This window comes from Acinetobacter sp. NigerLNRRAM0016, assembly GCF_054112845.1.
Map to the genome: position 1 here is coordinate 115344 of NZ_JBSYVT010000005.1, position 50542 is coordinate 165885.

Consider the following 50542-nt stretch of genomic DNA (forward strand, 5'->3'; position numbering starts at 1 on the left):
ATTAATGAAAAAATGACAGGCTTCATCATTGTCAACAATTCTGAAAAGAATGAACAGGTCACTGATGAGGAAGATCCATATGCAGCTTACGTCATTCCAGATGATTTAATGTGGTAATCAAAAAAAGGCGTCTTTATGACGCCTTTTTTTAACTTTCTAAAAAATTATATTTAGAACTTCAAGGTCGCTTTTAGCACTGCCTGACGTGCATCCCCTTGTGAAACGGTCAAATGACTTACGCTTGTGGTGTAGCAAGACGTATTGAAGATAGTATTCAAATTGAATTTTAAGTTAACATCGTGATGGAAAACTCCATGATTTACCGCTTCACGTTGAACTAAAATCCTTAGAAATCCTCATTCCATGAGGGCTGGAAAATTACCTTGATATTTTATGACCTTTCTAAATTCGTTAGCGATACATTCTTTAAAATGTTGCGAAAATGTTACTCAAAAAGTAGTCGACTCTGATATTTTATAAAATATCTATATTATTTTTTATACTCTGAGGTAGGTTTTGGAGCGACTCGCTTATCTTCAACATATTCTCGATTGGTCAGATCAGTTCCCATGGCTGGATATGGTTCTTTCGATCTTACTTTTGCTTGCTATTGCATTTCTAACTAATTTTATTGCCAAAAAAATTGTTGTACGCGGTATCCGTAAGCTGATTACAAAAATAAATTCAGCCAATAGTGATATTTTTGCTCAACACCATGTCATTCGCCGTATTGCTAATATTGTACCTGCCGTTGTCATCATGAACGGCATTGTGACTGTGCCTCACCTTTCAGTTAAAATTGTTAACTTGGTACAGATGGCATCACAGGCCTTTATCTTTCTTACCATTGCCCTTGCAATTGGTGAAAGTCTCAACATCTTCAATGCCTTATATCAGCGCAATCCAAAGTCTAGAAATAAACCGATTAAAGGTTATTTACAGCTAGTTAAGCTGGTGATTTTTGTTGTCTGTGGACTGATGATCTTAGGCACATTCTTGAAAAAAGATGTGTTTACCCTATTGGCCGGTTTTGGTGCCATGGCTGCGGTCCTCATGTTGGTGTTCCAAAATACCATTTTGTCCTTGGTGGCTTCGGTTCAGATTTCATCTTATGACATGGTCCGTATTGGCGATTGGATCGAGATGCCGTCTTTGAATGCCGATGGTGATGTAATTGATATGTCGCTACACACCGTGACGGTTCAGAACTTCGATAAAACCTTCACCACCATTCCAACCAACAAGCTGGTGACCGATACCTTCAGAAACTGGCGTGGTATGGCTCAGGCAGGTGTACGTCGCATTAAACGTTCTATCTTTATTGATCAAAGTAGTGTTCATTTCATGAGTAATGATGAACAGAAGAAATTAAAAGATTTTTTACTTTTAGATCAGTATTTAGATACCAAACAAGAAGAACTGGAAGAGTTTAATTTACAACTCTCGAATCAATCGATTTATAACCAGCGTCGCTTAACCAACTTGGGAACTTTTCGTGCCTATGTCGAGTTCTATCTAAAGCAGCATCATGGTATTTCTCAACATCAAACCATTATGGTGCGCCAGCTTCAACCGACCAGCGAAGGTCTACCATTGGAAATTTATTGCTTCGCGAACACAACTGTCTGGAAAGACTATGAAGCCATCCAAGCCGATATTTTTGATCATCTGATTGCGATTTTACCTGAATTTGGTTTGAGAATTTATCAAGCCCCTTCTGGTTCAGACATGAAAATACTGGCTCAGCACACGGCGCAGGCTACGCATGACTATCATGTAGAACGCTCCACCTCACATAGTTAAATTAAAAAATCCCCTCGCTTTGAGGGGATTTTTATATCTAAGTATTGTCACAAATATTTCTATCTTCGTTAAGCGATGACACCATTCATTCACTAACCGCTGCATGCTCACAATAATCAAAATACTCTAATTTAAAGCTTTGTACGGCTTGTTGCTTTTGAATGTCATTTGGAAGTATCGGTAGATCGTAAGCATCCTCTACGATGGCTTCATATAAGTCCCGTGCTCCATCATCGTATTCAAGAGCAATTTGTTTTTGAGCAAGCAGTGGCACTTCATCCTGTCGTTCTTGCATTACATTGCCTGCGACAATTGCAATGGCTTCGCATAGGCTGATATTGTCCTGCATAGAGGCACATAACGTTCCAGAATACAAAAAGCAGCAACACATTATAATTTTTTTCATAATGCACCTGTTTTATATGCTTTAGGTCTATTTTAAGCGCCAAAATGCGAAGCTGTTGTAATTTCTTGTTGGACTCAACTTGAAAATGAGCCCTTTTTTAATCATCACCACTTTAGTACAAACAAGACTTAGCGTTTACTTAAGACCAGCTTCAGTGCAAATAACAAGAAAATTGCGCCTGTAATTTGGTCTAAACGTTTGACAATTCTAGGCTGTTTTAAAAACTTAGAGATAGGCTGCATCATAAAAATAAGGACTGTAGACCACAGGAATCCTAATACAACGTGAATGGCAACCAGCCCCATAATCCACAAGAATGGGTTTACAGCACTTGGAATGAACTGCGGCAAGAAGGTCACATAAAACAAACCAACTTTAGGATTCAAGATATTGCAGAAAAACCCCTTTAAAAACCAATTAGTTGTGCTTTGGACTTCAATTTTATTTTCTAAACTGCTGCGCGGTTTAATTAACAATTGTAAACCGAGCCATGCCAAATAAGCGGCTCCCACCCACTTTAATAAATTGAAGGCAAGTTCGGATGTCGCAAGAAGCGCGCCTAAGCCACAAGCAACAATTACCCCCCAAATAATGCAGCCAAAGTTAATCCCCAAAGCTGTTTGAAAAGCCTTTTGACGATTCTCAACCGTTGCCGTGCGGATAATCAGCGTGGTATCAAGACCAGGTGTAATGGTCAAAATAATGATCGCGATGGTATAAGGTATAAGTATTTCGAGCATGGCTGACTCATTTTCTTGAAGAAAACATATGTCGAATAGATTAATACGTTTCAATCCCTACAAGAAAGTTCACATACAAAAAAATTGATAAAAACTGACTTGAATATGATTTTAGGGACAATCGTGCTGATCATTAAGCGCTTAGTACTACAAAGTTGCTTAAATCTTTTAAGGCATGAGTTTTAGGACTATGTTAGATGTCCCCAAATGTTTAAGGTCTACCGAAGTAGACCTTAATAGATGATTCTTGAAAATCTAATAGGAATAGTGCTTGGAAATATTAATGTGAATTTTTTACTTCCCATACTGAAGTCACATCAGCGCCATCTATGACAAAATCAACGACTAAACCGTCAATTGGTAAGTTGCTCGGATCATTCCACTGCTCCACCGCAAAATAATACCACTCACCACATTCATCTCGAATCATACCCAATTGAGTTTGGGAATCGTACCGTTCTACACATCCACGCATATTGTCACCTTTATTATTCATTCAATTATTTAAGTTAACAATTACAGGTTCTTAACAACTTAAACTCGCCTGTATCGATAAAAATATTATCATTTTTTTTAGAAAAAACATGATTTTTTTATAACTGAGATCACATTTTTTATTATTTTAAACAACTATTCCTGTTCAAGGCATGACTGTCAAAGAGCAGCATGCCTTTTTCACCCTATTGGTAGTCAATGTTGATCACTTATCCCACTTGGAAATAGTGCTTATCTGTCACCAAGGTAATTTTAAGCTTTTTATAATATCTGCTCAGTGGCTCATCTTTGCCTTTAATAATTTGATCAGCAAATTTGTCATCTTGCATCAACATGGCATAAGTTTTATAACCAAAAATGAGACAGCTTGGTATTTTTCCACTTTGGATAAATTCATCAATCAGTTTGTTTATTTTCTTAACAGATAAATCGTTCATATGCTTTTAAAGTCTCAGATTTGGCTTACTTTTTTTATAATTTAGAAATGTGACAAGTGTATGAAGTTTTCTAGAAACTAGGATTATGTTGTAAAAAAGGATTAAGCCTAACGGTGTTTGATCAAAAACCCTTAACGAACTTAAGCAGGTGGTTTAAATCCAAAGTATGAAAAACTTTTTGAGAATCAGTAGATGAGAGTTTCACATGTTAAACTCATCATCTGAGAAAATTGTGCATGATTTTCATCTTTGCGAACGATGCTGACCAAGATACAGTTTCATGCTTTTTTATTTAAATATTTCATATATCTTATTGTAATTCTAATACTTTAAAATATAGCAACTTTACCAAGAGGTGAATATCAAATGCTCAGATGGTTTGAAAAGCGTGTAGATCCTTATCCCAGCAAAGGTTTGAATGATCCACTGCCAACAACTTTCTTTGCATTTGTTTGGCGTGCATCTAAAGGCGTTCGACCATATTTACTTATTTTAGTGCTGTGTACTGCTGGTGCAGCCAGTTTTGAAGCATTGCTCTACGCCAAAATTGGAGATTTGGTCAACTGGCTTAGTAAAAGCCACCCTGATACTTTTTTGGCTGAACATCGCCAAAATTTAATCTTGCTGAGCATGATCTTACTGGCAAATATCTTTTTTGCTAACTTCCAGTCCATCATTAAACATCAAATTTTGTTTAGTAGCTTCCCTATGCGATTACGCTGGAAGTTTCACAATCTTTTGCTCCAGCAAAGCCTAGATTTTTTCCATAATGATTTCGCGGGACGACTGTCTGCCAAAGTGATGCAAACCGCGCTTGCCGTGCGTGAGTTCTGGATGATTCTGGGTGACATGTTGGCTTATGTGCTGATTTATTTTTTTACGGTCAGTATTGTACTCGGCTCAATTTCGCCATTTCTAATCATTCCTTTATTGGTGTGGCTTGCCCTATTTTTACTTGCGGCATGGTTTTTCATTCCACGACTCAGCAAAATTTCAAATGAACAGGCAGATGCTCGTGCGGTAATGACGGGGCGTGTGACCGATGCCTATACCAATATTCAAACCGTAAAGCTGTTTGCCCATGCTGGTCGCGAAAGTCAGTACGCCAAATCATCCATGCAAGAATTTATGCGTACGGTGTATAAGCAAATGCGTTTGGGTTCAGGCTATGAAATGAGCATTAACTCACTCAGTATTGTGCTTTATGCTGGCGTGCTGGGTACGGCATTATGGCTTTGGATTGAAGGTCGTGCAGAACTGGGCATTATTGCGGCAACCACCGCCATGATTCTAAAACTCAACAGTATTGCTGAGTTTATGATGTGGCAAACGTCTGCTTTGTTTGAAAATGTCGGCACCATTCAGGATGGCATGAAAACTTTAGGGCGCCCTATCAGCATTCAAGACAAGCCCAATGCCACCACTCTGGATGTTAAACATGGCGAAATTAAGTTTGAAGATGTCTGCTTTGCTTACAATGAAAAAAATGTCATCGATCACTTTAACTTGACTATTCGCCCAGGTGAAAAAATTGGAATTGTGGGACGTTCAGGTGCAGGTAAATCGACCCTGATTCAGCTGTTATTGCACTTTTACAGCATTAACCAAGGTCGTATTTTAATTGATGGGCAAGATATACAAGATGTCACCCAAGACAGTTTGCGTAAAAGCATTGCCCTTGTTACCCAAGATACATCACTGCTGCATCGTACCGTTGCGGAAAATATTAAGTACGGACGTCCCGATGCCAGCGATGCAGAAATGTTTGAAGCCGTGCGTAAAGCCAAAGCTGAAGACTTTATTCCGCAACTCTCAGACCTACGTGGTCGTAAAGGCTACGAAGCCTATGTCGGTGAACGTGGCGTTAAGCTTTCAGGTGGACAACGACAACGTATCGCGATTGCTCGTGTCTTCTTAAAAGATGCACCTATTCTTATTTTAGATGAAGCGACCAGCGCCTTAGACTCTGAGGTTGAAGCGGCAATTCAATCAAGTCTAGATGATTTAATGCAAGATAAAACTGTCATTGCGATTGCACATCGACTTTCGACCATTGCGCAAATGGATCGTTTAATTGTGCTCGATCAAGGACGAATTGCGGAACAAGGCACACACGATGAACTGGTCGCCTTAAATGGCATTTACGCCCAGTTATGGCAACGCCAAACAGGCGGTTTTTTAATTGAACAACAGCAAATAAACAAAAAGGATAGTGCTTAATGTTGTATTTGGAAGATCTACAGGTCGGAGACCGTTTTGTAAGTCGTGCTTATGAAATGACTTTAGATGAAATCAAACAATTCGCACAGCAATTTGACCCCCAGCCTTTTCATACCGATGAAGTCAAAGCGGCTCAACACCCGATTTTTCAAGGAATGGCTGCTAGTGGATGGCATACTTCAGCCGTAACCATGCGCTTGTGGACAGAATGTTTTCCTGTTGCATATGGTTTAATTGGCTCAGAAGCCCAAGTCCGTTGGCCTAGACCGACCCGTGTCGGCGATCAAATTCATGTAGAAGTTGAAATTACCGAGATTAAACTCTCTAAATCCAAACCTGATCGAGCGATTGTGACTTATACCACTGAAACCATAAATCAACATGGTGAAGTGGTGCTGCTTGGGAATACCAAAATTCTAGTGTTTAGTAAAAGTTATCAACCCGAAATATAATCTTTCAGGATTCTAAAACCATGCGTGGTTTTAGAATCACCTTTTTCGGTTTGTCGAACAATTTATCAGGGGCATACTGCTATTTCATGCCAATATAAAAAACTGACTTGATATAACAACATTAAACGTGCAATGGATCGCGCATGAATACTATTTCGTCTAGACAAGACCAAGGAATTCCAGGGGTCTATGGTCTGTTACTTTTAGATGTCGTGTCTCGCTGGGGATATACAGCTGATACCTTATTTGCTCCATTTCAGCTAGATAGTGAAAAATTAGCTGAACCCGATTTTAGAATTTCAACACCCGTAGCCAATGCTTTAATTCAACATGCCAAAAGCTTAACGGGTGAATCGACGCTGGGTTATCATTTGGGTACGCAAATGCGTATCTCCATTCATGGCTTTATCGGTTATGCCATTATGACGGCGCATGACATAAGCGATGCTTTGGTACTGGCAAACCGTTTTGTGCAATTGCGACTACCTTTCCTACAAATCTACTTTTCTACCTTTGCAGAAAAAGCCACTTTACAGCTCCGAAGTGATGTCACCATAGAACCCTTACGTTCAGAAATTTGTATTGCTTTGACCATTGGTATTATTTCCATGGCCAAAGCCATTACGGGTGTAACGGATTTAGGCGGTGAAATTGACTTTGATTTCCCACAACCTGAAGGCTTTGAACGCTATATTACCAAGTTCCCGAATCATCAATTTCGCTTTGACCAACCGCATTTGTTAATGAGTTTTGATAAGAAATATCTGGCGCTGAAAATGGTCAATGCCGACCCGATTGCCAGCCAAATTGCGATTAACCAATGTGAGGCTGAACTTTCAGCTTTAGGTGAGCGCAGACGGCTTTCTATGGCAGTTCGAGACATTTTGACCCACTCGGAACAGCATTATTTAAGCATCGAACATGTTGCCTATCGTCTGCATATGTCAGATCGAACCCTAAAACGCCAGCTTGCGACCGAAGGCACTTCATTTTCAACTATTGTCGATGAAGTCCGTTATCGGCATGCAACCTCATTACTCTCTCGAACCGATTACACGCTTGAACAAATTGCAGATGAATTAGGCTATAGTGATGTAGCGAATTTCAGTCGTGCTTTTAAACGCTGGAGTGGACGCAGTCCAAGTAATTGGCGTAAAGATCCATACCTATAAGCCTTTTGTTTTGCTGTAAAAACCTGTATAAAGCATGACAAAAATAAATGAATACTTTGAGGAGTCATCATGAATCATCCTTCGGATTTGAAGTATGCGAGCACGCATGAATGGGTGAAAATTGAAGGTGATCTTGTTGTAACTGGGATTTCAGACCATGCGCAGGATGCCTTAGGCGATTTAGTTTATGTCGAAATGCCAGAAGTAGGTCAGCAAATTACGGCTGGCGAACAGGCTGGTGTGGTTGAATCAGTGAAAACTGCTTCTGATATTCATGCTCCTGTTTCAGGTGTAGTGGTTGAAGTAAACACTGCACTTGAAGATGACCCTGACTTTGTTAATGACGAGCCATACGGCAAAGGCTGGATCTATAAAATCAAGCCAAATAATCTTGATGATGTGAATGCATTATTATCAAGTGCGGACTATGAAGCGGGTCTATAAGCCCTTTATACGTTTCTGCTCTTAAAAAAAATCAGCCTTAAGGCTGATTTTTTTCATGCTTTAAATTTATATAATGATCAAAATGTGAGAATAAAGGTTTTAAAACTGCATTTTTGCTAATGTAATTTTTACAAAATATCAGTTTACTTTATTTATCCACTGTAATTGTTTATGATATGAGCACATCTTCATGACCTTGATACCCACAGGGAATACATAAAAAGTGATAACAGCATTGTCATGATTCCCTTTTTCGTTCTAGGTTAACTATGTCGCAATCAACTTCTGTTCAACTATGGAATAAGTCTTTTATTCTATGTTTGGCCAATAATTTATTTTTATTCGTCTTTTATTTTGCCCAAACCACCATCTTACCCATCTATATTTTAAAAGACTTACACGGCAGTCTGGCTCAAGCAGGGCTTGCCATGACCTTATTCATGGCATCATCTATTGCAGTGCGCCCATTTAGTGGGCTCATCATAGAAAAATTTGGTCGAAAGAAAACGCTTTTTGTTTCCGAGTTTTTATTTTGTCTATTTTCAGTTGCCTATATCTTTGCAGATAACTTAGAAGTCTTGCTCTGGTTACGGTTTTTGCACGGTATCTGGTTCAGTATTTTAACCACCGTGACCGTTCCTATTGCCAATGAATTTATTCCAGATTCACGTCGTGGTGAAGGCATGGGCTATTTTGTGATGTCAGTCAATTTAGGCATTGTCTTGGGGCCCTTAATTGGACTGTCTTTAATTCAGCCACTCTCTTATGCGCTGGTCGCGACAATTCTAGCGGCTATTGTCTGCCTTGGTTTTGTGTTTTGTTTCTTAATTCCTATTCGCACGGCAGTTACACCGAAAGATACTCAAGCAAAGAAACGCTTAACCGTACATGATTTTATCGAGAAAAAAGCCTTGCCTGTTTCAGTCATGGCAATGCTGGTGTCTTTTGCTTATGCCAGCATTATGTCCTTTATCTCGACTTATGCATCCTCAAAAAACTTATTGGCGTATGCCAGTCTGTTCTTTATCGTATTTGCTATTTCGATGATGAGCCTACGCCCCTTCACAGGCAAAATTTATGACCGCAAAGGTCCTAGCTATGTGATTTATCCCGCCTTGGCTTTATTTTCACTGGGTTTAGTTATTCTTAGCCAAATTGATAGTTTAATCGGATTTATGTTTGCAGCAGTTCTGATTGGGATGGGATTTGGGTCAGTACAACCATGTTTACAAACACTTGCTATTCAACGCGCTGAACCACAGCGTATTGGTCATGCAACCTCCACCTTTTTCACCTTTTACGATTTAGGAATTGCTTTAGGCTCAATCCTCTTAGGTATTTTAATTACCGGACAAGGCTATAGCGTGTCTTATATCTTATGTGCCGTGATTGTATTGCTGAGCCTTGTCTTTTATAAATTTTGTGTAAGCACATCACCAAAAATACGATAAAAATAAAGCCCCTTTTCAGGGGCTTAGAACGAGCAATTTCACAATTACATTTTAGTGTTGCTGTGCTTTCAACTGCACAGCCGCTTCCAATAAGAGTTGCTCAGTTTTTTCCCAACCAATACAACCATCAGTTACAGATTGCCCGTAGATCATGTCACAAGAAATCTTTTGATTTCCTTCAACCAAATGACTTTCCAGCATGACACCACGTACTTGCGTTTCTGCACGTTCTTTCACGATTTGGCGTAGCACTGCTGGCTGTAATGCAGGATTCTTGCTGCTATTCCCATGGCTACAATCAATCACAAGCGCAGGCAAATCCCCTTTTACTTTTGCTTTGATTTTGCTGATTTCTTCAGCCTGATAGTTAGGGCCTGTATTTGAACCGCGTAAAATCAAATGTGCCAATGGATTGCCATGTGATTGCAATACGCAAGGTAGACCTGATTGGCTCATGCCCAAGAATTGATGCACATTTGACGCAGATTGAATCGCATCCAGTGCAATTTGGATTGAACCATCTGTCCCATTTTTAAAACCAATGCTGTACGGCATTTGGCTTGCAATTTCACGATGAATTTGTGATTCGCTGGTACGTGCACCAATTGCACCCCAAGCCAGTAAATCATCAAAGTAAGCCGTTGCCATCGGACTTAAAATCTCGCTCGCAATCGGCAAACCCATTTCAATAATATGTAGATACAGTTGGCGTGACTGTTCTAAGCCCGCTTGTAAATCTGATGATCCATCTAGATCAGGATCATACATAAAACCTTTCCAGCCTACTGTTGTACGTGGCTTTTCAATATAAGCACGCATTACCAGAAAAATATGATCAGAAACTTGCGCTTGTAAGTGTTGTAATTTTTGCGCGTATTCCAAAGCAGCAACAGGATCATGAATAGAGCAAGGTCCAGTAATGACCAAAAGACGTTGATCTGTACCAGCCAGAATGTTTTGAATAGTTTGACGATGTTCGGCAATCTGAGCCGCAAGTGACGCAGAAAGAGGAAGTTGTGCTTTGAGTTGCTGAGGCAAACTCAATAGTGTTTCTTGTGAAGTCGGTTGATGTTGTAGTGCAGTATTTAGAGCGTTCATCGGTTTTTTCCTTTGGACTGTTGAATCAGTCCGATCTTTTATTTGTGCGTTTTGGGTCTATGGGACGATAAGGATTGAGTCATAAACTGACTAAAGTAAAACCAATAACCGTTGCTAAAATATGAAGTGTTAAATGCGTACATGAGAATCTCCTAAAAAAATTATAAAAAACAAAGCATAAAAAAACCTGACCGGGGTTGCCGATCAGGTATTAACTGGTGGGCAACCTTTATTTTGCCCAAACGCGTTCAGGCAATTATCTAAACTGCCAGAAATAAAAATAAGCGTTTGTCATTAAAGGTTGCTTTAACATCTTTGTTTCATCAAAAAAGTATCTGAAAATAAAAATACGCTTTATTCCTACGTTTGACAACCTTTATTTTACGAAAAATAGTTATGCCTAAAGTAACTTTTACTTATCAATCAACAGCGTGATCTACAGCTTAAACCCAGCGCTGCGCAAACTTTTTCCAGCCTTGTTTCAATTCGGCTTTCCAGTCATTGGGTAAAGAACATTTGGCAAGTCGAACCCATACGCTGGCAAATTGTCGCGTAAAACTGGCTTCGTTGTAATGGATGCCATACTCTGCACATAACGCTTTAATTTTGGGTGCGACTTCTGCATAACGGTTGGCAGGCATGTCTGGAAACAAATGGTGTTCGATTTGATGGCTTAAATTTCCACTGAGAATATGCAACCACTGTGTGCCTGTGAAATTGCTCGAGCCTCTAATTTGGCGTAAATACCAATCTGCACGGGTTTCATTTTCGGTATTGTCTAGCTCAAAGGTCTCAGCATCTTCAGTAAAATGTCCATTAAAAATCACAGCTGAAGCCCATAAGCTCCGGATAATATTGGCGACTGCATTTCCTGCAAAAACTGGAATGGCATTCGGTCCTGCAATTAAGGGAAAGAACACATAATCTTTGATTACTTGTCGTTTTACTTTCTTACGTAATTTGACTGCATCCTGCCAAACTTGACCCCATGTTTTGGTTTTATAGGCCAACACGTCTTCCAGATGTAAATTCTGTACGCCCACATACCACTCAAAGAAAACCATTAACTGGATGGCAAGTGGAATATTGAATAAAAATCGGGGTTCCCACAGCTGACTTTCACTGACACGAATCAAACCATAGCCCACATCATGGTCCTTACCAACAATATTGGTATAAGTATGGTGTACATAATTGTGGGTATATTTCCAGTCATCGCCTGTGGCAATGGTGTCCCAGTCATAGTTTGCACCGTTTAGGCTCGGGTCGTTCAGCCAATCAAATTGACCATGCATGACGTTATGTCCCAACTCCATGTTTTCGACAATTTTGGAGACGCCTAATAAACCTGTTCCCAATAGCCACACAGGCGGCAACCAACCTGCAAACATCAACATGCCGCGAGAGGTAATTTCACTATAACGGACAAAATTTCGGATTTTGTAGATATACGCAGCGTCTTGTTCGCCCAAACTTTGCATTGTTTCGTGGCGAATGGCTTCGACCTTAGCACCAAAGGATTGAATTTCTTCATCACTTAAATAGCGCGATTTACTGTTACTTTGAAAATTTACGGGTTTATTCATTTTATTTGTCCCTAGATTCAACACTTATAAATTAATGACTACTGGGCTAATTGCCTGCGAAATGCAGAGTTTGATTTGAGTATTGCTCTGCTCATCCACTTCCCCTGTAAGCACATTGCGTACCGCCCCCTGAACTTTGGTGCACGAGCACGTATTGCAAATGCCCATGCGACAACCATGGGCAGGTTTAAGCCCAGCTTTTTCTGCACTTTCGAGCAAATTGGTATCAGCTAGAAACTCTTGCTGGGCACGTAAAAATGTTACGGGCTGTGCCTCAAGGGTTTCATCAATCTGAATTTGAAAGAATTCTGTCTTGAGCAAATGCGAAATACTGTGAACTGCATAAAGCTGTTGCACACTTTTCATCATATTCTGTGCACCACAGGCATAACATTCGCGCTGAAAATAGTCTGGTACGAATTGCTGGAGTAATGGCTCGCTCAAGTGCTGTGAATTTTGCAAGGTATTAAATGGATAATATTTAAACTGCGGATATTGCACAGTTAAGGCTTCGAGTTCTGCATGGTAAGCATTGTCACGATTAAAATACAGCAAATCGACTGGAGCACTTGTCGATGTCAAAGCCTGTTTTAGCAAAGCGTAAATCGCTGTAATCCCACTGCCAGAAGCGAGGAAAAGCGTTGCTGTTCCAGTGTGTTGTTTCAACACAAACTCACCTTGAGCTTGTGAAATTTCGAGGACTGTGCCCAAAGCAAGCTGAGTCACTGTATTGGATACTAATCCTTGTTGTTTAACCGCAATTAGCAAATCTCCATTGTCTAGAATTTCGACCAAGGAATAGCTACGCTGCTGCCGAACACCTGCGATCACAACCGTGAGTAGTAGGCTTTGCCCTGCCTGAGCTTGCTCATGTTTAAAATTTTGATTTGGTCTCAGCTGTAATTGAAAAAAATCATCACTTATTGCTTTGCGCGCAATAAGCTGAGCTTTGACCTTTTTCCAAGCCCAAATGGGATGAAGTTTTTCCGCGACAAAATCTACGAAATCTTCACGTACCCATTCAGGTTGATATTGCACATGATTTCCCATAATTGTACTCATCTGAATCAGTCTATATTTTTATACAACTGTCTTTTATTGCTAATTCAACAATAGGTTTAACTGATTGCCTGCTCTATGTCAGATGAGGACAAAACATGTCATTTGGCATTTATTATCATTTTCTGTCTAACAAAATGTTAGTTTTTGCCAATCGAATTCATGTCCTTTATTTACGAGATATGAAAAACAAATAGTCGCTGGTGTTTGAAAATTTACGTGAGAACTTTTTGGAAACCTAAAATTGAAAGGATTGATAGACCTACATCTCCAATCAAATGCTTTACTCATTTTCCTAATATCATGCCTAAATTTGATGATATTACGGGGAAAATACATTTAAGATGACTTCTATTTCAAATAAAGGTAATCAACATACAGGTGTATGAATCATTTAAATCGATACTTCATTTCTTAGTATTAAGGGCACTATAACTTCAATTTTAATCGTTGAAAGTAACCGTGTTGATTTAAGCGTTACAAGAACTAAATTTACTGCCATATGCAATCTTACTGATCTCTATCAGTTGCACTACAGTTGCCTCTTTTTAAACCTTAATTCAACCATAACAGCATGATAATATGTGCTTATATTGGTAATAATGAATTAGAACAACATGCAAAAAAATAACCGATACTTCTCCTTATTATTATGTGTAGGCATGGGTTCACTCACGGCTTGTAGCCTCCCACCCAATCAGGCCAAGAAAGAGTCAGCTTCAGGCTACCATACGGAACATTGGGTGCAACGCCAAAATGTTGATGCTCAACTACAACAGGGTCTAACTGCCTATTTGGCACTGGATGATGCCTTTATGAGCATTGCTTCGCGTATTCATTTAATTCGTGAAGCCAAATATACGCTCGATTTGCAATATTATATTTGGGAGGATGATTCCCTTGGTCATATGATGCTGTCGGAACTGTTAAAAGCAGCCGATCGTGGCGTGAAAGTACGACTGATGATTGATGACCAGAATGGTACCAAATTAGATCCAATATTAGAAAAGCTGGTCGCACATCCAAATTTCGAGATCAAACTTTATAATCCCTACAAATATCGGAATTTCAGAGTGATGGATTATGCTTTGCGATTGAAGCAAATTAATCACCGTATGCATAACAAGCTGATTATTGCTGATGGTGCCATTGCGGTTACAGGTGGACGTAATATCAGCCGTGAATATTTTGATGCGGGTGATGAATTCCAGTTTACCGATATGGACATCTTGTTCTTTGGCAATGCGGTAAAATCAGCTAATCAGATTTTCATTAATTTTTGGAACAATGATCTAAGTTATTCAGTACAACAGTTGATTGGCGTTGGTACGACTGCGGAGCTGGATGAATTGCGTAAAGGTCATGCCATGAATGATCTGGAAAAAGATCAATTCAAAACCCGACTTGATTTTGCACAAAAGCAAATTATGCAACAACTGCGTGAACGTAATGTTGAATGGGTAAAAGCACGATTTATGGGTGATTACCCTGAAAAAACCTTGGACAATATAGACCATGATAAGCTGCTCTATTCACAATTAAAACAGGCCATGGGTACACCAGAACAACATTTAGAATTGGTTTCCGCTTATTTTGTTCCCACCAAAGATGGAACGGCTTTTCTGAAAGATTTATCTCATCAAAATATAAAAATACGCGTCTTAACCAATGCTTACTTAGCCAATGATGTCGCATTGGTGCATGCCTTTTATCAAAAATATCGTAAAGACCTTTTAAGAAATGGCGTTCAGCTTTATGAGTTTAAGCCTGACATCGAGCGTAAACAGCGAACTTGGTATGAAGTATTAACTGGAAATGTCATTCCTGCCAAAGGTAAAAGTTCGTCACGCTTACATGCCAAATTTTTTGACGTTGATGGGAAAGTCTTTATTGGTTCGTTTAACTTTGACCCGCGTTCTGTCAACTTAAATACAGAAGTAGGTTTAATGGTGGAATCTGATCCTTTACAAAATCGGGTCACGCATGCGCTAGATCGCTACTTGCCAGAGATTGCCTACGAGTTAAAACTCAATACTGAAGGTGAAATCATTTGGATTCAACATCATGAAAATGGGAAAACGACAACCTATGATGTAGACCCGCACACGACCAAATTCCAGCGCTTTGCCTTTAAAAGTTTGTCATATTTGCCAATTGAATGGATGATGTAATGCTTTTGTCATTACATCTATTTTATCTTTAAGCTATTGTTATTTATTGGATTGCGCGAGATTGTATGTCCTAAGCACTATGCTGAATCACGATTAAAGCTAAGCATGACTTCAGCTAGAATATCGAATACTTTCGGATTCATACACTGTGTGACATTAAACCGCATCAAATGTTTGGCATGGGCAGATTGGCTAAAAGCATGCCCGGGTGCCAAGATTAAACCGTGCTGTAAACACCGCCGTGACAATTCAGCCGCATCCATCTGTTCAGGCAAACGACACCAAAGGAAAATGCCAGCTTTGGGAATCAGAACTGGCTCAATATTGAGTTGTCTTAACCGTTGAATACAGGTGCTCATACTACTATTGAGCTTCTTCTTTAATGACTCAATATGCTTGATGTATTGGCTGTCCATTAATGCCGAATAGATGATTTCCGCATTTAAATGCCCACTACTAAAATTCGTCGCAATTTTCAGATCAATATATTTTTCGATATCTTGAGGGTTAGAAACAATATAGCCACAGCGGAGCGATGCCGTTAACGTTTTGGAAAAACTCCCAATTTGAATGACCTGATCAAATCCCATCAGCGTAGAATAGCGTGGTGATGGCAGATACTCAAATTCTGAAAAAATATCATCTTCAACAATCAGCAAGTTTGCCTGTTCTGCCAACTTTGCAACTTGATATGCTCTTTGAATGGATAGCGTTGCCCCAGTAGGATTATGAATACCAGAATTGGTTAAATAGAGTTTGGGTTGATATTGTAATGCTCGTTCAAACTCCTCTACATCTGGACCTTGGGCTGTAAATGGAATCGCGATGGCCTGCAAATGATGGGCTTGAATTAAGGCTTGGAAATTGAAATAGCATGGATCATCCACCAGAATCACATCGCCAGCTTGTAAATGTACCCGAAAAATCAAATCAATCGCTTGAGTTCCTGAATCCGTAATTAAAATTTGCGAAGGATCAACCTGTATTTCATATTGTGCATTTCGACGTGCAATCCACTGCCTTAAGCCCACATGACCATGTGGGATCGGATATTCAACTAACATTTTGACTGAGGATTTTGCAGCTTGCTTAAGTGCTTTACGCAAACTACTTTCAGGCATCCACTCTGGAGGTAACCAGCCACAACCTGGTTTCAGCATTTCATCATTAGCATCTAAAGATTGCCGTGAAATCCATAGTGGATTAATTTCTCGATCATATTGAAAATGAGTAGCCGTTACTTTTTGTGCTAGTGCCTGCCCCTTCACATAGAACCCCGAACCTGCCCGTGCTTCAAGCACTCCCTCTGTAACCAAGCGTGCATAAGCTTCTACCACAGTAGAAATTGAAAATTGCATCTCCTGTGCTAAACGCCGTACCGAAGGTAAGCGTGACCCAGCAACAAAACGTTGATTCGCAATATGTGATTTGATCTGTGTTATCACGATCTCAATTTTGCTTTGCGTATCCATAGGCTGGTTATCAATACTTATTTCAAGACAGTCGCTATTGTATACCAATACAGTTTCTTTATATTGTACTGGATTGTATCTATCTCAAACCGCTAGTTTGCTTTGTAATGGATGTATAAATATTAGAGCGTTTAAGGCATGAAACAACATAATCTTGGATGGTTACATGGGCTATTAGGTGTCATTATTTTTGCGGGTTCTATGCCTGCTACCCGACTTGCCGTTTCAGGATTCAGTCCTGAATTCCTGACTGGCACACGCGCTGTAATAGCCTCAGTATTTGCCATTCTCTGTTTGTATGTCTTTAAACAGCCCATTCCGAATATCAAACAAATCAGATCCTTAGTCCTGATTGCTTTAGGTGTAGTCTTTGGTTTTCCTTTTTTTACTGCACTTGCCCTAGAAAACATAACCGCGGCTCGTGCCCTTGTTTTTGTCGCTTTGCTACCACTTGCAACAGCGATCTTTGCTGTATTGCGTGCAGGCGAAAAACCTTCTATTCAGTTCTGGTTATCTGCAATTTTAGGAAGTAGCTTTGTCGCGCTATTTATGTGGTTTCAAGACCAGCAAGCCTTCCATTTCCGTAGTGATTTATACATGTTAATTGCGGTATTGGCTTGTGGTTTAGGATATGCCGAAGGTGGACAATTGTCTATACAACTGGGAGGCTGGCAAGTGATTTGTTGGGCACTGATTATTGCCTTGCCTTTAATGCTACCTTTATTCGGAATCTATTTTCCGCAAGATTGGGATGCTATTCCAGTGACAGCATATGCGGGATTATTCTATGTTTCTCTGTTTAGCATGCTGATTGGTTTTGTATTCTGGTACAAAGGCTTGGCGATGGGTGGCGTTGCACGCGTTGGACAAATCCAACTGTTGCAACCTTTCCTTGGGCTAATACTTTGCGCTGTGTTCCTAGGTGAAGCAATCGACTTCGCCATGATTGTGGTGTGTTTTGCGGTGATTATTTGCGTATTTTATGCAAAAAAATATGCCTGAATAGCAAAAGCCATATCATCATATTAATCAAGCAAACCAATCTTCGCAAAAAGCTGTTGATACGCTTCAGCTTTTTTCTCTAAGGCTAGTGGATATGCACGTGAAGAAGATGGCATTCTAAATAAGCTAAGCTCCCGTGCAGCATAAACGGCTTCAGAGCTTTTGCCTATGATTGGTTTTTCAGTGCCTTCAGGCATTGAAAGCATTAGTGTATCCGTGGCTTTGTCACCTGTAGTCACAATGCTTTGACATTGTGGAATTTGAGCCAACAGAGCGGTTAAATCTGTCGGTGTTTCGATGTGTAAAAATTTATCAGAGGCATTTTCTTTTAAACGGACAACTTGATACGCCGTATCAAAAATCGCAATGCCTTTTTCAAAGAGAAAATCACGAATTTTTTGCTCATGGAAATTCTTATTTTTCAGATCAAGGAAATGGTCTTTATCTTGAAAAAATATCAGTCCAAAGATGCGCCACATGTCGTTTTGAAAATTTGGGTAATAGAAATCCATTTTCCAGCGTGTCTTTGGTGGTGGAAAACTACCCAACATTAACAACTTTGCTTCTGCAGGTAAAAATGGTTCAAGCGGATGGGTTTCTATTACAGACATGGTAAGAATCAAAAAAGTAAATATTCAGATTATGAAGTTTAGAACTTCATTACGAAAAGCATTAACTTTCCTTATTGTGCAATATTTTACCTTAATTTTATAAGTACTTTTCGTATTTTGACTTGCTACCAATTTTGGAATTGATCTAGATAAAGCCAACCCCATGTGTGAAGTTGGCTCATCTTGCATTAATTGGCTGATTTAAACCTTATGCAATCGCATTTTGCATATTTTTATAATAATTTTTGAGTTTCCGCTTGAGTATTTTTCCACTGGCATTTTTAGGTAATTCAGTCCTGAAAAAGACTTTTTTCGGGGCTTTATAGCTTGATAACCGAGCACGACAGTGCTGCAAGATTTTATTCTCATCTAATTCAGCATGTTCATGTTTAATTATCACTGCAACCACCTCTTCAATCCAATGGTCATGAGGTAGACCAATCACAGCAACTTCTTTAATTCCCTCTAACGTATAAATTACCTCTTCTACTTCACGTGTAGAAACATTTTCACCGCCAGTTTTAACCATATCTTTTATACGATCAACAACATATAAATAACCATGTTCATTGAAATATCCTAAATCACCACTATGAAACCAGCCATTGCTAAAGCTTTCATTGGTTTTTTCAATATTTTGATCATAACCTAATGTTAAGTGACAACTGCGATGGACAATTTCACCGATATGCCCTAACGGTAATATAGTTCCGTTCTCATCCATAATTTCGGTTTGTACATGGAGTGCGGGCTTTCCAACAGATTCAATAAAATGTTCATGATCGTCAGGACTTAATACACTCGCTACAGGTGCCATTTCGGTTTGACCGTAGAATTGCCAAAAGCGAATATGAGGAAGTAATTGTCTTAATTGTTCAATGACCGTGCGAGGCATAGTAGAAGCACCATAGTAAGCTTTAGCCAGTGAACCTAAGTCAACTTGTGAAATGACGTCACTGTTTAATAAAGCAATCCAAGCAGTCGGTGGGCAAAATAGCTTTGTGATCTTTTCTTGGGCAATGGTTCTTAATACTAATTCAGGATCGAAACGTCTGAAAATGTAACTTGTCGCCCCTAAAAATAAATCGACATTGAGAAAGGCATCGAGCTGAGCACAGTGATACAGTGGAAATGCATGAATTTCTTTGTCATTTGCGCTCATTTCACCTTCAATAATACAGGTCGTATATTGCAGAATAAGGCTTTCACTATTTAATAATACACCTTTGGGCAACGATTCTGTCCCACTGGTATACATCATTCGAATCGGGTCATATGTGTTCAGCTCAATTTCTGGCACATCAACCGAAATACTTTTCAAAAAATATTCAAAGTTTTGCCATACGCTAGTTACATGTATTTCATTAAGATTTAAAACAATTTTCTGTGGCTGAGGAAAAGTCAGCTTCCTTGTTGCTTCATAGATGACATGGCACAATTCATCTTCAGCTACAATCATTTTAGGTTGAGAGTGCTCCAGTAAATAAGTGACTTCATTGGCATTCAGCATGAAATTAATGGGTACACCGATGACACCTAAACGTGCAGCAGCATGTAAAATTGCAGGAAATTGCCAACAATTATGCGACATCAAAACCAGCTTATCGCCTTTACTCAATCCTGCTGCATATAAATGAGCCGTGATTTTACTGACTAGCCGATCTAGATCTTTAAAGCTAATTTTTGTCTCACCGTCAATTAATGCGATTTTATCTCCATGGCGTTTTGCACTTCTTCCGATAATATCTGCAATATGCAGTTGTCGTGCACGCTGAATATCCTTAATCATTCCTTTTTTTCCTCTTTTTATATTTCCTGATCTTTTATTTTGTATTTAAAATACAATGGTATAGAAGTTTTTTATCTTATTATTGAAAACTCTATATTTCACATCCTACCAGTTCTAATGCTGTGCTCCATTGTCAAATTTGATCATTCTTCGCAAATATTTTTTAATTTTATAGCTTACAAAACTTGTTGAAGCGTTTTATTAACTTACTCAATTCTCCTTTTTTTATAATGTGAGTTAAAAAAATCTATAGATTAAATTTATGCACGTTTTTTATCTAAAAATGCATGAATTCGTTCTTGGACACTCACTTCTGAACTTAAATTCGCAATAGCTTCTGCTTCATGTTCAAGATGTGAAGTCCAACTATTTTGATGGCTTGCCCATAATAGTTGTTTAGTCTGCCCCAATGCCGGCAAAGCACTGGTCATCAGTTGATTTACCAAATCTTGTACACGAGTTTCTAATTGATCAGAACTGACAACTTCTGTAATTAGTCCATATTCCAACGCGCTTATGGCAGACAGGGTCTGATTCAACAACAGGATTTCCTGAGCTTTTCTCATTCCAACCAATTTGGGTAATTGCCAAGTTAAACCTGCATCTGGACTTAAGCCAATTGCACTATAAGCGGGGGTAAATTTTGCTTTTTCATCGACAATTACCAAATCACCAATGAGAGATAATCCCATCCCTGCACCAGCAGTAATACCATTGACCATAACCACCAATGGTTTACTCATACGCATTAAACTTGACATTGCCAAATGTAAAGTGCTGGCCAATTCATTAATCAATATTGAAGTATTTTTATCAGCTTGTGCAAAATCAGCAACATCACCACCCACACAGAAAAAGCGCCCAGTACCCGTTAATATCACACAGCGAATTTCTGGATCATGGTGACATCGCATGGCTGCTTGTAATAACTGGTTTGCTAAAGCTAAATTAATCGCATTGCCCTGTTCAGGGCGATTTAGACGCAAATAAGCAACTCCTTGCTTTGTCTCAAAATCAAGCTCTCTATTCATTTTATTATCCTAATATTGTTGGAATTTTAAGATTTTGGATACCTTTTCTTCATTGGATGAATAAGCTATCAATTATTATAATTTTAGTTGTAGACCATAAAGCCTATATTTCCTTATGGTCTGATGAGGTTTAACCCAATTTATTTACAATACGTAAAGGCAATACTTTCATGGCCAAGCCCATTGGCAACCACGGCCACTTTGGCACATAAGCTTTGACTGGAGCTTTCTCAATCGCTTCTGCAAGTAAGTGCGAACCTGTTTTTTCATCGACTTCAAATGGCAGTTTTTTCGCGCCCTCGTTCAATTCAGTCCGAATATAACCAGGGAAAATGGTCGAAACTTTAATTGGCGTATCAATTAGTTCGGCACGAATCCCTTCTGCCAAGTGAGCAACAGCAGCTTTACTGGCGGCATAAGTTGAAAGATGTTTTGGTAATCCGCGCATGGCACTCATGGAAGAAATCACCACCAAATGCCCTGAGTTTTGTGCTCGGAAAATTTCTACGGCCGCTTCGCATTGTGCTAAGGCTGAAATAAAATTGGTTTCGGCAGTTGCACGGTTAATTTCAAAATTACCTTTACCAATACGACGACCTTGTCCGACACCTGCATTCACAATGATACGATCCAGTTTGCCAAAGTCATGTTGGAATGCCTTAAACACTTCAAACACTTGATCGTAATTGGTGACATCTAAAGTTTTCGCAATGACTTGAATCCCGTATTGACTTTCAAGCTCTTGTTTAAGTGCCTCTAAACGCTCCATACGACGTGCACAAATGGCAAGGTTATAGCCTTTTTGAGCAAATTCACGCGCCATACCCGCGCCCAAACCTGAGCTTGCCCCTGTAATTAAAATGGTTTTTGCCATGGGTCAAATCCTTGTTATATCCATGTTAAAAGTTCTGAGTCATCGGCTTTAATAAAATGATGCTCATTTAAACTGAGTAATTGTGGTTCATTGCCGACTAAACGTAAGGTGGTCATGCTGGTGTTGGTGATTGCCCAGTTCAATGCAAAAGTCCGATTTGGGTTTAGTTCCAGAATTTTTCCTGCCGCGACAGAAATCACGCCACCTGAAGTAAATACCACCGCATAACGAGGTTTGGTCTGTGCAAGTTCATCACATAAATCTTGCAATGCGGTTTCAACACGCGCTTTGAATATTGGCCATGACTCTTCATATTCATGGTGATATTCACCGCCTGTCCAACGTTCAATTGCACCTTCAAAAATTTTTGCCAAATACGCACGCGGATTTACATGTTGCGCGACATCAGATTTTAATAAATGTGGCTCTTTGAATCTGGGTTCGTATTGCGCAAACACTTGCTGGTGGTTGAACTCGTTCCACTGCGAATCTGTGACCACTGGACTATGCGGAAAGCATTCTGCTAGAGCCAGTTGCGCCGTTTGCTGATGACGATGCATGGAACCTGCCACCACATAAGGAGATTCTTTTAAAATATGCTTGAAATATTGACCCAGTCGTTGCGCTTGTAATTCACCTTTATCCGAAAGTTTGTCATAACTCTCGGCACCAAAAGACGCTTGCCCATGACGAATCAAATAAATGGTGGTCATTTTTCTAAAATTTCCTTAAATTTTTCCATATATTTATGTGCAATTTCATTGGCTTCCAGCTTTTGAATGCCAATCAGTTTTAAAGCGCGAATATGCAAGGCATGAATAATGACCCAAAAATCCTTAAAGGCAGGATTGTTGGTTTGTTTATGGAAATAGCGATAGTAAATTTGCTGCGCGATCACTGCTAAACGGAAAATTCCGAATACTTCATAAAAGGTCCAGTTCTCAGGCTGTAAGCCTGTTTTTTCTAAGTAATAGTCCACCACTTCTTTTCGGGTAAACATACCTTTCATGTTGGTGGGTTGACGTCGCGTGGCTTTAAAGATTTTACTGTCGGTTTCTTCGACCCAATACGCCAACGCAGAACCCAAATCCATCAGTGGATCACCTAGGGTTGCCATTTCCCAATCCAAAACTCCAATCACTTGTGTTGGATCTTCAGGATCTAAAATGACATTATCAAAACGCCAATCGTTATGAATCAAACAGGTTGCCGAATCTTTTGAGATATTTTCCATAAGCCATTTACGCACAAATTTGAAGGTCGGCACATTGAGTGTATGTGCTTTTTCAAAACGCTGATCCCAGCCTTCCACCTGTCTGCGGCAATAACCCTCACCTTTACCCAGTTTTTCCAGTTCTGTGCCTTGAAATGGGACTTGGTGCAATTCAATCAGCTTATCAATCACATTGACACATAACTGATGCACTTGTGCTTCTGTAAAATGTAATTCTGGTGGAAGTTTCGCACGAGGAATAATCCCTGCAATGCGTTTCATGACATAGAAGTCACAGCCCAAGACTGACTCATCCTGACAAAGACCAATCATCTCAGGTAATACAGGATAAAAAGGTGCTAAATTTTTCTGCACCGTATATTCACGCACCATATCATGTGCAGATTTTGCCTTAGTACCTTTCGGTGGACGACGCAGAATCAGATCCGTGTTATCATATTTGAGTCGATATGTCCAATTTGAAGCCCCACCCGAATATTGTGTGATTTCAACTTGTCCCTCTAACACGACGCCTTGTGACTTGAGCCATTCTTCTACAGCTTGTACATCCAGCTCTTCGCCTTCTCGTACACTGCCACCAACATCAATTACCGACATACTTGTTATCCCTGATTTTTAGAATATGAATGCTTTACTTACTTTTACCACAGCTTTATTTCTTACGCGCGCCATATCCACGTTTTTTCAGTTCAAGTTTAGCAATCATGCCTTTATGCACTTCATCTGGACCATCTGCCAATCGCAAACTACGCGCTTGAGCAAAGAACCCAGTTAATGGCGTATCACGAGAAACACCCGCACCACCATGAATTTGAATTGCCATATCCACCACTTTTTCCAACACACTTGGCGCAACCACTTTAATGGCAGAAATTTCGGTTAATGCTGCCATATTGCCCAAAGTATCCATTTTATAAGCAGCATATAAAGTCAATAAACGTGCCTGATCGATGGCAACGCGAGCTTCTGCAACACGTTCCAAGTTACCGCCCAATTTCAGAATTTCTTTTCCAAAAGCTGTTCGGCTCATCCCACGGTCAATCATCAGTTCCAGTGATTTTTCCGCAGCACCGATACAACGCATACAATGGTGAATACGCCCAGGCCCTAAACGCCCTTGTGCAATCTCGAAGCCTTGACCTGCACCACCAATAAAATTGGACACTGGTACTCGCACATTATTAAAGCTGATTTCGCCGTGACCATGTGGAGCATCATAATCGCCAAAGACGGGTAACATTCTTTCAATGGTTACACCTTCAGCATCGATTGGAACCAGTACCATCGAATGTTGATGATGACGATCTTTGGTTTCATCTGGTGTATGTGCCATAAAGATAATGATTTTGGCGTTAGGATCACCTAAACCTGATGACCACCATTTACGTCCATTCAAGACAATTTCATCACCCTCGACTACAGCAGTTGCCTGCATGTTGGTTGCATCGCTTGATGCCACCGCAGGTTCAGTCATACAAAAGACCGAGCGGATTTTTCCTTCTAATAGTGGAGTTAACCATTGTTGTTTTTGTTGTTCACTCCCGTAACGCCAAAGTACTTCCATGTTGCCACTGTCTGGCGCATTACAGTTAAATACAGTTGGTGCAATTAAGCTACGACCAGTTAACTCAGCAATATGCGCATATTCTTGAACTGAAAGCCCTGCACCCAATACTGGATCGGGCAAGAACATATTCCATAAACCCGCAGCTTGAGCTTTTGCTTTTAATTGTTCTAATTGTGCTGGCCATTGCCATTGAGTCCAATCTCCATTGGGATTTAAGAGATGCACTTCATTCCAAAATTCAGTTTCTATTGGCTCAATTTCATTTTTAATAAATACTTTGGTGCGTTCTATATAGTCTTTGGCGAGTGCTGAGAGTTCAAACATAGGTTCATCCTGTGAATTTTGTATATTTTCGCTTTACAGTACATTAGCTTGAAAATTATTATGAATGAAATGATATTATTTAATCCTTAACTATGAAAAATATTCATAATAAAGCAGAAATGGATTTAGCAACCTTCTATCGAATTGATATCAATCTCTATCCATTGTTTATTGCTATTTTTGAGCTGAAAAGTATTTCTAAAGCTGCGCACATGCTTAGCATCACACAATCTGCTGCGAGTCATGCTTTACAGCGACTTCGCCAGCAATTGCAAGATGATTTGTTTATTCGTGCAGGCAATCAGATGTTGCCTACGCCGTTTGCAGAACAAAGTTATCCCACTATAAAAACAGCACTTCAAGCCATCCAATCTATCTCATTGCAAAAACAAAGTTTTGAACCAAGTATGGTCAAAACCCTTAAAATTGCAGTACATGATGAAATTGAACCGATCATTTTCCCTCGAATTTTTCAACACTTCCAACAGCTTAACTTAGACATTCAATTTACGAGTATCAAATTGGATCGTAAAACGGTTGTTGCTGATTTAGCTGCACAACAAATCGATTTTGTGATGGATCTAGAACAAAATTTTGGAGATAAAGTTCAATTTCAAGCACTGGTGCATGACCGTTTTGTGGCATGTACTCAGCAAAAACAGATGAATGAAATACAGTATTTTTCATCTCCCCACATTGGGGTATCATCGCGCCGTACAGGTCTATTACTGGAAGATATGTATTTGCAACGCCAGCAGTTGAATCGCAATATCTTATTGCGCTGTCAGCATTACTCAACTGCTTTGCAAATATTAGAACAAAATGCTCAAGCGATTTTAACTTTGCCAGAAACAATTCTTTCGCACCTGCAAGTCGGTTCAGCTTTAAATATTTTTCCTGTCCCTGCTGATTTACCTAATATGAAAATGGGGATGTTTTGGCATAAAGATTTAAATGAAAATTTAAGGCATATTTTCTTGCGTGAGCAAATCAAGAAAATTTTTGCTTAGGCTATTCATTAAAGTAGATTCAATCATGCTTAGGCTATTTTGACTAAACAAATTTGTTAACTCGAAATAAAAAAGAGGTTTGCAATGCCAACCTCTTTTTTATTGTCTAAGTCAGAATATCGATCAGATAAAAACTCCGCTCATCTATTGATCACATCACTCATCTTTCAAGTAACTGACAAGCTTTTACTGGCAGAAACACGTATTTCGTCTTGAATTAAGAGCCTCGATACGACTTTTCAGCCTTAGTATCGCCCTTCAATTTATTGAAAAACTTTAAAGCGCTCAGTATTTTCAATATATGTTTTTTCTTTGGCTGCTGCTTCGATCGAACCAAACACCAGTTGAGCGCGCAATTTCCAGTTCTTTGGAATGTCCCATTCAGCATGCACTTGTGCGTCCACAATTGGATTGTAATGCTGTAAAGAAGCCCCTAGCCCTTCTGTATGTAAGGCTGTCCATGTTGCAAATTGAGCCATTGCGGTTGAATGCTCAGCCCAAATTGGGAAGTTCTCCGCATATAAAGCAAAACGGTTTTGTAAGTCTTCAACCACACCCATATCTTCAAAAAATAGAATTGTGCCCAACCCTGCTGCGAAACTGTCCATTTTTGTTGCCGTTTTAGCTGCCGCAGCTTCGTCAGTTGCGTAAGCCTGTAATTCTTGTTTAACGAAGTTCCAAAACTTTTCATGTTCAGAGTTGAACAATATTACAGCGCGCGATGACTGCGAATTAAACGAAGATGGGCTTTCTCGAATCGTTCTTTTGACCAGATCTGTCAAATATTCGGTCGTTTGCTCTACATTTTTACCTAATGCATAAATTGTACGGCGTTGCTCAATTAAGTTTAGAAATTCATTTGCCATGTCATAGCTCCTACTGAAGTGGAATGTTCTGCTGGAAAAATACCAATTATCCAGTCATACAATGCTACTTAGTATTATGCAAAATCAATTCCAACTTAATTATAAAAGTTAATAAGATTCATATCTATATTTTTTATATTTGGTAAAAAATAGCTTTAATAGTCACTTATACACTACTGAGCATAAGCCTAAATTTTATGAAGCAATCAATCATTCAGATCAAAAAAAACCATTTAGTTTCATAGACCAAATGGTTTCTTGTTTTAAATCAGAAGCTTTTCAAACAAAACTTAAGATAAGTTGGCTTGCAGCACATTATTTGGAAGATGTGCTTTCCAGATTTCTCTTAATGTTGGTAAGTAGAACTTTTCGCCCAGTTCAACCAATTCAGCATCAATCAATGCATGAATTTCGTGCATAAATAAATAATCAAGCTCAACTGTTTTAAGTTTTGCATGCTTTTGAACCTCAGCTTTGCGCTTTTGTTGTGCGCGCTTAACCAGCTCATCTGCAAATTTCTTGTCTTTAAATTTCGCCAAGGCTGTTAAACGTAGTTCAATCACACCCCAACCACTTAAAAGCAATTTAAACAGTTCAAAATCTTCAGTGTTTGACTCCCATGTCATTTCCTCTAAATTTTCATTTTCAGGCAATACTGGAAGTAACAGCTCCATCACACTTGGAAAAATCTTTTTAAAATTTAGAATAAATTTAACAGGATGCTCACCTGGGTAATCCTTAAATTGAATACGTTTCTGAACATCTGTCAAATATATGTCTAGCATAGGTCATCATCAGCGGTAAAAATCTAAGGCATATTGTACGCACTTATGCAGCAGATAAAAACCGCTGATCTTGTTTCGTTTTGCAGAAGCTTATTTAACGTTCGGGGAAACCATATTTTCTGGTCGAACCACAGCATCAAATTGTTCTTCTGTCACCAATTGCAGCTCAACTGCCACCTGTTTAAGGGTTTTGCCTTCCTTATAAGCAGTTTTAGCCACTTTCGCAGCATTCTCATAACCAATCACAGGATTCAATGCTGTAACTAACATTAACGAGTTATGCAGGAAGTAATCAATTTTCTCGCGATTCGGCTCAATACCGACTGCACAATGCTCATTAAAGCTATTACATGCATCACCCAATAATTGAATAGACTGCAATAAGTTATACGCAATCACAGGCATAAACACGTTCAACTCAAAATTACCTGAAGCACCCGCAACATTAATGGTCGTGTCATTACCTAATACCTGCGCCACCACCATGGTCATGGCTTCACTTTGGGTTGGATTCACCTTGCCCGGCATAATGCTCGAACCAGGTTCATTTTCAGGAATACGAATTTCACCAAAACCACAACGTGGACCACTCGCCAACCAACGAATATCATTGGCAATTTTATTTAAGCTTGCCGCCAGTGTTTTCAATGCACCTGAAGCAAATACTGCAGCATCACGACCTGCCAATGCCTCAAATTTATTTGGTGCTGTGACAAAAGGCAATCCAGTCAACTGAGATAGTTGCTCGGCAGCTTTTACCGCATAATCAGGATGAGCATTTAAACCCGTACCGACTGCAGTACCACCGAGTGGAAGCTCATAAAGCCCAGACAACGCTTGATGTAAGCGTTTTAAGCCATGATCTAACTGCGAAACATAGCCACTAAACTCTTGCCCCAACGTCAACGGCGTTGCATCTTGCAAATGTGTACGCCCAATTTTCACAATATCATGAAATTCTTGTGCTTTTGCATCTAAGGTATTACGCAATTGCGTAACTGATGGAATCAGTAACTCATTGATTTGTAGACTGGCTGCCACATGAATGGCTGTCGGAAAGGAATCATTGGTCGATTGTGCACGGTTAACGTGGTCATTCGGATGTACAGGTTTTTGTGCCCCTAAAGGATTACCCAATTTCTGATTGGCAATGTTGGCAATCACCTCATTACAGTTCATGTTACTTTGCGTGCCTGAGCCCGTTTGCCACACCACTAATGGGAACTGGCTATCCCACTGCCCTTGAATCACTTCTTCTGCGGCATTGACAATATAGTGAGCTAATTCTTGAGGGATTTGATTCAAATCTGCATTGGTGAGTGCGGCTGCTTTTTTCACTAGCCCCATGGCACGGATCATAGGACGAGGTAAACGTTCTCCACCGATTTTGAAATTTTGCAAACTACGCTGCGTTTGTGCCCCCCACATGGCTTCTGCAGGAACTTCAACTTCACCCATGGTGTCATGTTCAATACGTGTATGCATGTCTACCTCTTTCTTTATCTGTCTATAATCTTGTACTTATTCAAGTATTGAATAATCTTTTTATTCTATTTCATTCTGATGCACGAGTAAACGATAACAATTATCGTTTACTCATTTTATGGTTAGATTATGCTCTTAATGTTTGTTGATAGAATCGCCACTCATCTTCTAACATTTGGGTCAGACTACGTTTGGCTTTCCATCCCAACAACTGTTCTGCTTTTTCAGCATTGGCACCCACCTGATCAAGCTCTTGAGCGATGAAATAATCAGTATCTACCGTCTTGATTTCCGTTCCTGTGACTTTAGAAATCTGCTGTAATAAGCTTTGAATCGAATACGCTTCACCTGCAATATTAAACGCTTCACAGGTGTGTTGTTGAGTATATAACCACTTCAAAGCGGAAATTACGGCATCACAACTGTCGAGCACATGAACAAAACTGCGTTCTACCGTACCATCTGTCGTTTGTGCTTTCTTGTGCAGATCAATATATTCACGCTGTCTTGCGGCAACTTGCATTGCCAGTGGCACAATATTTTTTGGTAATGGCTGAACAAATTCGCCCAAAACCCCATGCTCAAAAGCACCAACTACGTTACCTAACCTTAGAATGGCAATATTCCATTCTTCATCGGTTTTAAAGGTGTCGCGTATAATTTCCTCAATCATTTGTTGAGACTTGATATACGGGTTCGGATAAGCATAGTTAAATGGCATATCTTCGCTCAGTTCTAAGCTGGACTCACCATATACCGCCAAACTCGACAAATGCACAAAATGTCGCACACCCGTTCGTTGCATCGCGCGCAATAAACTCATGATGCAGCTAACATTGTCGTTGTAATACTCAAGTGGCTTTAACACAGACTCTTGCAAAGATTTGAACCCAGCCGCATGTACTACAGCATTCACTGTGTATTGCTCGAAGACCTTATTCAAAGCAGGCGTGTTACGGATATCCAGCTTGGCAAATGGCACATACATCCCAGAGATGTATTCCAAACGTTCTAAGGTCTGTAGATTGGCATTGGACAAATTATCTACAATAATGACTTCTTGCCCCTGAGCCATTAAGCTAAGAGCGACATGAGAGCCTATAAAGCCTAATCCACCAGTTACTAAAATCATTGTATACTACCTTTTTCTTATGAAGTCTGGACGTTCCAAGTTTCGATTGGTACAGCCTTTAAGTGAATTCCATGAGTACATTACTGTTAATTACCTCTGCTCCTACTTCCATTCATGCTTGGCATGCACTCGGGCTTGCACAAGCGTTACATACACAACAGAAAGCTTTTCGGGTTTTCTTTTATCAAGATGGAGTTACGGTAGCCAACGCCCTGCAATGGGTGCCTGATGACCAACGTAATCTCACGACTGAGTGGCAGAAGCTCGATATTCGCCTACCTGTTTGTGTAAGTGCAGCCTTGGCAAGGGGTATCACAGATGAAGAAAATGCAAAAAGACACAAGATTGACCAACATAACTTAGCGAATGGCTTTGAATTGGTCGGTTTGGGTGAACTTGCCGATGCCGTACAATCCACTGAACGTCTAATTCAATTTTAAGTGGTTATTTTTGGCGAATTTGTTGCATTTAAAAGGTAAATTGTGTGAAAACTGTACTCGTGATATTAACCCAAGCCAACCTTACCAGCTTACAAGTGCATGAAAGCCTTGCTGCGACAATGGTTTTAGCGACATTCGGGTGTGAAGTCAAGGTTTTACTTGTGAATGCTGCGCTCAGTTTATTGCAGGCAGAGCAACAGTTTGACGCGGTTAAGCATGCGTTCAAACTGGCTTCGAATATGGTCGATAGCTTTGAATTTTACGACTTAACCCCAGTTTTAGTGGAAAGTGTGAATCAAGACCATCCTTTTGTGGTTCAAGCCCAACAAGAAATCGAATTTATCGAGCTAAATGCCGAGTTTTTACAAGCCTTCGATCACGTTTTATATTGGTAACGGATGAATATTTTTTATGCTGACAGCTACACTTTATTTGATTCAATCAGATTATTCATCCGCAGAGGCTAAACTCACTCAATTACAATCTATGTTACATAGCGGTGATTGTGTGGTGCTTATGGGTGATGCAGTACTTCATGCTCATCATGTGGCCTTAACATCGCTTGAACAACTCTATGTGCTGGATACAGACGCCGCTTTATTAAGTAGTTCGAAGCCAGCACAATTGAACGTGATTTCTTATTCTCAATTTGCCGACATCTGCTTGGCACATACACGCTGTATGACCATTAAATAATAGGTTTGAAAAGACAATGATGAATCTAGAACTCGATCAAGATGGTCACTTGGTCGATTACACTATTTGGACGCCTGAAGTGGCTCAAGAACTTGCCAATAGTCTTGAGCTTGAATTAACCGACTGGCATCTTACTGTATTACAGGCAGTACGCCAGTTTTATCAGCAGTTTGGACATTCACCTGCAACACGCCCACTGATTAAGTTTTTAATGAAAAGCGTGAGTCCTGAAATTAACAATGCCATGCTGCAAGAGAAATTTAATACAGGTCTGGTTGCTCGACACTTAAGCCGACTGGCTGGCGTTCCTAAACCAGCCAATTGCCTATAAGAACGAAGGCTTAAGCCTGTTGTATCTGTGCAGCAGGTTGAGCTTCGGCATGAAATGGATGCTGCCGAAACAAAGGTTTGACCTGGCGCGCATGCAGAGGTTCTCCGCACTCCGAACACACGGTAATTGCAGTAAAAACCTTACCGCATTGCTTATGCATCAACTGCATGGGTTTACCCGTACCATCATCCATCCACTTGTCTGCCCACGTCACCATGCTCATTAACACAGGATAAAGCTCTAAACCCTTCTCGGTTAGGCAATATTCAAAGCGTTGCTGACGCTCGATATACGGTCTTTTTTCTAAAATTTCATGTTCGACCAGACGTTTCAAACGATCGGCCAAAACATGTCGGGTCACACCCAATTGCTGTTGAAAGTCATCAAAACGGCGCATTCCCATAAATGCATTACGCAATACCAGTAAAGTCCAACGGTCCCCGACTATCGATAAAGCGCGTGCGATTGAACATGGCTGCTCGCCTATCTCATCCCATTTCATATGCATCGTCATTCAAGCTATCCTTTCCTCAAATTATCGGATTGCTTTGCTTTTGACAACATCTCCCTACCATCTTCAGTCGGAGAAACCAATCAGGCATAAAAAAAGCCATGTTTTCACATGGCTATTAAGGAGTAACACAGCAACTCGGGAAGAAGTTGACTGATTAAATGGATCTTCACCCGTTTAACGCTGCTATTGTGATGGCTTTCAACTTATCATTTCCCGTCATTTTTATGTCATTTCCAGTCAACTGAAGTCATTCACTTAAACTTCATCACCTTCTTTCCATACATCTTCGTATTCTTCACGATCAATCATAAAACGGTAGCCATGCTCCAACGCCAAGTATGGCAGGACTTCTGGCAAAAGTTTATCCAGTTCTTTAACAGATACGGTTTGGAAGAAATCTTCACTGTCGTCATGCTCACCGGCATAAATAAACCAAGTAACCTCTTCCCCTGCTTCTGGCTTGTTACGGATGCCCACAATCGGTTCTTGATTTAAAGACGCGACCGCAACGGCAATCACATCATTTTCATGTACTGCAATATACTTTGAGCCATATTCTTCACATACCAGTTTTTGTTCAGTGATTAAATCCATATCCATAGTGGATACCAAATGTAATGATTGATGTTCCGCAGTTTAGAACCAAGTGCCATTTGTCTCAAGTCATCCCTACACAAAATATACTGTCGCAGCTTGTATTTTTCTGCTAATCTTGATTATGTAACTTTATCAAGGTGAATTATGAGCGAATCAAACAAAGCCTCTCATGGTGGCAAACGTGCGAATGCAGGACGTAAATCTCAGTACACTGAAAAAACGGTCGTCATGCGCGTTCCCGAGTCAAAAGTCACTGCGATTAAAGAATGGCTGAAACCTGTACCTGAAGATGACCGTCAAAACAATATTCAACTAAACCCAATTCATTTACAAACTGAATTGGCAATTCCATCTCCACTCGAATCTGTCGCGGCTGGGTTTCCTTCTCCCGCCCAAGACTACATAGAAGATTATATCGACCTCAACAAGTATTTAGTTAAAAACCCAGCCAGCACTTTTGTTTTACGCGTCGATTCTTTATCGATGAAAAATGCAGGGATTGATGCAGGCGACCAGCTTTTGATTGACCGTCGTTTATCTGCAGAACATGGCGATATTGTATTGGCACTCATTAACAACGAATTTACGGTTAAACGCTTTATGCAAGATAAGCATGCAGACAATGGTTTTAAGTTCTGGTTAAAAGCAGAGAACCCTGACTACCCTGACATCTATCCGCGTAGTGACGAAAATGTTGCCATTTGGGGTATCGTCACCTGTATTTTGAAAAAGCTGAAATAAGTGATTGCGATGGACAAGCTTTATCATCAAGAACTGTTTGCCTTGATTGACATCAACAACTGTTATGTCAGTTGTGAACGCGTATTTAACCCAAAATTGAATGATAAACCCGTCGTCGTGCTCAGTAATAACGATGGCTGTGTCATTTCACGCAGCAATGAAGCCAAAGCCCTAAATATTTCCATGGCGGTACCGTGGTATGAAATTGAACGGGATGCTGTGAAAGCGGGTGTTCAAGTTCTTTCAAGTAACTATCCACTTTATGCAGATATGTCACGCCGCTTTTTTGAGATTTTAGGTGAACACTTTAATGACCAAGACCTAGAACCCTACTCTATTGATGAATGCTTCATTCGACTCTCCAGTTATCATCAATTGTTCGATTTAGAGCAATATTGTCGAGAACTGGTACAGAAAATTGCACAATGGCTCGGCTTACCCTGCTGTATTGGAATTGGATATTCCAAAACCCAAGCCAAACTGGCGAATCATTTTGCCAAGAAAAGGCAAAGTTTTAATCAAGTCTGTTTTCTACCCACGTTGGACTTATGCAGCTTGGAAGGACTATTGCTTGAGACGCCTGTAGAGGAGGTTTGGGGCATTGGACGAAAAATTAGTAAAAAATTACAGCATTATGCAATTCACAATTGCTTTGACTTAACTTTTGCCAATGAACATTACCTGAGTAAAGAGTTTTCTGTGCTCATTGCACGCACAATCCGTGAGCTAAAAGGTCAATCCTGTATTGCCTTAGATGACCCTAAACTACCTGCAAAAAACATCCTTTCATCGCGCAGTTTTGCCAAGGCACTGACTCAAAAAGAGATCATAAAACAAGCAATGATTTTTCATGTCAATCGTGCACATAAACGCCTGACCGAACAACAGCAACTCTGCGCCTGTATTCATGTTTCACTCTATGAAAAAGTGCCTAATTCACCACATAAAAAAAGTTACTCGCACGCAATAGGTTTAGAGTATGCCAGTGATGATTTATTGATTTTAAACAAGGTAGCTCAACAGCAAATTGATGTTTTATTTGAAGAAAATAAGAAATATGTGAAAGTTGCTGTCATGCTCTCTGCGCTACATCCGAAAAGCCAGCATATCGATGACTTATGGCAACCCCTCCACTTGATTCAACAACGCGAAGAACTGATGAAAACTTTGTACAAAATGAAACATCGTTATGGTTCCGATTGCATCCAGATTGGTTATCATTCCAGCAGCACGGCATGGAAGATGAAACAGCTACATCGTTCGCCACGTTACACCACATGTTGGAATGAAATGTTGACCATTGATGATTCTCTATTCAGCCAGAAACCTTGCAAATGACGCTTTTTGGTCAATTTGAGCTTTAAAAGAAAATAACTGTTATCTCGTAAATTTTGTCATTTTTTAACATTGCCAATTATCAGCAAAGTTCGCAATATATGACCCAAGTTCTGGTACTTGCTTTCTACAACAATTCAAAGAAAAAAACAAAAGACTTGTAGGAAATTATGCCATAATAAGCAAACTTTGCAGACATCTTGCAAAGCATTATTGCAAACTTAAAATTGGAGCACGCTGAATGAGTTCAACCATTTTGGTCATTCATGGACCGAATTTAAATTTACTAGGCAAGCGAGAACCTGAAGTATATGGCTACCTCACCCTAGAGGATATCAATCAGCAGCTCATCTCTCAAGCGCAAAAAGCATCAACATCTCTCGATACATTCCAAAGTAATTGGGAAGGTGCAATTGTCGACCGAATTCATCAAGCGCAACAAGAAGGCGTACAGTTCATTATCATCAACCCTGCAGCTTTAACACATACTTCCGTTGCAGTGCGTGATGCCCTTCTTGGCGTAGCAATACCCTTTATTGAAGTGCATTTGTCGAATGTTCATGCCCGTGAAGCATTTAGACATCACTCTTATCTTTCCGATAAAGCCGTGGGTGTAATTTGCGGTTTGGGTGCAAAAGGCTATGCCGCTGCACTCGATTATGCCCTCGAAAAAATTCAACCATCTAAGTAATCATAATCAGGAATACTGTCTCATGGATATTCGTAAAATCAAGAAACTCATCGATTTGATGATTGAATCTGACTTACAAGCGATCGAAGTTAAAGAAGGTGATCAATCGATTGCATTGACTCGTCGTAGTCCAGTTGTTGCTGCAGGAATTGCGGCAATGCCAGCTCCATCAGCAGAAATTCCATCTGCACCGAAATCTTCTCCACGTGGTGCTGTTGAAACTTCACCAATGGTTGGTGTGTTCTATGCTGCTCCAAGCCCAGGCGAAGCACCATTCATTAAAGTAGGTCAAACTGTAACTGCTGGTGAAACACTCGGTATCATCGAAGCAATGAAAATCATGAACCCGATTGAGGCTACTCAAAGCGGCGTGATTGAAGAAATTCTTGTGAAAAACGGTGAAGTGATCCAATTCGGTCAACCATTATTCCGCTATCGCGCATAACACCACGGGGACTTACAATGTTGCAAAAAGTTCTAATTGCAAACCGAGGTGAAATCGCTTTACGTATCACCCGTGCTTGCAAAACCTTAGGAATCAAAACCGTTGGTATCTATTCAGATGCCGACAAAGACCTAATGCATTTACGTTTTTGTGATGAAGCGGTCTGCATTGGCCCAGGAGCGAGTAGCGAGAGCTATTTAAATATTCCTGCAATTATTACTGCTGCAGAAATTACAGGTGCAGATGCCATTCACCCTGGTTATGGCTTCTTATCTGAAAATGCTGAGTTTGCTGAAATTGTAGAAACCTCTGGTTTCATCTTTATTGGTCCACGCCCTGAACATATTCGCCTCATGGGGAATAAAGTTTCTGCGATTACGGCGATGCGTAAAGCTGGTGTACCAACAGTTCCTGGTTCTGCAAATGCAGTTACACCGCAAAACGCTCTTGCTGAAGCAAAAGAAATTGGCTTTCCATTGATTGTGAAAGCAGCTTCTGGTGGTGGTGGTCGTGGTATGCGTATCGTAGAACGTGTAGACACCCTACTTGAGTCTGTACAAGCAGCTCAACGTGACGCAGAAATGTGGTTTGGTGATGACACGGTTTATATGGAACGCTTCCTACAAAAACCACGTCACGTAGAAATCCAAGTTTTGGGTGATGGTAATGGTCATGCAATTCACTTGTTCGACCGTGACTGTTCTTTACAACGTCGTCACCAAAAAGTATTGGAAGAAGCGCCAGCACCAAACTTGCCTGAGCAAGCACGTGCAGACATCTTAGAAGCATGTGTGAATGCATGTAAGATGATGCAATACCGTGGTGCAGGTACCTTCGAATTCTTGTTTGAAGATGGTGAGTTCTTCTTTATTGAAATGAACACCCGTGTTCAGGTTGAACACCCTGTAACAGAAATGGTCACGGGCATCGACATTATTGAGCAGCAATTACGTATTGCGGCAGGTCTTGGACTTGAAATTGCTCAGGAAGATGTAGAGTGTAAAGGTCACGCGATGGAATGTCGTATCAATGCAGAAGATCCTTCTACATTTATGCCATCTCCAGGCAAAATCGAGCATTTCTACGCGCCAGGTGGTGCAGGTATTCGCTTAGACTCTCATATCTATCAGGGTTATAGCATTCCGCCTTACTACGACTCAATGATTGCAAAACTCATTGCGCATGGTAAAGATCGTGAGACTTGTATTGCTCGTATGCGTCAAGCTTTAGACGAGATGATCCTGACTGGCATCAAAACCAATATTCCTTTGCATAAAGATTTGATCTTACAAGACAAAAACTTCTGCAAACATGCGATGGACATTCACTATCTTGAAAAGCATTTGTTGAAGCAACTTGAAGGTCAAGCGGAAAAAGCGGCATCTTAAGTGATCGCCTCTTATTCCAAGAAAAAGCCAGTCAATTGACTGGCTTTTTTATTCGCTGTTTAGATGATCAGATGAATTCGTTTATCCGATACTTATATAAATTAAGGCAACACTCGACGTAAAGTCGCAAAGCATTTACCCGCTTTTTCGTTATTGCAGAAATTAATGGTGGTTGGGTTTTTCCACTGTACGAAATATTGAGAGATCTCCCCTGACTGGTCTTGTTTATAACCAGAGCAGTCTGTTTCATTGTTATCATATTTCACTTGTAACATTAAAACAGGTAACTGGACAGCCGCATCTTTTGATGCTTGATAGTCATAGACTCCCGTAGACCATTCTTGTCCACTTTTAATGAATACGTCGTTATTGCTTTTAAAATTATAGTACTCAATACATTTTTTATTATTTGGAATTTCCATTCCCCATAAACCTACAATTTCAGGTCGCGTCATAATACGAACTGTATTTTCACTTCGATCTGCCGTTTCTTGAGCATTTTGATTTGCAACAGTACTTTCATTTGCCATGCTCATTGCTGAACATAACATCAACACCACTGTAAGATATGCTTTTTTCATATAGTTAATCAGCCATTGCATCCCTGCAAATAAGTTACCATATTTTTATGCAAAACCATCACTTATAACCATTTCACTACAATCTATTTGCGTAAAAAACTGAACTTTCTTCTTCAAGCTCTAGCACTTTAGCTCGTGCAATCTATAATATGCATTGAAAACGCTTTTTAAATAGAAGCAGTCGTTTAAAATATATCTAACTTCTTAGAATCATAGAAAATCAGCTCGTTTTGATTAAGGACGATCATTTGCAAAAGCAAATCCGACATCTCTTTATTCCTTCATTTAAACAACAATCCTATGCATTTATGCTCTTAGCGATTGTGATTTTCAGTTGTTGTTTAATCGGTATTTTCACACGTCCAATTACCTTTCTAGCACTACTTTGGCCAGCCAATCCAATGCTATTAGGGTTATTTTTAAGATTTCCAAAACTGAATAATATTGGCGGTTGGCTAGGTGCTATCACCGCATATGTAATTGCAGACCTAATTACAGGTAATTCATATGAAGTGACCTTGTATTTAACACTATCAAACCTGATTAGTGTTTCTGTTCCGCTCATTTTAATCTATCTAACCAAGCTCGATTATCGCAACTACAATCAGGGCTTTAGTTTTCTGTACCTGTTTGCCATGTGTGTCGCAGGCTGCATGCTGAGTGCAATTTTTGCAGTACAGAGTATTACCCATGTGCCGAATAGCTTTATGTCCTCTGACCGAATCTGGACAGAATTTGGCATGTGGTGGACGGGTGAAATTGTCAACTTTATTACCTTCTTACCACTCATTTTAACCTTCCCGAAAAAAGATGAACGTCAGAAATGGATTTTCGAACTTTTCACTCAACCGCTAAAAACCAGTGATATTCTGCCCTTTATTGCCATTATTGTATCGGTCGCATTTACACATATTTTTTTCGGACCTGGTGCCTTACTCTATCCACTCGCTGCATTGGTTTGGGCAGCACTGAGTTATCGATTATTCAGTGTGGCATTAATCAATAGTATTGTCTGTATGGTGACTTATCACAGCTTGACCTATTTTTACCTATCTTCTTCATCCAATGCTTTTCTAAGTACCACCATTTCCATTCGTATTGGATTATGTATGCTGGGTATTGCACCTCTGGTATTGTGTGCGATTAGCCAAAACCGCCAGAAGTTGTTTCACCAAGTGCTAGACTATGCAAATCACGATAGTTTGACCAACACCCTTAATAGACGTTATTTTTTAGAACAAAGCCAACTGCTCATTCAACAACCACAGCATAAAACTATTTCAGTCTTGATGATCGATCTCGATCATTTCAAGCAAATGAATGACAAATATGGTCATCATGTCGGTGATTTGGTTTTGCAGCAATTTGCAAGAATCGTCAAACAAAAAATCGGTCCCCATGATTTATTCTCTCGTGTGGGTGGTGAGGAGTTTACCGTACTCACACTCAATGCTTCCTTGACACAAACCTTTGAACTGGCTGAGCGTATTCACCATGCAATTGAAACGGCGACTTTAAATATTGAAGATCACTTACAGATTAAAATTACGATAAGCATCGGAATTGCGCATCAAATTTTACCATTATCGGGTACATTACAACAAATGATTGTTCGTGCAGATCAGGCACTGTATAACGCCAAAGCACAAGGTAGAAATCAAATTATTCTTTCAACATAATGAATGATATATATAATTTAGAAACTGGAGAAAAACAAAAATGAAGTTTTCCGAATATCAACAATATGATGGCTTGGGACTTGCCAAACTTGTTGCAAATAAAGACGTACATCCGCACGAGCTTTTACTGACAGCACTATTAAGAGCTGCAGAGGTAAATCCCAAACTCAATGCAATCACCATCCCTATGCATGACTATGCACAGCAACGCTCACAGCTTTCACTTGAAGGTGCTTTTGCAGGTGTTCCTTTTCTGGTTAAAGATTTATTTCAAGAAATCAAAGGCTATCCCAGTACCTTTGGCAGCCAAGCTTATAAACGCGCAAACTATATCGCTCAAACCAACTCGGAAATCGTCAATCGCTGGGAGAAAGCTGGAATTGTGACCTTTGGTCGCACCAATACTCCCGAATTTGGCATTAAAGGCGTCACCGAACCCGAAGCTTGGGGTACATGTCGCAACCCATGGAATATAAATCATAATAGTGGTGGTTCTTCAGGGGGTTCAGCCTCTGCCGTTGCAGCGGGGATTGTGCCTCTTGCAGGCGCAGGTGATGGTGGTGGTTCAATACGAATTCCAGCCTCGTATTGCGGGCTATTTGGATTAAAACCCAGTCGCGGCAGAACACCTTGGGGACCTCACCTGAGTGAGGCCATGCATGGTGCAGCCATGCAACACGTGTTGACCAAATCTGTACGGGATAGTGCTGCAATGCTCGATGCCACGCAGGGTCCTGAAACTCACTCTCTATTTTCCATCAAAGCGCCAGAACACAGCTACTTGGAAATCATACAACGCCCGCCCAAGCAGCTCAAAATTGCCTATAGCACCAAATCCCCAATTGGAACCAAGGTGTCTGCCGAAGCGGAAGCTGCCATCTTACATACAGCCAAACTATTGGAATCTTTAGGGCATCTTGTGGTTGAAGCTGAACCTGCAATTGATGGAATGAATTTAGCCAAAGACTTTATTACGACATGGTTTAGTCAATTTGCCTATACATTACAAGAGTCACGAAACCTTCTAAATGCAAGTGATGAAGACTTTGAACTGGACTCTCTTGCACTCGCTGCCTTTGGTGAAAAGACTACAGCCTTGCAATATATTCACAACCTGAATAATTGGGGACATTATGCCAGTCAAATGAACCAATTCTTTGAGCAATATGATCTTTACCTCATTCCTTCTACTGCATCTACTGCGCCGAAAAATGGTGAAGTTAAAACACCTGTATGGCAAAAACAATTGCTCAAGGGACTGCTCAAAATAGGACAAGCACATAGACTCGCAGAAGGAAAGCTCATTGAAAAAATTGTCAAAGAGAACTTAAAGTGGGTTCCTTTTACTCAATTGGCCAACATTACAGGATTACCAGCCATGTCCGTTCCGTTATATTGGAACAAGAATCAGCTCCCATTAGGCTCTCAGTTTGTGGCGCCATTTGGACGTGAAGATCGGCTATTACAACTGGCGCATCAATTAGAACAGACTCAACCATGGATGCAAAAGTACAACGAGATTAAGCTCTAGCTTGATTTAAATGGACTTCTGTACTTGATTCGGCAGTGCTGCCACAAAGAGCAACCCCATAAGTACAGCAAGTCCTGCAATCATGAATACAGACTCACCTGAAATGTCAGTCCAATATTTTCCAGCCAGCAGACTACCAGCTGCCACACCTAGCCCCCACATTGTGCTATACAGCGCCTGACCACGGCCCTGCTGAGTCAGCATAAAGTTTTCAAAAATGATGCGCATCGCAATCATATGAAAAAGCCCGAAACTGAATGCATGTATAGTTTGCGCGAGAAATTGTAAGGTGAAACTATGCGGAAATAATCCCACGGCAAACCATCGTAAACTGGTCATAATTAAACAGATACTAACCAGCAAGCGCCAAGAAAATCGTTGTAGAAAAAGATTGGCAAACGCAAACATAATGATTTCTGCGATTACACCAACGGACCAGAGTAATCCAATTGCCGTGGTGGAATAACCTGATTGCTGCAGATAGTTACTATAAAAGCTATAAAAAGGCGCATGTGAAAACAACATAATGAATTCAATAGCAAAAAATGCAGCCACCACAGGTCTTTTTATAATGGGCCACAAAGGATCAAGTTGTTTTTGTGATTTGGGCGCGCTCGTCGGCTCTTTAATCGTAAATGACCAAATGAAAGCCAAAAATGATATACAAAGTAGCATGATCGGGAGCATCGAAATTGGGATAATTTCTAACAATGCACCGATACAAAATACACCGATGATAAAACCAACAGAGCCCCATTTTCGTACTTTGCCATATAATTCAGCTCGTTTCTCTCCGAGCCAAAAAAGTGTAACACCTTCAAATTGAGCAAGGATTGCGTTCTGGAAAAAACTAAAAATGAGCATTAATAAAGCGACGGACTGAAAACTATTCGGTATGACAAAGATCAAAAACCAGATACATGCTTCCATCAAAGTCGCGATACGAACCAATAGCATCCGCTTGCCCGACTTATCTGCAATCCACCCCCAAATAAACGGCGCGAAAAAACGGGTAACAATGGCGATTGAAGATAAAATACCAATTTCTTGATAACTGAAGCCTTGATCTTCAAGATACAGGCTCCAAAACGGCATGAAGGTTCCAACGATACAATAGTAAAATAGGTAGAAACCACCGAGTTTAGTTGTCATTGGAAGGGTTAGCATCAGGTGGTTTTCTCTAGTATTTACAATAGTTTAATGTTTCTCGAAGTTGTAGCCCTTTGTACCTGAAATGCTTGATTAAAAGATAATAGGTATACTTTGAAAAACTCACTATATTTTATCACTTTAGAGGTCAGACACCCATAGATAGTAAGCACAAGTATGCAGGGCTTGCCTAACTTCTATAGCGAACACGCCATCTAATTTGGTAGAGTACTTACGCTTTATGCATCTTCATACTAAGGCTAGTTTTCATTCTAATTAAACGAATGAGGAAAATATGATTGTAGTAAGCGCTTGTTTAGCTGGTTTAAAAGTTCGTTATAACGGTACTGACTGCTTAGATGAAAAAATCAAAAATTTAGTCGATACAGGGAAAGCTATTATTGTTTGCCCTGAAGTTCTTGGTGGTTTACAAACCCCAAGGGAGCCAGCTGAAATTATTGACGGGAACGGTCATGATGTTTTGGATGGAAAAGCTAAAGTTATTGAGCGATCTGGAAAAGATGTGACAGAAGCTTTTATCAAAGGAGCGTATATAACTTTGGAGAAAGTGAAAAACATACAAGCAACAAAAGTAGTGCTTAAAGAGAGCAGCCCTTCTTGTGGTAGTTCTACGATCTCTAATGGTGAGTTTAAAGGTGTCAAAATTAGTGGGGATGGAGTTACCTCAGCCTTACTTAAAAGACATAATATACCAGTGATTTCAGAGGAGGCTTTCTTAACATTATTTCTATAATTTTCTAGCTAAATAGCCATGTATTATCATCGCACCAAATATAAACTTTCTCAGATTCATCAAAACTGACAATATTTAAAAATCAATGCATATAGAGAATATTACGTGATTAGAAATACCCTTATAGCCGCCGTACTTACAGGCTTATCGACCATTTCATTTGCTGATTCTTTGCCTGAATACAAAGACTACCCTGCCAGTGTTTATACGGGGAAAACAGCCAAACTTAAGATGAATAACGATACAGCTAAATCCTTCAAGACGAGGCTTTCTGCTGCATTAAATAGTGACCCTGAATTTGCAGGTGAATATGTAATGGCAGTTTGGGGCTGTGGGACTTCTTGTATTATGCAAACATTTGTCAGCAAACGCACAGGGCAAGTTGTAGAACAAGGCTTTGGTTCTGAATTAGGTCAGAATGTTACTGGTACGCGACCTGACAGCCGCTTACTGATTACCCATGGGATTGAATATGACAATGACTATAACAAAACTGGTGAATATGACTTTTATTATGTATTTGAAAATGGAAAATTTAAACTCATAAAGAAAGTAGAACGTATTGAAGAGTACTAAACTTCACAATACAAACTAGCCTCTTTGATGGTCATTTTACTTGGCTAAGTTGTACCGTACTGTTGGTGGAATTTTATGACTTTATAAAAATTTACTCATTTTAGTTTTGGGGCTAACTACTTTCCAAGTGTATGCCAAGATATGTGCAGACTGTAGGACTCAAACGCAAGCTCAAAATTGGTAAAAACAATGTAAAAAATCAGGACAAATAGGCTGGAAAAGCCTAGACCGTGACGGTCAAGCCATGTGGCTGCCTGTCAAGTAGTGATGCTAAGAAATGCCTTAAGAGGAAAATGTGATAGAAAATGAAATCAAATCTTTCTGTTGATATTGCTGTGATAATAACTCTACTCACAGCTTTTTTTTATGCTTGCGGACAGAACTATCTAGCAGCATATATGGCTGTATTCTACGTAGATCCAGTGGTTTTGAACTTCCTACAGCAGAAAAAATCAATTGGGGATTTCTAAATTGTGCTAATTGGCTGACATTTATATCGCTTGGAGGTTTATTACTAAGCTTCGTATTATATATCTTTGCAATACTCAATATTAGATATCCAAGTAATCTAAAAAATCCTTTTAAGTCCAATAAACAACAACGACCTCAAATTCACAACCAAAGTCTTACAGATGAACAACGTGCAAATCGTATACGTTTATTTTTTTGGCCATTCTTCATTTGTGTTCTAACCTTATCTGCATTTTTCACCTTTGCTGCAATTGATATTAAAACAAGCAAATCTGCTAAAAAAACCTTAGCAAAAACCTTAGCAAATCCCTCACACTTGCCTACAATAAAAGCGCATGGTCAAGAGTTTTATCTTATCAAATGTGGTACTTCGCTCTGTGCTGTAATTGATGAAAAGAAAAATGTGACTCTCATTGAACCGAAGAATATTGTTTTGATTGGTAGCAACTTTAAAGATAAATAAAGTGCCACAAGGCACTCTATTTATCAAAAACTCTAATCCAATTTCTTTACGACTTCGCCAATGTCGACTTGCGATCTACCATTCAAGACCTCAAATCAACATCAGCAATTCATAGAGGTTTTTGCTTCATAATCAAAAGCTAAGATTTCTCTCATTACCTAGATTTGAAAATTGCGCTTCCATATCGTTAAATGCGTCAGTGAAGCCATTCAATGAGATCTTATTCTCAACAAGTTGTTTTTTATTATTCTGGAATCGGGTAAACGCGTAATTACCACGCTTAAATTGTTTAATAAGTTCATCCCCATTTCTGAATAATCCTTCTCGTTCTTGCAAGATTTCATTGTTATCTACATAAACATAAGCAGGATTATCTTTTAAGTTCTTTTCGCCAATATTCACAATGTATTGATGATTAACATGCAAAATTGAAATAGGACCTTTGCTCATCACACAGGCTTTCATGTCTTCAAATACTTTGTATTGACATTTAATTTTCCAGCTAGCACGCCCAAGTAACTTGTTTTCTATTAGATCGATATCGGCATTATTGTTTGCTTTGGCATTCACTTTTAAAATTAAATTAGAGATCCTATCGTCAGCAGCATAAGTATTGTTTGCAATGATAGAATTTAAAAGCAGAAAGGAGAAAAATAATTTTTTACGCATAATGAAATCCCCAATATTAAAAAAATCCCATAATAATCAACATTTTTCTTATTTCTATTGCTTAATGTTTCATTTTCATTAAATAAAGCATATTTTTTAAAATTTATTTCACATATCACCTACCAGTTCTCACTTTTAAACAAATTACTGTCAGATGCTACTTGAATGCCCTTTCTGCCAAGCTTTTAACTAGAGCTTTATCAATGTCAAGAAAAACAAGGAGTTTTGTCCCTTGAACTTATAGATATCACCCAAATCACTATAAAAAATTAAAACTCAAATCACCATAGATGACTATCAACTCTACTTTCAAGAATGAAAAAAGAGAGCGAATTGCTCTCTTCTGGGATTAATCAATATGTGAAATTCTATTCATTTCTGCTATCAGTTCAGGGCGTGTGAGTTTATGAATATCCAAAGCAAACAAGGCATCTAAACGTTTATTAATATGATCAACAGTAATTTGAAATGCTTTCAATTTTTCATCTTCAGGTAGATCTAGATGGGATGGATCTGCAAGCCCCCAATGCGCCTTGATTGCACCACCTAAATAAAGTGGACAGGCTTCATGTGCTGCTTGGTCGCATACCGTAATCACAACATCAGGGTGATATTGCTCACAATCATCAATACTTTTACTCGACAACCCTTCTGTAGACAATCCTAGATTTTCTAAAGTTTTGATCGTTAATGGATGAACCTTTCCTGTTGGTTTACTTCCTGCACTGTAAGCCTTCCAGCCCTCTGGGGCACGGCTATTAAATAACACTTCAGAGAGGATGCTACGGCAACTATTACCCGTACATAAAAATAAGAATTTCATAAAATTACTCACAATGAAGTGAAACAGGCGAATCAATATTTAGCCTATTCATTATTTCGTCATTTTGACTAGAGATAATGGAAACTCTCTGTTTTGCCCAATCGTAGAGCTGGATTTAAACGGTAATAAACCCATTATCCTTGGCATTGATCGAGCAGAATTCATAGGCTTCTGAGTAATGCTAAATGCCTAGAAACCTTAGGCTGACTCATTGAAAGCTGTTCAGTCAATTCGCATATGCAATCATCTTGCTTTGCCATAACAAGCTTCACAATTTCTTAGCGAGTCGGATCTGACAGGCATTTAAAAAAATCAGTTTGATTCATTTCCATTCTCGGAAAAACACTGCATTGTTCTATACAAATTTCCGCTTATTCTTATATATGCAACTACTTTGATTTTTACAGGCTAAATTAGATTACAGCTCGATCAGGTTTTAAATCTACAATTATTTCTTTAATCTTAGGCAATATCATCATTCTACTTAGCATCTTTTATAACAAGAAAAAGTGAGTTCAGAATTCCCCAATATTCGCTATCCAATCCCAGTTACATCACATCCTTTTCTTAAAGGACAAGGCTCACCATCCAACAGATTCTCAAGCATGTTTTGCATATGTTGCAATTGCCCTATTTTCTCTTGGATCAAATATAACTTTTCCTGCAAAATTGTGTGAAATTGCGTGACAGGAATTTCATTTTCTCCTACAAGATCAATAATTTGCTTTATTTCGGCAAGGGTAAAGCCGAGATTTTTTGCGGTCTGGATGAGTTTTAATTGTTGAAGTATCTGTTCGGGATAATCTTTATAGCCATTATTGCGTACCAAGGGCTGGATCAAGTTCATCTTTTCATAAAAACGAATAGTATCCCGACTTAAATTAATCTGTTTTGATAGTTCTCCTATTAGCATGGCTGGCTCCCTTTTATCTTTTTAAAACGCTTGACCATAGAGTGTAGTCCATAGTTTAGCGTAAGCAATATCTATTCATCGAGTTTAATAATATGCCTACATCGTCTCAAACTGCCCTAGTAATTGGTGCAACTGGATTTATCGGCAAATTTCTTATTGCTCAACTACTCAAAGATCATACAAGAGTCTTTGCTATCTGCCGTAATATTGATGAACAAGCAGCTCAACTACGTCATTGGCTGTCACAGCAAAACATCGACCATCAACAACTGAGTTTTATTCAGGGAGATATTACCCAACCAGAATTAGGGTTATCGCCTGAAGACTGGAAAACATTAAATCAAGTGAATTACCTCTACAATACAAGTGCCTTATTCAAATGGCATCTGTCCATGCAGCAGGCTCAAGCGGTTAATGTCGATGGATTGACGAATCTATTGCAGAGTGTAAGCAAGCATTATCATTTAGAACGCGCAATACACTTGTCTGGCTATATGTTGACGCTAGATCAACATCTAAAAAAAGCAGGCATATATCGAGAAAATATCGAAAAAACGCACTGGTCAAAAATCTATGACACTTTAGGCGCTTATGAAGCCTCAAAGATTCAAGGTCATTTTAACTGGATTAAACAGGCAGACTTATTAGATATACCATGGACAGTCATCCACCCTGCGACGGTGATTGGAGATGAAATAAACGGAGAAATTCCTGCTTCTCAACCAATTGCTGCCCTCATTCAACAGCTGCAACAAAGAAAAATGAATGCCCTTCCTGGTACATCAAAGCATTCACTCCCTTTAGTATCGGTCACTATGCTGGTTAATGCTATGGTACATGCAAGTAAAGATCCTCAAAGAATTGGGCAGGAGATTTTAGTCGCAAATCCCAAGCAGATCTCACTTCAAACTTTAGTAAACATTATTGCAAAGACACTACAGATGAACCCTCCACGCCATTTTATTTCCATATCTCTCTTAAAATGCATTTTAAAGTGGCAATGGCTGGCAAATAAATTAGATATGTCAGCAGAAATGTTAAATTTTATCCGAACTGAAAAGCTCGATTTAAGAACATTTAATCGACTCAATCAACAATGGAAAATTCCTCCAACTGAGTTAGAAACAACTATACAAAAGACTGTGGAATGGGTAACTCAATGAGTCATATTCAAATCCTCTAAAATTAAATCCCTTCTATTCTTTTTTATGCCAACTTCTATAAATCTAGGCTACCGTGCATTCTAAAAATAGAGTGCACGAAAAAATAAATATCTATTGATGTCATGATGTGCGTTTGCTCTGCGAAAGAAGATGCCTATCTTGCAAAAAAAGCCCCATACTGGACGCCATTTGTGAACAAATTCACCCCGTTATTTCTTTAGCTCGTCGATTGAGTAATTCAATGATCTCCACACTTTTTATACACCCAGCAATCCAACTGTAAAGCTACAGTTACTCAAACTATCTTTGGATTTCTTCATCTCGTTTTAGTCTTCGATCAATATTTCCCCCTTTTCTTGTATGCCGATGTAGTTGAAGAGTCAGCATTCCATCGCTAACCCAGATATTTCAGACACAAAAAAGAAGTCACTTAGCATGATCTCTCCTAAATCTCATCCAACATGAATTCATGGGTAAATTTAACAATAATGGAGGTCCATAAGCCAGATTGGATAGCTTTGTTCAGATTGAGCTGACTTCCAACTCATGCGGTTATCATGGCATACGAATCATCTATACAAGTTCCGCTACTAAGCCCTACCAATGTCGCTATAATTTCTGCGCAATAAATTGTACAAGTACTCTTACGCTAAGACTGCTAGGTACGAGATATAAATTTGGGCTGTTGTTTCTTTGCAAGAACTTTGTAAGCTTTAAATCCGTAAATAACGCCCAATAAAAAACCTCTCATTATGATTTTTCTCACTGATTGCAAAGTGCTACTAACTTATTGATAGTCTGTAATTCTTAAACTTAATATACTTAACATTCAATATCTTAAATTGCAGCATGTTAAATGAAAAAGTTCATGGCGAAATGGATTTTAATGTCCTTTCTTCTTGTAGCATCAATATCAAGTTATGCGTTCCCACCGCCACCAATTGATATACCAATACGTAATCTTCCTCAGCAAACAGAAGTCTGGTGCTGGGCTGCCGTTGCACAGCAAATCATTCACTACAAAAATGGACCAACGAATACTCCTGAGCAATGTGCGATGGTTGCGCTTTCTAAAAATGCACCAATCCCATATTGCTGCTCACGTTTTTATAATTGCGCAGTAACAGGATCGCTTAGGGAGATTCAACAGCTGCTAAGATATTTTGGTGGAAGTTATATTAGCTACTCAACACCAGCAGACCCAATGACTGTCTACAGAACCTTGGCTCAAAATAAGCCCATTATTATGCAAATCTCGACAACACCATCTGGCTATCCTTCTGGAATGAATCATGTCATTGTGATTCGCGGTATGTTTTTCCAGTCTACACCATCTGGCATAGTCCCAATGCTGATTGTTAATGATCCTTTGAGCCTATACACACTGCCTGTACCCTTTGCACAACTCGCGCAGATTTGGCAAGCAGCAATAGTAGTGCACAATTAACATTTCGCATCAGACCAATCTCTAGAATAGATTAGTCTGATAATCCAACTTACTTATATATTGTCCAATCCAAAATTTAGGAGATTCTGATTCATTAGGCTTATCCTGTAAGTAAACTTTTAAATTTTAGATATTCTTCTTAGATAGAAAAAAAAATCACGTACATAGTTTCCAGTTTTTACATTTATCATGAAAATTTTGATTACACTAATAGTCCAAGTAAAGCTGATATACGAATACTCCTCTTTTATCATAATTTTACTCGACCCCAATTTAGTAACTTCAATGACAAAGACTCTGTATGTAAATGAGCTTTAAGATAAAAGCATATAAGAGCAACATTTAATTTTAACCACCACATCTAGATTACTGACCTAAAAACTTTTTCTGAGATCAGATACGCATCAATATTAGATAACCAGAAAAACT

At 39.4% G+C, this 50542-nt stretch carries 52 protein-coding genes and 1 pseudogene (1 of these 53 running past the window's edge); 26 read left to right on the forward strand and 27 right to left on the reverse strand.

Annotated elements, in window-relative coordinates; translation table 11 throughout:
- Together ACWQ4X_RS05470 and ACWQ4X_RS05475 are read left to right on the forward strand one after the other, a co-directional pair.
- Positions 1-117, forward strand: the end of a protein-coding gene (locus ACWQ4X_RS05470) for a DUF2058 domain-containing protein (RefSeq protein ID WP_142768715.1). The gene continues 420 nt to the left of window position 1, outside the view; the window shows 117 of its 537 coding nt (coding positions 421-537); the start codon falls outside the window, past its left edge; the stop codon is at positions 115-117.
- Positions 118-516: 399 nt separating this feature from the next.
- On the forward strand, positions 517-1803 hold the full coding sequence (locus ACWQ4X_RS05475) for a mechanosensitive ion channel family protein (RefSeq protein ID WP_457902992.1): 1287 nt from the start codon (positions 517-519) through the stop codon (positions 1801-1803).
- Between the two features lie 85 nt (positions 1804-1888).
- Here the strand turns inward: ACWQ4X_RS05475 and ACWQ4X_RS05480 are convergent, their stop codons facing one another.
- The 4 genes from ACWQ4X_RS05480 to ACWQ4X_RS05495 all read right to left on the reverse strand — a co-directional run bounded on the left by ACWQ4X_RS05480 (position 1889) and on the right by ACWQ4X_RS05495 (position 3881).
- On the reverse strand, positions 1889-2209 hold the full coding sequence (locus ACWQ4X_RS05480; protein WP_161933868.1) for a hypothetical protein: 321 nt from the start codon (positions 2207-2209) through the stop codon (positions 1889-1891).
- A gap of 128 nt (positions 2210-2337) precedes the next feature.
- Entirely contained in the window at positions 2338-2949 is a 612-nt protein-coding gene (locus tag ACWQ4X_RS05485) for a LysE family translocator (RefSeq protein WP_457902993.1), read from the reverse strand.
- Between the two features lie 280 nt (positions 2950-3229).
- Complete coding sequence (locus ACWQ4X_RS05490; protein WP_158293813.1) at positions 3230-3424, reverse strand: hypothetical protein; 195 nt, start codon at positions 3422-3424, stop codon at positions 3230-3232.
- Positions 3425-3653: 229 nt separating this feature from the next.
- Positions 3654-3881, reverse strand: a complete 228-nt coding sequence (locus ACWQ4X_RS05495; RefSeq protein ID WP_142768712.1) for a hypothetical protein — start codon at positions 3879-3881, stop codon at positions 3654-3656.
- A gap of 366 nt (positions 3882-4247) precedes the next feature.
- Between ACWQ4X_RS05495 and ACWQ4X_RS05500 the strand changes: the two genes are divergently transcribed.
- The 5 genes from ACWQ4X_RS05500 to ACWQ4X_RS05520 all read left to right on the forward strand — a co-directional run bounded on the left by ACWQ4X_RS05500 (position 4248) and on the right by ACWQ4X_RS05520 (position 9620).
- On the forward strand, positions 4248-6101 hold the full coding sequence (locus ACWQ4X_RS05500; RefSeq protein WP_374531003.1) for an ABC transporter ATP-binding protein: 1854 nt from the start codon (positions 4248-4250) through the stop codon (positions 6099-6101).
- The gene (locus ACWQ4X_RS05505) at positions 6101-6553 is read left to right on the forward strand and encodes a MaoC family dehydratase (RefSeq protein WP_457902994.1); all 453 of its coding nucleotides are present in this window, start codon (positions 6101-6103) and stop codon (positions 6551-6553) included. The genes ACWQ4X_RS05500 and ACWQ4X_RS05505 overlap by 1 nt, the downstream gene beginning before the upstream one ends.
- 143 nt (positions 6554-6696) lie before the next feature.
- On the forward strand, positions 6697-7725 hold the full coding sequence (locus tag ACWQ4X_RS05510; protein ID WP_142768709.1) for a helix-turn-helix domain-containing protein: 1029 nt from the start codon (positions 6697-6699) through the stop codon (positions 7723-7725).
- A 69-nt stretch (positions 7726-7794) separates the two neighbouring features.
- Positions 7795-8169 (forward strand): glycine cleavage system protein GcvH, encoded by a 375-nt coding sequence (gene gcvH, locus ACWQ4X_RS05515; RefSeq protein ID WP_161933873.1) that lies wholly within the window; start codon positions 7795-7797, stop codon positions 8167-8169.
- 269 nt (positions 8170-8438) lie between these two features.
- The gene (locus tag ACWQ4X_RS05520) at positions 8439-9620 is read left to right on the forward strand and encodes an MFS transporter (protein WP_457902995.1); all 1182 of its coding nucleotides are present in this window, start codon (positions 8439-8441) and stop codon (positions 9618-9620) included.
- 51 nt (positions 9621-9671) lie between these two features.
- Here ACWQ4X_RS05520 and ACWQ4X_RS05525 read toward each other — a convergent pair whose 3' ends face one another.
- The 3 genes from ACWQ4X_RS05525 to ACWQ4X_RS05535 all read right to left on the reverse strand — a co-directional run bounded on the left by ACWQ4X_RS05525 (position 9672) and on the right by ACWQ4X_RS05535 (position 13354).
- Complete coding sequence (locus tag ACWQ4X_RS05525; RefSeq protein WP_457902996.1) at positions 9672-10718, reverse strand: 3-deoxy-7-phosphoheptulonate synthase; 1047 nt, start codon at positions 10716-10718, stop codon at positions 9672-9674.
- 443 nt (positions 10719-11161) lie between these two features.
- Positions 11162-12304, reverse strand: a complete 1143-nt coding sequence (locus ACWQ4X_RS05530; RefSeq protein WP_457902997.1) for a fatty acid desaturase family protein — start codon at positions 12302-12304, stop codon at positions 11162-11164.
- A 24-nt stretch (positions 12305-12328) separates the two neighbouring features.
- Positions 12329-13354: a flavin reductase family protein gene (locus tag ACWQ4X_RS05535; protein ID WP_457902998.1), complete on the reverse strand. Its 1026-nt coding sequence runs from the start codon at positions 13352-13354 to the stop codon at positions 12329-12331.
- 626 nt (positions 13355-13980) lie between these two features.
- Between ACWQ4X_RS05535 and ACWQ4X_RS05540 the strand changes: the two genes are divergently transcribed.
- A complete protein-coding gene (locus ACWQ4X_RS05540) occupies positions 13981-15534 on the forward strand; it encodes a phospholipase D family protein (RefSeq protein WP_457902999.1) in 1554 nt (517 codons plus the stop codon).
- 77 nt (positions 15535-15611) lie between these two features.
- On the opposite strand, the gene ACWQ4X_RS05545 is transcribed toward ACWQ4X_RS05540, so the two are convergent.
- On the reverse strand, positions 15612-17006 hold the full coding sequence (locus ACWQ4X_RS05545; RefSeq protein WP_457903000.1) for an aminotransferase-like domain-containing protein: 1395 nt from the start codon (positions 17004-17006) through the stop codon (positions 15612-15614).
- Positions 17007-17144: 138 nt separating this feature from the next.
- On the opposite strand from ACWQ4X_RS05545, the gene ACWQ4X_RS05550 reads away from it, so the two are divergent.
- A complete protein-coding gene (locus ACWQ4X_RS05550) occupies positions 17145-18008 on the forward strand; it encodes a DMT family transporter (protein ID WP_457903001.1) in 864 nt (287 codons plus the stop codon).
- Positions 18009-18031: 23 nt separating this feature from the next.
- Here the strand turns inward: ACWQ4X_RS05550 and ACWQ4X_RS05555 are convergent, their stop codons facing one another.
- The 7 genes from ACWQ4X_RS05555 to ACWQ4X_RS05585 form a co-directional block, all read right to left on the reverse strand.
- Complete coding sequence (locus ACWQ4X_RS05555) at positions 18032-18619, reverse strand: uracil-DNA glycosylase family protein (protein WP_457903002.1); 588 nt, start codon at positions 18617-18619, stop codon at positions 18032-18034.
- Between the two features lie 208 nt (positions 18620-18827).
- Positions 18828-20408, reverse strand: coding sequence for a fatty acyl-CoA synthetase (locus ACWQ4X_RS05560; RefSeq protein ID WP_457903003.1), 1581 nt, complete (start codon positions 20406-20408; stop codon positions 18828-18830).
- Positions 20409-20668: 260 nt separating this feature from the next.
- Entirely contained in the window at positions 20669-21439 is a 771-nt protein-coding gene (locus tag ACWQ4X_RS05565) for an enoyl-CoA hydratase/isomerase family protein (RefSeq protein WP_457903004.1), read from the reverse strand.
- A 130-nt stretch (positions 21440-21569) separates the two neighbouring features.
- Positions 21570-22313, reverse strand: a complete 744-nt coding sequence (locus tag ACWQ4X_RS05570; protein WP_142768698.1) for an SDR family oxidoreductase — start codon at positions 22311-22313, stop codon at positions 21570-21572.
- A gap of 14 nt (positions 22314-22327) precedes the next feature.
- Positions 22328-23026: a histidine phosphatase family protein gene (locus ACWQ4X_RS05575; protein ID WP_161933885.1), complete on the reverse strand. Its 699-nt coding sequence runs from the start codon at positions 23024-23026 to the stop codon at positions 22328-22330.
- A complete protein-coding gene (locus ACWQ4X_RS05580) occupies positions 23023-24144 on the reverse strand; it encodes a phosphotransferase family protein (protein WP_457903005.1) in 1122 nt (373 codons plus the stop codon). Before ACWQ4X_RS05580 ends, ACWQ4X_RS05575 begins: the two co-directional genes overlap by 4 nt.
- A gap of 55 nt (positions 24145-24199) precedes the next feature.
- Positions 24200-25438, reverse strand: coding sequence for an acyl-CoA dehydrogenase family protein (locus tag ACWQ4X_RS05585; RefSeq protein WP_457903006.1), 1239 nt, complete (start codon positions 25436-25438; stop codon positions 24200-24202).
- Positions 25439-25530: 92 nt separating this feature from the next.
- Between ACWQ4X_RS05585 and ACWQ4X_RS05590 the strand changes: the two genes are divergently transcribed.
- A complete protein-coding gene (locus tag ACWQ4X_RS05590; protein ID WP_457903007.1) occupies positions 25531-26448 on the forward strand; it encodes a LysR family transcriptional regulator in 918 nt (305 codons plus the stop codon).
- Positions 26449-26711: 263 nt separating this feature from the next.
- On the opposite strand, the gene ACWQ4X_RS05595 is transcribed toward ACWQ4X_RS05590, so the two are convergent.
- The 4 genes from ACWQ4X_RS05595 to galE form a co-directional block, all read right to left on the reverse strand.
- Positions 26712-27314 carry a nitroreductase family protein gene (locus ACWQ4X_RS05595; RefSeq protein ID WP_457903008.1) on the reverse strand — a complete coding sequence of 201 codons (603 nt, stop codon included), beginning with the start codon at positions 27312-27314 and terminating at the stop codon, positions 26712-26714.
- Positions 27315-27604: 290 nt separating this feature from the next.
- Entirely contained in the window at positions 27605-28099 is a 495-nt protein-coding gene (locus ACWQ4X_RS05600) for a hypothetical protein (RefSeq protein WP_457903009.1), read from the reverse strand.
- A 90-nt stretch (positions 28100-28189) separates the two neighbouring features.
- Positions 28190-29584 carry a class II fumarate hydratase gene (fumC, locus tag ACWQ4X_RS05605; protein WP_457903010.1) on the reverse strand — a complete coding sequence of 465 codons (1395 nt, stop codon included), beginning with the start codon at positions 29582-29584 and terminating at the stop codon, positions 28190-28192.
- Between the two features lie 127 nt (positions 29585-29711).
- Positions 29712-30716 carry a UDP-glucose 4-epimerase GalE gene (gene galE, locus ACWQ4X_RS05610; RefSeq protein ID WP_457903011.1) on the reverse strand — a complete coding sequence of 335 codons (1005 nt, stop codon included), beginning with the start codon at positions 30714-30716 and terminating at the stop codon, positions 29712-29714.
- Between the two features lie 71 nt (positions 30717-30787).
- Here galE and tusD point away from each other — a divergent pair, with 71 nt between their 5' ends.
- Genes tusD through ACWQ4X_RS05630 form a run of 4 tightly spaced genes read left to right on the forward strand, consistent with a single transcriptional unit; the run spans position 30788 to position 32183 of the window.
- Positions 30788-31156, forward strand: coding sequence for a sulfurtransferase complex subunit TusD (tusD, locus tag ACWQ4X_RS05615; RefSeq protein WP_457903012.1), 369 nt, complete (start codon positions 30788-30790; stop codon positions 31154-31156).
- 44 nt (positions 31157-31200) lie between these two features.
- Positions 31201-31551, forward strand: a complete 351-nt coding sequence (locus tag ACWQ4X_RS05620) for a hypothetical protein (RefSeq protein WP_457903013.1) — start codon at positions 31201-31203, stop codon at positions 31549-31551.
- Positions 31552-31567: 16 nt separating this feature from the next.
- Complete coding sequence (locus tag ACWQ4X_RS05625) at positions 31568-31852, forward strand: DsrH/TusB family sulfur metabolism protein (RefSeq protein WP_374530963.1); 285 nt, start codon at positions 31568-31570, stop codon at positions 31850-31852.
- A 19-nt stretch (positions 31853-31871) separates the two neighbouring features.
- Positions 31872-32183, forward strand: coding sequence for a TusE/DsrC/DsvC family sulfur relay protein (locus ACWQ4X_RS05630; protein ID WP_161933913.1), 312 nt, complete (start codon positions 31872-31874; stop codon positions 32181-32183).
- A gap of 10 nt (positions 32184-32193) precedes the next feature.
- Here the strand turns inward: ACWQ4X_RS05630 and ACWQ4X_RS05635 are convergent, their stop codons facing one another.
- Positions 32194-32685 (reverse strand): winged helix-turn-helix transcriptional regulator, encoded by a 492-nt coding sequence (locus ACWQ4X_RS05635; RefSeq protein ID WP_100240898.1) that lies wholly within the window; start codon positions 32683-32685, stop codon positions 32194-32196.
- Between the two features lie 267 nt (positions 32686-32952).
- A complete protein-coding gene (locus ACWQ4X_RS05640) occupies positions 32953-33297 on the reverse strand; it encodes an immunity protein Imm33 domain-containing protein (protein WP_100240875.1) in 345 nt (114 codons plus the stop codon).
- Positions 33298-33438: 141 nt separating this feature from the next.
- Between ACWQ4X_RS05640 and ACWQ4X_RS05645 the strand changes: the two genes are divergently transcribed.
- From ACWQ4X_RS05645 to accC, 5 genes are all read left to right on the forward strand, one after another.
- Positions 33439-34035 (forward strand): LexA family protein, encoded by a 597-nt coding sequence (locus ACWQ4X_RS05645; RefSeq protein WP_457903014.1) that lies wholly within the window; start codon positions 33439-33441, stop codon positions 34033-34035.
- Positions 34036-34044: 9 nt separating this feature from the next.
- The gene (locus tag ACWQ4X_RS05650; protein ID WP_457903015.1) at positions 34045-35373 is read left to right on the forward strand and encodes a Y-family DNA polymerase; all 1329 of its coding nucleotides are present in this window, start codon (positions 34045-34047) and stop codon (positions 35371-35373) included.
- 238 nt (positions 35374-35611) lie between these two features.
- Positions 35612-36061 (forward strand): type II 3-dehydroquinate dehydratase, encoded by a 450-nt coding sequence (gene aroQ, locus ACWQ4X_RS05655; protein WP_100240877.1) that lies wholly within the window; start codon positions 35612-35614, stop codon positions 36059-36061.
- A 22-nt stretch (positions 36062-36083) separates the two neighbouring features.
- Positions 36084-36506 (forward strand): acetyl-CoA carboxylase biotin carboxyl carrier protein, encoded by a 423-nt coding sequence (gene accB / locus ACWQ4X_RS05660; RefSeq protein ID WP_016167895.1) that lies wholly within the window; start codon positions 36084-36086, stop codon positions 36504-36506.
- Positions 36507-36523: 17 nt separating this feature from the next.
- The gene (gene accC / locus ACWQ4X_RS05665; protein WP_100240878.1) at positions 36524-37894 is read left to right on the forward strand and encodes an acetyl-CoA carboxylase biotin carboxylase subunit; all 1371 of its coding nucleotides are present in this window, start codon (positions 36524-36526) and stop codon (positions 37892-37894) included.
- Positions 37895-37995: 101 nt separating this feature from the next.
- On the opposite strand, the gene ACWQ4X_RS05670 is transcribed toward accC, so the two are convergent.
- Positions 37996-38475, reverse strand: coding sequence for a hypothetical protein (locus ACWQ4X_RS05670; RefSeq protein ID WP_457903016.1), 480 nt, complete (start codon positions 38473-38475; stop codon positions 37996-37998).
- Between the two features lie 248 nt (positions 38476-38723).
- Here ACWQ4X_RS05670 and ACWQ4X_RS05675 point away from each other — a divergent pair, with 248 nt between their 5' ends.
- Both ACWQ4X_RS05675 and ACWQ4X_RS05680 read left to right on the forward strand, forming a co-directional pair.
- Positions 38724-40154, forward strand: a complete 1431-nt coding sequence (locus ACWQ4X_RS05675; RefSeq protein WP_457903017.1) for a sensor domain-containing diguanylate cyclase — start codon at positions 38724-38726, stop codon at positions 40152-40154.
- 40 nt (positions 40155-40194) lie between these two features.
- Complete coding sequence (locus ACWQ4X_RS05680; RefSeq protein ID WP_457903018.1) at positions 40195-41685, forward strand: amidase; 1491 nt, start codon at positions 40195-40197, stop codon at positions 41683-41685.
- Positions 41686-41691: 6 nt separating this feature from the next.
- Here ACWQ4X_RS05680 and ACWQ4X_RS05685 read toward each other — a convergent pair whose 3' ends face one another.
- Complete coding sequence (locus ACWQ4X_RS05685) at positions 41692-42837, reverse strand: MFS transporter (protein WP_457903019.1); 1146 nt, start codon at positions 42835-42837, stop codon at positions 41692-41694.
- A 292-nt stretch (positions 42838-43129) separates the two neighbouring features.
- Between ACWQ4X_RS05685 and ACWQ4X_RS05690 the strand changes: the two genes are divergently transcribed.
- The 3 genes from ACWQ4X_RS05690 to ACWQ4X_RS05700 all read left to right on the forward strand — a co-directional run bounded on the left by ACWQ4X_RS05690 (position 43130) and on the right by ACWQ4X_RS05700 (position 45098).
- Complete coding sequence (locus ACWQ4X_RS05690) at positions 43130-43588, forward strand: DUF523 domain-containing protein (protein ID WP_457903020.1); 459 nt, start codon at positions 43130-43132, stop codon at positions 43586-43588.
- Between the two features lie 105 nt (positions 43589-43693).
- Complete coding sequence (locus ACWQ4X_RS05695; protein WP_457903021.1) at positions 43694-44164, forward strand: hypothetical protein; 471 nt, start codon at positions 43694-43696, stop codon at positions 44162-44164.
- A gap of 370 nt (positions 44165-44534) precedes the next feature.
- The gene (locus ACWQ4X_RS05700) at positions 44535-45098 is read left to right on the forward strand and encodes a hypothetical protein (RefSeq protein WP_457903022.1); all 564 of its coding nucleotides are present in this window, start codon (positions 44535-44537) and stop codon (positions 45096-45098) included.
- Positions 45099-45230: 132 nt separating this feature from the next.
- Here ACWQ4X_RS05700 and ACWQ4X_RS05705 read toward each other — a convergent pair whose 3' ends face one another.
- The 4 genes and pseudogenes from ACWQ4X_RS05705 to ACWQ4X_RS05720 all read right to left on the reverse strand — a co-directional run bounded on the left by ACWQ4X_RS05705 (position 45231) and on the right by ACWQ4X_RS05720 (position 47503).
- Complete coding sequence (locus ACWQ4X_RS05705) at positions 45231-45767, reverse strand: hypothetical protein (RefSeq protein WP_457903023.1); 537 nt, start codon at positions 45765-45767, stop codon at positions 45231-45233.
- A 349-nt stretch (positions 45768-46116) separates the two neighbouring features.
- On the reverse strand, positions 46117-46590 hold the full coding sequence (locus ACWQ4X_RS05710) for an arsenate reductase ArsC (RefSeq protein WP_457903024.1): 474 nt from the start codon (positions 46588-46590) through the stop codon (positions 46117-46119).
- 4 nt (positions 46591-46594) lie between these two features.
- Positions 46595-46865: pseudogene (locus tag ACWQ4X_RS05715) on the reverse strand (ArsR family transcriptional regulator).
- A gap of 260 nt (positions 46866-47125) precedes the next feature.
- Positions 47126-47503: a MerR family transcriptional regulator gene (locus ACWQ4X_RS05720; protein ID WP_457903025.1), complete on the reverse strand. Its 378-nt coding sequence runs from the start codon at positions 47501-47503 to the stop codon at positions 47126-47128.
- A gap of 92 nt (positions 47504-47595) precedes the next feature.
- On the opposite strand from ACWQ4X_RS05720, the gene ACWQ4X_RS05725 reads away from it, so the two are divergent.
- Together ACWQ4X_RS05725 and ACWQ4X_RS05730 are read left to right on the forward strand one after the other, a co-directional pair.
- Entirely contained in the window at positions 47596-48666 is a 1071-nt protein-coding gene (locus tag ACWQ4X_RS05725; RefSeq protein WP_457903026.1) for an SDR family oxidoreductase, read from the forward strand.
- A gap of 868 nt (positions 48667-49534) precedes the next feature.
- Positions 49535-50113 carry a papain-like cysteine protease family protein gene (locus ACWQ4X_RS05730; RefSeq protein WP_457903027.1) on the forward strand — a complete coding sequence of 193 codons (579 nt, stop codon included), beginning with the start codon at positions 49535-49537 and terminating at the stop codon, positions 50111-50113.
- Positions 50114-50542: the final 429 nt, after the last annotated feature.

Coding starts and splice junctions, on each gene's coding strand:
- accC (WP_100240878.1), top strand. CDS start 36,524: ATGTTGCAAAAAGTTCTAATTGCAAACCGAGGTGAAATCGCTTTACGT.
- ACWQ4X_RS05590 (WP_457903007.1), top strand. CDS start 25,531: ATGAAAAATATTCATAATAAAGCAGAAATGGATTTAGCAACCTTCTAT.
- ACWQ4X_RS05595 (WP_457903008.1), bottom strand. CDS start 27,314: ATGGCAAATGAATTTCTAAACTTAATTGAGCAACGCCGTACAATTTAT.
- ACWQ4X_RS05635 (WP_100240898.1), bottom strand. CDS start 32,685: ATGAAATGGGATGAGATAGGCGAGCAGCCATGTTCAATCGCACGCGCT.
- ACWQ4X_RS05555 (WP_457903002.1), bottom strand. CDS start 18,619: ATGTCTGTAATAGAAACCCATCCGCTTGAACCATTTTTACCTGCAGAA.
- ACWQ4X_RS05500 (WP_374531003.1), top strand. CDS start 4,248: ATGCTCAGATGGTTTGAAAAGCGTGTAGATCCTTATCCCAGCAAAGGT.
- ACWQ4X_RS05585 (WP_457903006.1), bottom strand. CDS start 25,438: ATGTTTGAACTCTCAGCACTCGCCAAAGACTATATAGAACGCACCAAA.
- ACWQ4X_RS05685 (WP_457903019.1), bottom strand. CDS start 42,837: ATGACAACTAAACTCGGTGGTTTCTACCTATTTTACTATTGTATCGTT.
- ACWQ4X_RS05545 (WP_457903000.1), bottom strand. CDS start 17,006: ATGGATACGCAAAGCAAAATTGAGATCGTGATAACACAGATCAAATCA.
- ACWQ4X_RS05510 (WP_142768709.1), top strand. CDS start 6,697: ATGAATACTATTTCGTCTAGACAAGACCAAGGAATTCCAGGGGTCTAT.
- ACWQ4X_RS05600 (WP_457903009.1), bottom strand. CDS start 28,099: ATGCTAGACATATATTTGACAGATGTTCAGAAACGTATTCAATTTAAG.
- ACWQ4X_RS05670 (WP_457903016.1), bottom strand. CDS start 38,475: ATGAAAAAAGCATATCTTACAGTGGTGTTGATGTTATGTTCAGCAATG.
- aroQ (WP_100240877.1), top strand. CDS start 35,612: ATGAGTTCAACCATTTTGGTCATTCATGGACCGAATTTAAATTTACTA.
- ACWQ4X_RS05580 (WP_457903005.1), bottom strand. CDS start 24,144: ATGTCGGTAATTGATGTTGGTGGCAGTGTACGAGAAGGCGAAGAGCTG.
- ACWQ4X_RS05560 (WP_457903003.1), bottom strand. CDS start 20,408: ATGATTAAGGATATTCAGCGTGCACGACAACTGCATATTGCAGATATT.
- ACWQ4X_RS05520 (WP_457902995.1), top strand. CDS start 8,439: ATGTCGCAATCAACTTCTGTTCAACTATGGAATAAGTCTTTTATTCTA.
- gcvH (WP_161933873.1), top strand. CDS start 7,795: ATGAATCATCCTTCGGATTTGAAGTATGCGAGCACGCATGAATGGGTG.
- ACWQ4X_RS05565 (WP_457903004.1), bottom strand. CDS start 21,439: ATGAATAGAGAGCTTGATTTTGAGACAAAGCAAGGAGTTGCTTATTTG.
- ACWQ4X_RS05525 (WP_457902996.1), bottom strand. CDS start 10,718: ATGAACGCTCTAAATACTGCACTACAACATCAACCGACTTCACAAGAA.
- tusD (WP_457903012.1), top strand. CDS start 30,788: ATGAGTACATTACTGTTAATTACCTCTGCTCCTACTTCCATTCATGCT.
- ACWQ4X_RS05485 (WP_457902993.1), bottom strand. CDS start 2,949: ATGCTCGAAATACTTATACCTTATACCATCGCGATCATTATTTTGACC.
- ACWQ4X_RS05725 (WP_457903026.1), top strand. CDS start 47,596: ATGCCTACATCGTCTCAAACTGCCCTAGTAATTGGTGCAACTGGATTT.
- ACWQ4X_RS05650 (WP_457903015.1), top strand. CDS start 34,045: ATGGACAAGCTTTATCATCAAGAACTGTTTGCCTTGATTGACATCAAC.
- ACWQ4X_RS05690 (WP_457903020.1), top strand. CDS start 43,130: ATGATTGTAGTAAGCGCTTGTTTAGCTGGTTTAAAAGTTCGTTATAAC.
- ACWQ4X_RS05495 (WP_142768712.1), bottom strand. CDS start 3,881: ATGAACGATTTATCTGTTAAGAAAATAAACAAACTGATTGATGAATTT.
- ACWQ4X_RS05570 (WP_142768698.1), bottom strand. CDS start 22,313: ATGGCAAAAACCATTTTAATTACAGGGGCAAGCTCAGGTTTGGGCGCG.
- fumC (WP_457903010.1), bottom strand. CDS start 29,584: ATGCATACACGTATTGAACATGACACCATGGGTGAAGTTGAAGTTCCT.
- ACWQ4X_RS05705 (WP_457903023.1), bottom strand. CDS start 45,767: ATGCGTAAAAAATTATTTTTCTCCTTTCTGCTTTTAAATTCTATCATT.
- ACWQ4X_RS05540 (WP_457902999.1), top strand. CDS start 13,981: ATGCAAAAAAATAACCGATACTTCTCCTTATTATTATGTGTAGGCATG.
- galE (WP_457903011.1), bottom strand. CDS start 30,716: ATGATTTTAGTAACTGGTGGATTAGGCTTTATAGGCTCTCATGTCGCT.
- ACWQ4X_RS05550 (WP_457903001.1), top strand. CDS start 17,145: ATGAAACAACATAATCTTGGATGGTTACATGGGCTATTAGGTGTCATT.
- ACWQ4X_RS05730 (WP_457903027.1), top strand. CDS start 49,535: ATGGCGAAATGGATTTTAATGTCCTTTCTTCTTGTAGCATCAATATCA.
- ACWQ4X_RS05535 (WP_457902998.1), bottom strand. CDS start 13,354: ATGGGAAATCATGTGCAATATCAACCTGAATGGGTACGTGAAGATTTC.
- ACWQ4X_RS05530 (WP_457902997.1), bottom strand. CDS start 12,304: ATGAATAAACCCGTAAATTTTCAAAGTAACAGTAAATCGCGCTATTTA.
- ACWQ4X_RS05575 (WP_161933885.1), bottom strand. CDS start 23,026: ATGACCACCATTTATTTGATTCGTCATGGGCAAGCGTCTTTTGGTGCC.
- ACWQ4X_RS05710 (WP_457903024.1), bottom strand. CDS start 46,590: ATGAAATTCTTATTTTTATGTACGGGTAATAGTTGCCGTAGCATCCTC.
- ACWQ4X_RS05490 (WP_158293813.1), bottom strand. CDS start 3,424: ATGCGTGGATGTGTAGAACGGTACGATTCCCAAACTCAATTGGGTATG.
- ACWQ4X_RS05640 (WP_100240875.1), bottom strand. CDS start 33,297: ATGGATATGGATTTAATCACTGAACAAAAACTGGTATGTGAAGAATAT.
- ACWQ4X_RS05630 (WP_161933913.1), top strand. CDS start 31,872: ATGAATCTAGAACTCGATCAAGATGGTCACTTGGTCGATTACACTATT.
- ACWQ4X_RS05645 (WP_457903014.1), top strand. CDS start 33,439: ATGAGCGAATCAAACAAAGCCTCTCATGGTGGCAAACGTGCGAATGCA.
- accB (WP_016167895.1), top strand. CDS start 36,084: ATGGATATTCGTAAAATCAAGAAACTCATCGATTTGATGATTGAATCT.
- ACWQ4X_RS05480 (WP_161933868.1), bottom strand. CDS start 2,209: ATGAAAAAAATTATAATGTGTTGCTGCTTTTTGTATTCTGGAACGTTA.
- ACWQ4X_RS05505 (WP_457902994.1), top strand. CDS start 6,101: ATGTTGTATTTGGAAGATCTACAGGTCGGAGACCGTTTTGTAAGTCGT.
- ACWQ4X_RS05625 (WP_374530963.1), top strand. CDS start 31,568: ATGCTGACAGCTACACTTTATTTGATTCAATCAGATTATTCATCCGCA.
- ACWQ4X_RS05720 (WP_457903025.1), bottom strand. CDS start 47,503: ATGCTAATAGGAGAACTATCAAAACAGATTAATTTAAGTCGGGATACT.
- ACWQ4X_RS05680 (WP_457903018.1), top strand. CDS start 40,195: ATGAAGTTTTCCGAATATCAACAATATGATGGCTTGGGACTTGCCAAA.